The sequence below is a fragment of the Colwellia sp. D2M02 genome (assembly GCF_018860755.1).
Classification (GTDB): Bacteria; Pseudomonadota; Gammaproteobacteria; order Enterobacterales; family Alteromonadaceae; genus Colwellia; species Colwellia asteriadis.
On record NZ_JAHKPW010000075.1, the window covers coordinates 1 to 50363 of the forward strand.

At 38.7% G+C, this 50363-nt stretch carries 47 protein-coding genes; 31 read left to right on the forward strand and 16 right to left on the reverse strand.

Going from position 1 to position 50363, the window contains the following annotated elements; genetic code table 11:
• Positions 1-280 precede the first annotated feature (280 nt).
• The 4 genes from KO495_RS14605 to KO495_RS14620 form a co-directional block, all read right to left on the reverse strand.
• Complete coding sequence (locus tag KO495_RS14605) at positions 281-805, reverse strand: glycine zipper 2TM domain-containing protein (protein WP_215981150.1); 525 nt, start codon at positions 803-805, stop codon at positions 281-283.
• 21 nt (positions 806-826) lie between these two features.
• On the reverse strand, positions 827-1429 hold the full coding sequence (gene lpoB / locus KO495_RS14610; RefSeq protein WP_215981151.1) for a penicillin-binding protein activator LpoB: 603 nt from the start codon (positions 1427-1429) through the stop codon (positions 827-829).
• A gap of 61 nt (positions 1430-1490) precedes the next feature.
• The gene (locus KO495_RS14615; RefSeq protein ID WP_215981152.1) at positions 1491-1952 is read right to left on the reverse strand and encodes a YcfL family protein; all 462 of its coding nucleotides are present in this window, start codon (positions 1950-1952) and stop codon (positions 1491-1493) included.
• Between the two features lie 23 nt (positions 1953-1975).
• Positions 1976-3385: a hypothetical protein gene (locus tag KO495_RS14620; protein WP_252738991.1), complete on the reverse strand. Its 1410-nt coding sequence runs from the start codon at positions 3383-3385 to the stop codon at positions 1976-1978.
• Between the two features lie 276 nt (positions 3386-3661).
• On the opposite strand from KO495_RS14620, the gene KO495_RS14625 reads away from it, so the two are divergent.
• From KO495_RS14625 to typA, 5 genes are all read left to right on the forward strand, one after another.
• Positions 3662-5719, forward strand: coding sequence for a methyl-accepting chemotaxis protein (locus KO495_RS14625; protein ID WP_215981154.1), 2058 nt, complete (start codon positions 3662-3664; stop codon positions 5717-5719).
• Between the two features lie 202 nt (positions 5720-5921).
• Positions 5922-7439 carry a carboxypeptidase gene (locus KO495_RS14630; RefSeq protein WP_215981155.1) on the forward strand — a complete coding sequence of 506 codons (1518 nt, stop codon included), beginning with the start codon at positions 5922-5924 and terminating at the stop codon, positions 7437-7439.
• Between the two features lie 377 nt (positions 7440-7816).
• Positions 7817-8962 carry a hypothetical protein gene (locus tag KO495_RS14635; protein WP_215981156.1) on the forward strand — a complete coding sequence of 382 codons (1146 nt, stop codon included), beginning with the start codon at positions 7817-7819 and terminating at the stop codon, positions 8960-8962.
• A 26-nt stretch (positions 8963-8988) separates the two neighbouring features.
• A complete protein-coding gene (gene ovoA / locus KO495_RS14640; RefSeq protein ID WP_215981157.1) occupies positions 8989-11190 on the forward strand; it encodes a 5-histidylcysteine sulfoxide synthase in 2202 nt (733 codons plus the stop codon).
• 308 nt (positions 11191-11498) lie between these two features.
• A complete protein-coding gene (gene typA / locus KO495_RS14645; RefSeq protein WP_215981158.1) occupies positions 11499-13316 on the forward strand; it encodes a translational GTPase TypA in 1818 nt (605 codons plus the stop codon).
• Positions 13317-13387: 71 nt separating this feature from the next.
• On the opposite strand, the gene KO495_RS14650 is transcribed toward typA, so the two are convergent.
• Positions 13388-13618 carry a hypothetical protein gene (locus KO495_RS14650; RefSeq protein ID WP_215981159.1) on the reverse strand — a complete coding sequence of 77 codons (231 nt, stop codon included), beginning with the start codon at positions 13616-13618 and terminating at the stop codon, positions 13388-13390.
• A gap of 95 nt (positions 13619-13713) precedes the next feature.
• Between KO495_RS14650 and KO495_RS14655 the strand changes: the two genes are divergently transcribed.
• The 19 genes from KO495_RS14655 to rplQ all read left to right on the forward strand — a co-directional run bounded on the left by KO495_RS14655 (position 13714) and on the right by rplQ (position 23853).
• Positions 13714-14646, forward strand: a complete 933-nt coding sequence (locus tag KO495_RS14655) for a virulence factor BrkB family protein (RefSeq protein ID WP_215981160.1) — start codon at positions 13714-13716, stop codon at positions 14644-14646.
• On the forward strand, positions 14643-15080 hold the full coding sequence (dtd, locus tag KO495_RS14660; RefSeq protein WP_215981161.1) for a D-aminoacyl-tRNA deacylase: 438 nt from the start codon (positions 14643-14645) through the stop codon (positions 15078-15080). The genes KO495_RS14655 and dtd overlap by 4 nt, the downstream gene beginning before the upstream one ends.
• A gap of 235 nt (positions 15081-15315) precedes the next feature.
• The gene (rplN, locus tag KO495_RS14665) at positions 15316-15684 is read left to right on the forward strand and encodes a 50S ribosomal protein L14 (RefSeq protein WP_130603168.1); all 369 of its coding nucleotides are present in this window, start codon (positions 15316-15318) and stop codon (positions 15682-15684) included.
• Between the two features lie 12 nt (positions 15685-15696).
• A complete protein-coding gene (gene rplX, locus KO495_RS14670) occupies positions 15697-16011 on the forward strand; it encodes a 50S ribosomal protein L24 (protein ID WP_215981162.1) in 315 nt (104 codons plus the stop codon).
• Positions 16012-16023: 12 nt separating this feature from the next.
• Positions 16024-16569 carry a 50S ribosomal protein L5 gene (gene rplE, locus KO495_RS14675; protein ID WP_215981163.1) on the forward strand — a complete coding sequence of 182 codons (546 nt, stop codon included), beginning with the start codon at positions 16024-16026 and terminating at the stop codon, positions 16567-16569.
• 4 nt (positions 16570-16573) lie between these two features.
• Positions 16574-16879: a 30S ribosomal protein S14 gene (gene rpsN / locus KO495_RS14680; protein WP_215981164.1), complete on the forward strand. Its 306-nt coding sequence runs from the start codon at positions 16574-16576 to the stop codon at positions 16877-16879.
• A gap of 13 nt (positions 16880-16892) precedes the next feature.
• Positions 16893-17288, forward strand: coding sequence for a 30S ribosomal protein S8 (gene rpsH, locus KO495_RS14685; RefSeq protein ID WP_215981165.1), 396 nt, complete (start codon positions 16893-16895; stop codon positions 17286-17288).
• Positions 17289-17298: 10 nt separating this feature from the next.
• Complete coding sequence (rplF, locus tag KO495_RS14690) at positions 17299-17832, forward strand: 50S ribosomal protein L6 (protein WP_215981166.1); 534 nt, start codon at positions 17299-17301, stop codon at positions 17830-17832.
• A 9-nt stretch (positions 17833-17841) separates the two neighbouring features.
• On the forward strand, positions 17842-18195 hold the full coding sequence (gene rplR / locus KO495_RS14695; RefSeq protein WP_215981167.1) for a 50S ribosomal protein L18: 354 nt from the start codon (positions 17842-17844) through the stop codon (positions 18193-18195).
• Positions 18196-18204: 9 nt separating this feature from the next.
• Entirely contained in the window at positions 18205-18714 is a 510-nt protein-coding gene (gene rpsE, locus KO495_RS14700; RefSeq protein ID WP_215981168.1) for a 30S ribosomal protein S5, read from the forward strand.
• 6 nt (positions 18715-18720) lie between these two features.
• Positions 18721-18900: a 50S ribosomal protein L30 gene (rpmD, locus tag KO495_RS14705; protein ID WP_215981169.1), complete on the forward strand. Its 180-nt coding sequence runs from the start codon at positions 18721-18723 to the stop codon at positions 18898-18900.
• A 2-nt stretch (positions 18901-18902) separates the two neighbouring features.
• On the forward strand, positions 18903-19337 hold the full coding sequence (gene rplO, locus KO495_RS14710; RefSeq protein WP_215981170.1) for a 50S ribosomal protein L15: 435 nt from the start codon (positions 18903-18905) through the stop codon (positions 19335-19337).
• A gap of 7 nt (positions 19338-19344) precedes the next feature.
• The gene (secY, locus tag KO495_RS14715) at positions 19345-20682 is read left to right on the forward strand and encodes a preprotein translocase subunit SecY (RefSeq protein ID WP_215981171.1); all 1338 of its coding nucleotides are present in this window, start codon (positions 19345-19347) and stop codon (positions 20680-20682) included.
• Between the two features lie 29 nt (positions 20683-20711).
• Positions 20712-20825: a 50S ribosomal protein L36 gene (gene rpmJ / locus KO495_RS14720; protein WP_118959320.1), complete on the forward strand. Its 114-nt coding sequence runs from the start codon at positions 20712-20714 to the stop codon at positions 20823-20825.
• A gap of 153 nt (positions 20826-20978) precedes the next feature.
• Complete coding sequence (gene rpsM, locus KO495_RS14725; RefSeq protein ID WP_159817717.1) at positions 20979-21335, forward strand: 30S ribosomal protein S13; 357 nt, start codon at positions 20979-20981, stop codon at positions 21333-21335.
• A 13-nt stretch (positions 21336-21348) separates the two neighbouring features.
• Positions 21349-21738 carry a 30S ribosomal protein S11 gene (rpsK, locus tag KO495_RS14730; RefSeq protein WP_011041474.1) on the forward strand — a complete coding sequence of 130 codons (390 nt, stop codon included), beginning with the start codon at positions 21349-21351 and terminating at the stop codon, positions 21736-21738.
• A gap of 31 nt (positions 21739-21769) precedes the next feature.
• Positions 21770-22390, forward strand: coding sequence for a 30S ribosomal protein S4 (gene rpsD, locus KO495_RS14735; RefSeq protein WP_215981172.1), 621 nt, complete (start codon positions 21770-21772; stop codon positions 22388-22390).
• Positions 22391-22415: 25 nt separating this feature from the next.
• A complete protein-coding gene (gene rpoA / locus KO495_RS14740; protein ID WP_215981173.1) occupies positions 22416-23405 on the forward strand; it encodes a DNA-directed RNA polymerase subunit alpha in 990 nt (329 codons plus the stop codon).
• A 43-nt stretch (positions 23406-23448) separates the two neighbouring features.
• Positions 23449-23853, forward strand: coding sequence for a 50S ribosomal protein L17 (gene rplQ / locus KO495_RS14745; RefSeq protein ID WP_033081901.1), 405 nt, complete (start codon positions 23449-23451; stop codon positions 23851-23853).
• Between the two features lie 122 nt (positions 23854-23975).
• Here rplQ and KO495_RS14750 read toward each other — a convergent pair whose 3' ends face one another.
• The gene (locus tag KO495_RS14750) at positions 23976-24686 is read right to left on the reverse strand and encodes a glycerophosphodiester phosphodiesterase family protein (protein ID WP_215981174.1); all 711 of its coding nucleotides are present in this window, start codon (positions 24684-24686) and stop codon (positions 23976-23978) included.
• Positions 24687-24771: 85 nt separating this feature from the next.
• Here KO495_RS14750 and rluF point away from each other — a divergent pair, with 85 nt between their 5' ends.
• Positions 24772-25647: a 23S rRNA pseudouridine(2604) synthase RluF gene (gene rluF / locus KO495_RS14755; protein WP_215981175.1), complete on the forward strand. Its 876-nt coding sequence runs from the start codon at positions 24772-24774 to the stop codon at positions 25645-25647.
• Between the two features lie 28 nt (positions 25648-25675).
• Here the strand turns inward: rluF and KO495_RS14760 are convergent, their stop codons facing one another.
• From KO495_RS14760 to uvrA, 4 genes are all read right to left on the reverse strand, one after another.
• Positions 25676-27907 carry a hypothetical protein gene (locus tag KO495_RS14760; RefSeq protein WP_252738992.1) on the reverse strand — a complete coding sequence of 744 codons (2232 nt, stop codon included), beginning with the start codon at positions 27905-27907 and terminating at the stop codon, positions 25676-25678.
• A gap of 116 nt (positions 27908-28023) precedes the next feature.
• Entirely contained in the window at positions 28024-29925 is a 1902-nt protein-coding gene (locus KO495_RS14765; protein WP_215981176.1) for an AMP-binding protein, read from the reverse strand.
• Between the two features lie 142 nt (positions 29926-30067).
• Positions 30068-30628, reverse strand: a complete 561-nt coding sequence (locus tag KO495_RS14770; protein ID WP_215981177.1) for a GNAT family N-acetyltransferase — start codon at positions 30626-30628, stop codon at positions 30068-30070.
• A gap of 4 nt (positions 30629-30632) precedes the next feature.
• Positions 30633-33494, reverse strand: coding sequence for an excinuclease ABC subunit UvrA (uvrA, locus tag KO495_RS14775; RefSeq protein ID WP_215981178.1), 2862 nt, complete (start codon positions 33492-33494; stop codon positions 30633-30635).
• Between the two features lie 239 nt (positions 33495-33733).
• Between uvrA and KO495_RS14780 the strand changes: the two genes are divergently transcribed.
• Entirely contained in the window at positions 33734-35110 is a 1377-nt protein-coding gene (locus KO495_RS14780; protein WP_215981179.1) for an MFS transporter, read from the forward strand.
• 154 nt (positions 35111-35264) lie between these two features.
• Here the strand turns inward: KO495_RS14780 and KO495_RS14785 are convergent, their stop codons facing one another.
• Complete coding sequence (locus KO495_RS14785) at positions 35265-35522, reverse strand: DUF6868 family protein (protein ID WP_252738993.1); 258 nt, start codon at positions 35520-35522, stop codon at positions 35265-35267.
• A gap of 67 nt (positions 35523-35589) precedes the next feature.
• On the reverse strand, positions 35590-36090 hold the full coding sequence (locus tag KO495_RS14790; RefSeq protein ID WP_215981180.1) for a hypothetical protein: 501 nt from the start codon (positions 36088-36090) through the stop codon (positions 35590-35592).
• A gap of 120 nt (positions 36091-36210) precedes the next feature.
• On the opposite strand from KO495_RS14790, the gene KO495_RS14795 reads away from it, so the two are divergent.
• Together KO495_RS14795 and pssA are read left to right on the forward strand one after the other, a co-directional pair.
• Positions 36211-38274 carry an NADPH-dependent 2,4-dienoyl-CoA reductase gene (locus tag KO495_RS14795; RefSeq protein WP_215981181.1) on the forward strand — a complete coding sequence of 688 codons (2064 nt, stop codon included), beginning with the start codon at positions 36211-36213 and terminating at the stop codon, positions 38272-38274.
• Positions 38275-38382: 108 nt separating this feature from the next.
• Complete coding sequence (gene pssA, locus KO495_RS14800) at positions 38383-39702, forward strand: CDP-diacylglycerol--serine O-phosphatidyltransferase (RefSeq protein ID WP_215981182.1); 1320 nt, start codon at positions 38383-38385, stop codon at positions 39700-39702.
• Between the two features lie 73 nt (positions 39703-39775).
• Here pssA and KO495_RS14805 read toward each other — a convergent pair whose 3' ends face one another.
• Positions 39776-41374 (reverse strand): hypothetical protein, encoded by a 1599-nt coding sequence (locus KO495_RS14805; RefSeq protein WP_215981183.1) that lies wholly within the window; start codon positions 41372-41374, stop codon positions 39776-39778.
• Between the two features lie 554 nt (positions 41375-41928).
• Between KO495_RS14805 and KO495_RS14810 the strand changes: the two genes are divergently transcribed.
• Positions 41929-42333, forward strand: a complete 405-nt coding sequence (locus KO495_RS14810) for a thioesterase family protein (RefSeq protein ID WP_215981184.1) — start codon at positions 41929-41931, stop codon at positions 42331-42333.
• Between the two features lie 35 nt (positions 42334-42368).
• Here KO495_RS14810 and KO495_RS14815 read toward each other — a convergent pair whose 3' ends face one another.
• Entirely contained in the window at positions 42369-46262 is a 3894-nt protein-coding gene (locus KO495_RS14815; protein ID WP_215981185.1) for a translocation/assembly module TamB domain-containing protein, read from the reverse strand.
• The gene (locus KO495_RS14820; RefSeq protein WP_354668390.1) at positions 46259-48061 is read right to left on the reverse strand and encodes an autotransporter assembly complex family protein; all 1803 of its coding nucleotides are present in this window, start codon (positions 48059-48061) and stop codon (positions 46259-46261) included. The genes KO495_RS14815 and KO495_RS14820 overlap by 4 nt, the downstream gene beginning before the upstream one ends.
• Positions 48062-48700: 639 nt before the next feature.
• Between KO495_RS14820 and ssb the strand changes: the two genes are divergently transcribed.
• Entirely contained in the window at positions 48701-49384 is a 684-nt protein-coding gene (gene ssb / locus KO495_RS14825) for a single-stranded DNA-binding protein (RefSeq protein ID WP_215981186.1), read from the forward strand.
• Between the two features lie 269 nt (positions 49385-49653).
• Here the strand turns inward: ssb and KO495_RS14830 are convergent, their stop codons facing one another.
• Entirely contained in the window at positions 49654-49914 is a 261-nt protein-coding gene (locus KO495_RS14830) for a hypothetical protein (protein ID WP_215981187.1), read from the reverse strand.
• Between the two features lie 215 nt (positions 49915-50129).
• Here KO495_RS14830 and KO495_RS14835 point away from each other — a divergent pair.
• The coding region (locus tag KO495_RS14835) for a transposase (protein WP_215981188.1) at positions 50130-50363 on the forward strand (234 nt) is incomplete at its 3' end.

A 50363-nucleotide genomic window follows, 5' to 3' on the forward strand; every position in this document is an offset into this window, starting at 1 on the left:
GAGTAGGACATTGCTAAACGCCTATTAAGAAAAGCCCGATTCGAAAGAGTCGGGCTTTTTGCTTTGTGGCTTTTAAATAATGTGTAAAACACAGTAATGGGATAGTGAAAGACAATAGCGCCGATGGTCGTGTGACTTATATTGCAGATAAGCCCATGTGAGGTAGCTTATAAATAGCTTAATATTGTGGCTTTGTAAGTGAAGGAACCTGATAAATAAGCAATAAAAAAGGCCCCTTGAGGCCTTCATTAGTAATAACATATAGACTTACATTTTAGAGTTACATTTCCTTGTCTATTCTTACTCTACCGTTAGTAAGGTAAACCATTCTAACAGGGTCGTCAGTATGAAAAACCATCTGAACATCATAATCTTGAATAATCATAAATTGCTCACCCTTTTGCATAGTGCCATTTACTTCAATCATTAACTCTACTAAGTGTGTTACTTTGATATGCTGTTGGTTTTGTTGGTTACGAGCAATAGAGCCACCTATGACAGTACCTAATATTGTTGCGATATCACGGCCACTACCACCGCCGAATTGATTGCCAATAACACCGCCGATAAGTGCACCTCCAAAGGTTTTCCAGCCGTTGTTTTTATCTTCAATTAGCTCTTCTTGGCTAATATTTCGCACTGAGACTATCTTACCAAATAATACTTTTTCAACCGGTACGGCTTTATCACGCTCATAATTATTGGCATAGCTATGACTACTGAGTAGCGCTAGTAAAAAATAACAAGTTGTTAGTAACTGCTTGTTAAGTGTTGATTTACGGTAATACGCTATAAACGCTTTCATGAACTACTCCTATATCAACTGTTACCAGCTAATGTATTCTTTACCTTTTGTTTTACGAATTTCTGTTTCATCAGCCCACTCCACTAAACCGCTTTCTAAATCCATTAAACGTAGAGTAAATTTGTAATAAACATCAGATTGGTCTTGGTTAGATTTAACAATACTCGCTAAGTTGCCATATAGCATGTATTGGGCACCTATTTGCTGGCCAAACTGTTTTGCCTTACTTGTATCTACCATACCACCACTTTGCTGGTATTGCAGTTGTTCACGCACTGAGGCAACACGACCCATATCAACAAAGCGGAACTTTCCTGAACGCAATAATTTTGTTGAAATTGAATCGGTGATTGATTCAGTATCTATATGTTCACTGGTTTTGTTTTTAATACTTTCAACGAAAATAACAGGGCGAGTATTAACTGTTAGAGTACCAACAACAGGTGAAATTAATAATGAGTCTGTCATTTCTGCTGCGACTTTTTGTAGGTCAGTTGAGCCAAAGTTAATGTCAGTTGTTTCCACCGCAGCAGCGTCACCATAACGTACAACAGATTTATTAGTACAGCCGCTAATAGCAAGTAGAGATATTGCGACTGCAGGCAAGATAAAAAATTTTTTCATGAGTAAATCCTTAAATTTATATAAATTATTTGCTTATAAGCTACTTACGGCTTAATAACCATTAAAATTTGAATGCTTTTTCTGGCACTTCTCGTACGTAAAGACTAAACGTTGTTGCTTTAGCTGTTGGCGCTAATGCCTTTACTGTTTGTGTTTGCATACCGTGTAAATCGAGTGACTTCCATGGGCTTTTACCAGGTTCTACAGCAAAACCATCATTATCAAACCAATTAACTTGGTATTGAAGTTGTAATGTTTTTTTATAAGTACTGGTGAGCGTGAGGTTTACCTCAAGCAAGTCTTGCTGAAGTCTTGATTTTATATCGCTAATGTACAGTTGCTTGGCTAGTTTAGGGTTATGTACCTGTAAATATTTACTGTACTCTTCTCCTGCGGTAATTTGACTAGTGCCGACACCAGAGGTTACAGGGGGAACATTTTTACAACCAACTATGAATAAAGAAATAAACAGTAATATAAATATACTGGGTTGTGAGTGATAGCCTTGTGTTAATTTTTGCATAGCGTCTCCGTAATTGAATAAGGTTAAAAGTAATGTATTTGGTGGTCAGTATATGAGCCTATGGCACTGATTTTGATTAAAGTTTGTTTTTCTTTGGTAATGGCTACGTTTATATTTTGTGTTGTACCGTTAATGTTAAAGGATAACGTATGTTCTCCAGCCGTTATTGGTATGCGTAGTATATGAATACTATTTGGTAATGTGCTCCAGCTGCGGGTGTCAGCTTTTTCACTGCTAATGTTATAAAGGCTCGCGAGTATATTACCAATATCGCCGCCCTGTTTACTCATTTGTTGTCTGAGTTCTTCTTTGGCGACAACTCGAGCAATTTGACGCGTAACCATTAAAGGGTATTGGTCTTTCAATTGTTTGGCGGCTAAAGATTGTAATCGGACAATTTCTTGAGAAAGAAAGATTTCATCTTGGACACGTACTTGTACCGGTTGATAAGTGGTTAGGTTATTCTGATAGGTAGGTAAAGCAACGCTGTAAAAGCGCATGTCGTTATGGCGAGTAAAAATAGGCAAGTGTATAGATGATTCCTGTTTGGGGCTAATAATGCCTTGCTCTACGATCACTACTACTTCGCCGCTATTCTTAGGGATACTTTCTTGGGTAATAGTTGCTGAAAAGCGTTTTTTAAACTGCTTTACATCATCAATCATAAAAAGTTTATTCGCTAAGCGCCACACATCTCGTTGTAAATAAGTATTGTTAGGATAAATTTCTAAGGCTTTTTTATAGTCGATGTAGGCATCATTTAACTCTCCTGCAGAATGGTAGAGTAGTGCAGACAGATAAAAAGTAAAAGCATTTTGAAAGCCATTCTTTACTTGCCCAATGGTTGTTTCCATTGTTGGGTATTGCTTTGACATATCACTTTGCCTAACCATGCTTTGGCGACTGGATTGTAAACTGTCTTGGTTGGTATGAAGCGCGGACTGCTGTACTAGGTTGGCTCTCCTTATTTCAACTAAAGCGCCTGATAAGTCTTGTTGATATAAATAGTTTAGCGCTTGATAACTATGAAGCATACTTTGTTCGTAATAAGGAATGTCGTACCGGGTAGCGTTATCATTACTTAAAATTGCCCCTACATTCTCAACACCTCTACTTAACTCAATTTTGGCTGCTTGCTGTTGCTGTTGGATTAAGTTGTAAGCATCATTAAAGGTAACTTGGCTTTGTGCATAATCACGATCTAAAAAATTTAGGCGAGCTTGCTCAAGTAACCTTAAGTTGAAAGTACCATCAGATTCACTTCTAGGGGGGATGACGTTTATTGCGTATTTAAAATTCCCTTGCCGTTGAGCAATATTTACTTGCTGCATTTGCTGAGCATAACTACTAAATAAATCATTAAAAGAGGTGGCGCTGCAGCCATTAAGTACAGTGATAAGGAGTAGAGCAATAGGTATTTTAAAAGTATTCATTAGCATATAACTAGCTTAACCTGTTGGTGCTACTTGGCAAGTTGACTCGTGTTTAAAAAATGTAAGTAATTGCACATACTTTAATGGCTTTTGAGTCAAACAGTGCTTTTGTAATGAAAATGTTTTGTTATAAATAATATTTAGACCTAACCTTGAGCTAGTTTGTAGTGAAATACTTTAAGCTTGTATCTATATGAGCTAGTCTGATGTTAGTAGCGTAAGTCCTATTAGTATAGGTGGGGCGTTTTGCTTAATCTCTGAAAGAGTTGTTATTTTATGTTGTTTAATATAAAAGTTTTAAAAGTTGCACACAAGGTTGTTATTGGTTTTGCGGTTATTTTATTATTACTGCTATTTTCTAGCATCAGTTCCATTGGTATTTTGAGTGATATAAAGCAAGCGTCTGCTAAAGTCGATGACTTTGCTCTGCCTATTCAAAAGTCAGCAAACATCGTGCAAAAGCAATTGTTAAAGCAAGCTAAGTTGTCTTCTTTTGTTTCTGGCTCTGCGACGGTCGATGAAATTGAACAGCTAAAGCTTGCGTTTGCTAAACAAGGTGAGTTGTTAGTAGAACAGAGTAAATCAATAGAAGAAATGCTTCATGTTTTTCCGAAGATTCAAAGCTTGGATCATTTTAACCTTCTTTATGGCCAATATTTAGCTGCTGTTGATAACATGTTTGCTTATCGGTTAGCTGAAATCAATCAAACCAAAGCATATCTTGAGCAGCATAAAGTGCTTGAGGATGTTTTATATGAAGCTGGAGCCTTTTTAGGCGATTTAACTTTTTTAGATGACCCGGAGAATCAAGCTATTGTCGACAGAATAGCCGGCTCTGCTAGTCAAACCGAAGGCTTTGTTTTTAACCTAACCGATGCCACTAAAACCATTTTATTAATTAATAGTATCGCTGAAGTTGAAGAGTCTCAAAAGACCATTGAGTTTTCTATTAGTAATCTTGAACAGAATTCAATGTTTTTAATTACGTTAGGCAAGAGTTATGACACCGATGGCTTAATTGAGCAGTTTGTTATTGAGTTTGATAAAGCAAAAAAAATATTTCTGAGTGATAATAATTTATTTACGTTGAAAATATCTCAACTTGAGCAAAGGAATGCTTTAAATCAAGCATTTAAAAGTTCAGAGTTGCATATCAATACTTCAATACAAGCAATTGATGACTTTTCACAAGCGGTAGATAAAAACTTAACGCAGTTACAAGCAGAAATTGCGACTAACGTTGAGCAAGGGAACTTGGAAACTATGGTGATTTTTGTTGTGTTACTTATTGCAGGTATTGTAATAGCACTAGCAACAATCAAAGCTATGATTGGTCCATTAAAAGGTATCAATAAAGTATTATCTCAAATTGCTAAAGGAGATTTATCACGTCAATTAACCGTAACATCAAACGATGAATATGGAGAGCTGTCAACTAATGTCAATTTGGTTGTTGCTGACTTGCGTAAACTTATTGGTAATATCTCCGATAATAGCCACCTTTTAAAACATGCAGCTGAGCAGTCAAACCAGAAAATAGCCCAAGTTACAGATTCTTTAGCAATACAAAAGCAAACGATTGAAAATGTCACTATTCAAACCAGTGAACTTGGCCAAAGTGCAGATAATATATTAGAAGAAGCACATAATTCTGAAGTTAAAATGACTAATGCCCTATCGCAAAGTAGTGAGCTCGAAAAAACGGCAAATATTACAAATGAGCGTATGAAAAATTTAGTTGCTATGTTAGATAATACCTCAACAGTGATGACGTTATTGCAGCAAGAATCTATAAATATTAGTGGAATTTTAGATACAATTCGAGGTATTTCAGAGCAAACTAATTTACTTGCATTAAATGCCGCTATTGAAGCTGCTCGAGCAGGAGAGGCTGGCAGAGGATTTGCTGTTGTCGCAGATGAAGTACGTTCATTAGCGAACCGAACTCAAACGTCGGCGACAGAAATTCAAGTGATGATTGAATCACTACAAAACCAAACAGAAAAAGCGGTATCAGATATTAACCAAGGTAAAGGTGAAGCCAATAATTGTCGAGATCATACCGATCAATTACTTAAAACTTTATTGTTGATCACTCGTGATATTGAACAAATGCATGAAATGAGTACGGGTATATCTCAGTCAGCAACTCAACAAAATAGCCTAAGTAATGATATAAAACAGAGTATGAAAGAGGTAGTCGAGTTAAGTCAACAAAGTAGTGATAAATCCTCATCTACCTTAACACAGAGTAACCAAGTTGCAGATTTAGCCGCTAAGCTCGAAGGTGCAATAGACACCTTCGACGTTCCAGAGTCTAAATTTAAGCGTTAGATTAGCGGATCTCTGTCAAATAAAGATAGATTTTTGATTGAATAATTGTTTTCGCATCATGAATTTTTCAGATTATAGGAGGAATTTATTTACAGCCTTACTTTTAATCTCATTATCCAGTTAATTGAACTTAATAAACTAATCATTAAACGATCTATGTGATAGCTTAATGCAATTAAATAACCTGAGTTGAGTAAATAGAATGAAATCATTTAAACACTTATCCTTAATGGTACTCTTTGTTGGTGTTTTTTCATCTTCAACATTATTAGCAGATAATGAGCGTAAGCTTTCTGTTGACGATAAAAACACGACCAAGCACAGTACTAAAATAAAAGGTGAACGTATAAAGTACACTGCCACTACTGGAACCCAGCCAGTATGGGATGAAGAAGGCACACCAACAGCAAGCTTATTTTATACTTATTATCAACGTACAGATGTTGATGATAAGGCGACTAGGCCTTTATTGATTTCTTTCAATGGTGGGCCCGGTTCGGCATCGGTTTGGATGCATATTGCTTACACCGGCCCTAAAGTTATCAATGTTGATGATGAAGGTTACCCATTGCAACCTTATGGGGTTAAAACCAACCCATACTCAATTTTAGATGTTGCTGATATTGTTTTTGTTAACCCCGTTAATACTGGTTACTCAAGAGCATTAGCTAAAAAAGATGGCAGCATGCCTTCAAAAGCAGAATTAAAAACAATGTTTTTTGGCGTCAATGCTGATATTAAATATTTAGCCGACTGGGTTAGTACCTTTGTTACGCGAAATGAGCGCTGGCGTTCACCTAAATATTTAATTGGTGAGAGCTACGGTACTACGCGAGTTGCTGGCTTGACTAAAGAACTTCAATCTCGCCAATGGATGTATATTAATGGCACTATTTTAGTTTCGCCAACTGATATTGGTATAAAAAGAGAGGGACCTGTTAAAGCGGCTAACCGTTTACCGTACTTTACTGCCACAGCTTGGTATCATAATGCGCTTACAACAGAGCTACAACAAAAGCCGTTAGCAGAGTTACTTGCACAGGTTGAGCAGTTTACTTTACGCGAGTATTTACCAGCTTTAGCGCAAGGTGGTTTTATTGCTCCAGAACATAAGCAACGTATTGCTGAGCAAGTTGCTAAATATGCAGGCTTGTCAGTTGAAACGGTAGTCAATAGTAATTTAGATATCAGTAATAATTACTTCTGGAAAGATTTATTGCGTAACAGAAAGCAAACCGTAGGGCGACTTGATTCACGTTACTTAGGTATCGATAAAAAAGTCGTTGGTGCAAGGCCTGATTATAATGCAGAGCTTAGCTCATGGTTACACAGCTTTACACCTGCTATTAATCACTACTTACGTGAAGAGTTAGGCTATAAAACAGACTTGCGTTATAACATGTTTGGTAATGTACATCCGTGGGATAGAAGTGGTAACAATACTGGAGAGAACTTGCGTTTAGCAATGGCTGAAAATCCATACTTAAACGTAATGGTACAATCAGGCTACTTTGATGGTGCAACTAATTATTTTGACGCTAAATACACAATGTGGCAATTAGACCCAAGTGGCCAAATGAAAGATCGTTTATCATTTAAAGGTTATGAAAGTGGACATATGATGTACTTACGTCATGAAGATCTACGCCAGTCCAACCAAGATATTCGCGACTTTATTATAAAAAGCACGCCAGCAAAAGAGCAGGCAGCTAAGTACTAAGTTATTCAGCTCGACCCTTATTGCATTATTACTTAAAGCCTACTTTCTTAGTAGGCTTTTTTTATGGCTGCTATTTAGCATTTATAACGGGGGCGCTAGGTAATTACGTAAAGCGATTGTATAAAACGGTCACCCCTTAAACCATGGCGGTAACCATACTATGTGCTATGTTTTTATTATGACCTTTGTCGTGCTTGCTGTGTATTTCCTTTGTTTCCCTAATACTAGAAAGGAAGACTACCAATGTATTAAACATCTATTTTAAATTTTTTTATAGTGATCGATAAGGTGCCGTATGACGTACAACAGATTATTAACGTAATGCATGTAGCTGTTGAATAATACTAACAATAAATAGTTGAGAGGTAGATTAATCTATGCTGAAACAAGCAATTATCATGCTTCAAGAGTATTTAAAGTCATTAGGGGTTTATGCTCAAATACACTTTGAACTAGAAGGATGTTTTAAATCCTCTCTAGTGAAAAGTCCTGTTGATTTCTCATTGGTAAATCACACCTTAGCTGCGCTTGATATAGATGGGGAAATTGTCAATGAGTATTGGAAAAACCAATGGGAGTACGTTTCACTTTTTAATGGTCAATCGCCTTTAAAAGAAGCAGATAACTTAACAAGAACTATTGCACACCTTCCTCGTATTTTTGCTAAAAATGGTTTCCATGAAACCTTGATTCAGCCGGTTGTTTGGTCAGGAGATCAGGGCAAGCTTGCCTGTGGCTCTCATGATATTTTTACCACGGATACTCGCGCCGTACATATTCCTAATGCCATCCAGCTTAATGTCAGCGTAATCAATAGCCAAGGGGTCAACATTATTCCATATGATGGTTTTGGTGAGTACCTACAACAATGCTTTTTAGAAACGAGTAAAGATTGTAGTTTACTTTACTTACCCGAAGAAGAAGCATTCGAGCGCTTTAAGTTAAAGTCTTACTATGGCTTAGCGCAAGAACTTTGCTCACCATATAATATTTCAGGGGGGCACCAAGGTAGTATCGCTTTATATAAAGAGTACGGTAAACATAATCAGCGCATGGGTGAAGAGCCATTACTGTTTGATTTACAAAATAATGTTTTATTAAGCGCTCATAACTGGCATAAGACCGCACGTGTTGAGCACAGGCTAGGTGCGTCAAGTAAAGCCTATAATGCTTATGTTAATGTACTCTTTGCCTTAGCTAATGTTGCGGATGCCATTGAAGCTTATCAGCAGGGCGTAGATCTCCCTTCAGTAACTAAGGTGGTGAGCGCTATTTCATTACCAACATCACTATATAGTCATCAAAGCCCACAGCCGAATAACCAAGAAAACACGATAGGGGCTATTGACTTATTTGACCAGAGTCACTGGTTTAATAAGCGAATAAATAAAGTTCAACAGCTGATGAGACATAAAGCCATTACCTTTGAGACCTTACCTTCTAATATTGGTGACGTTATTAAAAAACAGATACTTGCTGATTATCAGCAAGAAATCATTGAACTACCTCTTACTTTTAACTGAATTTAGCATAATAAGATAATGACTTTATGAATATATATAACCAAAAGAATAAACTTAGTTACCCTAAATCGCCCTTGTTATGTGGAGATTGTTCTGAGCAAAAAAGAGCTGAACTGAAGCACTATTTTAAATCAACATGGCAAAGTTATGACTCACTATTTTCACTTATTAATAATGATGAGTTTTATTATCAACGGCCTGAGCCACTTAGACACCCGCTAATATTTTATTTTGGTCATACTGCTTGCTTTTATATTAATAAGCTTATTTTAGGAAAGTATACTAATGAACGGGTTAACCCTCGTATTGAAGCGATATGTGCCGTTGGTGTTGATGAAATGAGTTGGGATGATCTAAATAGTGACCATTATGATTGGCCAAGTGTTGATGAAGTGCGCCAATATCGTCAACAAGTATTTGCTTTAGTGAATGAGCTTATTGATAACATGGAGCTATCTTTGCCAATATCAAAAAACTCAATTGCTTGGATTATTTTAATGGGCTGTGAACACGAACGTATTCATATTGAGACATCTTCGGTGATCATGCGGATGTTACCATTATCAGCATTAACCGAAAATGAACAGTGGCAAACATGTCTGAAAACAGCTCAAGCACCTATTAATGAACTCGTGCCTGTAGGGGAAGCAGTTGTTAACTTTGGTAAACCTGAAGCAGATAAAAGCTACGGCTGGGATAATGAATATGGGCATGAACAGTTAACACTTAATGAGTTTCATGCATCAAAGTTCTTAGTATCAAATGCTGAGTTTATGAGCTTTGTTGAAGGTGGTGGTTATGAAAATCCATTATTTTGGACGGAAGAAGGGCAAGAATGGTTAGCTTTCAGCAAAGCGAGTATGCCTCGTTTTTGGTGTAAAAAATCAGGTGAATATTATCAGCGTAACTTGTTAAGTCAAATACCACTGCCACTCGATTGGCCAGTAGAAGTTAACTATTTGGAAGCGAAAGCATTTTGTCAGTGGAAAAATAGTAAAGCCAACCAACAGGGGAAGCTTTTTTATCGGTTGCCTACTGAGGGTGAATGGTTGTGCTTGCGTGAGCAGGTTGATGGGGATTTGCTGTCTTGGCAACAAGCTCCAGGTAACATTAACTGTGAGTTTTATGCATCCCCTTGTCCCGTGAACCAATTCAAGCAAGGAGAGTTTTACGACATTGTTGGTAATGTTTGGCAATGGACCGAGTCTGCTATTGATGGTTTTACAGGATTTTCTGTGCATCCATTATATGATGATTTCTCTACACCAACATTCGATGGCAAGCATAATTTAATTAAGGGTGGCTCTTGGATTTCATCTGGTAATGAAGCGATGCGATACTCTCGTTATGCTTTTCGTCGTCATTTTTTTCAACATGCAGGCTTCAGATATGTGGCTAGTCATAGTGATGAACTACCTAACTTACCTGATAATCATTTTGAAACAGATAAAGCTTTATGTCAGCAATTACACCATCACTTTGAACAATTGCGTCGCTTAGGCCAAACATGGCTTAATGTTTCGGAGCAAAATGTAAAGAGTGAAGCCCCCTTTGAAAGTGACTATTTGCAGTCGTTAGCCAATATCGTATTAAAGAATGTTGATAGTTACGGTAGTGTGAAAGTACCTAAATGTTTAGACTTGGGCTGCAGTATTGGTGGTTTAAGTTTTTTATTAGCTCAACATGCTACTTTTATTGACGCTCTTGATTTTTCGGCACGATTTATTAAGTACGGTGTAAAACTGCAACAGGGTGATACGGTACGCTATACTACCACGCGAGAAGGTGAACTGCTGGGTTTTAATGAATATTCATTACCCGATACTTTACGTGAAGAGTCACAAAACATTCATTTTATTCAAGGTGATCTTTGTAACCTTAAAACAATATTTACTGGTTATGATGTTATCGTTGTGCAGAATGTTTTAGAAAAAAGTTATGATCCTAAATTATTTCTTGACCAAGTTCACCAAAGGCTCAATTTCAATGGATTATTAGTCATTATTTCGAGTTATGATTTTGATGAACAGTTTACTGATAAAGCTAAGTGGCTTGGTGGAAAAAAAATTAATGGAGAAAATGTTACGGGGTTTGAAGCGCTAAGTGAAAGTTTATCTAAGTATTTTACATTACTCGATAAGCAAACATTAACGCAAGTATATGAAAAAAGACAGCGGCACTTTACGGTTGTGCAGCCTCAATTAACCGTGTGGCAATTAAATAATTAAGTAACTTGTGATGATGCCAAAGAGTTAGCTTAAAACCATAACAAGCCTATTTTAAATTAAATGATTAATTACTTAACCTATATTTTACCGTAAATGGCTTACATCACTGACTATAATTGAAGCGGCGAGCCATAAAAGTCAGGTGTTATTGAGCTATAAAAAAGGCAGTGTGTTATCAATTATACGGATGGCAATCTTTATTGTTTTCTTTTTAGTCTAAACAACTGTATAATGCGCGCCCAATTATAGTCCTATTCATTGGTATGCTAAAAGTAGCTACGTAATGATAGAAATAGCGAGTAACGCCTGTGTTAGATAAATTAAGAAATGTGGCAATTATTGCCCACGTTGACCACGGAAAAACCACTTTAGTAGATAAGTTATTAGGCCAGTCAGGTACATTAGACGCGCGTAGCGGTTTAGAAGAACGTACTATGGATTCAAACGATATCGAAAAAGAACGTGGTATCACAATCTTAGCGAAAAACACAGCGATTAACTGGGGTGAATACCGTGTAAACATCGTAGATACTCCTGGTCACGCCGATTTTGGTGGTGAAGTAGAGCGTGTTATGTCAATGGTAGACTCAGTGTTACTTATTGTTGATGCGCAAGAAGGTCCTATGCCGCAAACTCGCTTTGTAACTAAAAAAGCATTTGCGCAAGGTTTAAAGCCAATTGTTGTTATCAATAAAATTGATAAGCCAGGTGCTCGTCCTGAATGGGTTATGGATCAAGTCTTCGACTTATTTGATAACTTAGGCGCTACTGACGACCAATTAGACTTTAAAGTAGTTTATGCATCAGCCATTAACGGCTGGGCATCATTGGAAGAAGATGTTGTTGGTGAAGACATGACACCATTATTCCAAACTATTATTGATGAAGTACCAGTACCTGATGCAGATGCTGACGGTGCATTCCAAATGCAAATTTCACAACTTGATTACAGCTCATACTTAGGCGTAATTGGTGTTGGTCGTATTACTCGTGGTTCAGTTAAACCTAACCAACAAGTAACTATTCAAGGTGCTAATGGTAAAACCCATAACGGTAAAGTAGGTAAAGTATTCGGTTACCTTGGTCTTGAGCGTTATGAATCAGAAAAAGCGGAAGCGGGCGATATTATCGCGATTACTGGTTTAGGTGAGTTGAAAATATCAGATACAATTTGTTGTCCATCTGAAGTTGCTGCACTACCTCCGTTATCGGTAGATGAACCAACAATCAATATGACATTCCAAGTAAACACTTCACCTTTCGCGGGTCAAGAAGGTAAGTTTGTTACTTCACGTAATATTAAAGATCGTTTAGATAAAGAGTTAGTTCATAACGTTGCATTACGTGTTGAGCAACTAGATGATGCAGATAAATTTAAAGTATCTGGCCGTGGTGAACTTCACTTAGGTATTTTAATTGAAAACATGCGTCGTGAAGGTTACGAGTTAGCAGTATCTCGTCCTGAAGTTATCATGCGTGAAGTAAATGGTCAGGTAGAAGAACCTTATGAGTCAGTAACTATTGATGTTGAAGAAGCTCATCAAGGTGCGATCATGGAAAAAATGGGTGTTCGTAAAGCTGAGTTAACTGATATGGCACCAGACGGTAAAGGCAGAATTCGCATGGATTTTGTTATGCCAAGCCGTGGTTTAATTGGTTTCCAAACTGAATTTATGACATTAACATCAGGCTCAGGTTTAATTTACCACACGTTCTTAGAGTATGGTCCTCATAAAGGTGGTGAAATTGGTCAACGCTTAAATGGTGTAATGATTGCTAACGCTACTGGTAAAGCCTTAACTAACGCTATCTTTAACTTGCAATCACGTGGTCGTATGTTAATTGGTCACGGTTTAGATATTTACGAAGGTCAAATTATCGGTATTCACTCACGTGATAACGATTTAACGGTAAATGCACTTAAAGGTAAGCAGTTAACTAACGTTCGTTCATCTGGTACTGATGAAGCACAAACTTTAACGCCACCAATTATTATGTCGTTAGAGCAAGCGTTAGAATTTATTGATAACGATGAGTTAGTTGAAGTAACTCCAGATAGTATTCGTATACGTAAGAAATTCTTAAAAGAATCTGATCGTAAACGTGAAGGTCGTTCAGCTAAGTAAACGATAACTGATATATATTGAAAAGGCTGATGGAAACATCAGCCTTTTTTGTTTCTAACTATGACTAAAGCCTAATCGTACCCATTGTTCTTATAGGTTGCAGCGTCAAGTATTGCCCATAAATGAAATATACCGCCAATGATTGCCGGTACTACTAACCACCATAACGCATAACCACCAAAACAGACGATGGCAAAGATTAGCGCAGGTAAAACTCGCCCCTGCACTAATTGACCTAAGCCGGGAAAAAATGTACTACATATCGCTGATATGACATTACCAGCAGAGCCTTGACTCGCCATTTGAACTCCTCAATAAATGCTAAGTGCTAGAAAATAGCTTAGGGCTATCATAATATAATGCTACGCTATCATAAATTAATAAATTGTTAAGAAATATGAGTAAGATAAAAAACTTCTCAATACTTACGCAGTGGCATAAGCACAAACACTTTTTGTTTTTTTTAATGAAAAGAGTCCAGGAAGAAAGGTTATCAGTCGTTGCTGGTTATCTATCTTATGTTTGTTTAATGTCATTAGTCCCTTTGTTGGTAGTTATGCTATCAGTCATGACTGCGTTTCCACTTTTTGGCGAACTACAGCAAAGTATTGAAGGCTTTGTTTACCAAAACTTTATGCCTGCTGCGAGCGATGTCGTGCAAGAGTATTTAAGTGGCTTTGTCACTAATGCCTCTAAAATGTCAGCCTTTGCAATATTATTTCTTTTTATCGCGGCGTTATTGTTAATATCATCAATAGATAAAACCTTTAATGATATTTGGCGTGTCACAGAAAAAAGGCGCACTATAACTTCACTCGCAATGTATTGGATGGTGTTAACTTTAGGCCCAGTATTAGTTGGGGCAAGTATTGCTTTAACGTCTTATATTGTATCGTTAGTTAGTTTAGGTGATTACGATGTTCTGGGCTTATTCGATATATTACTAAGAGCATTACCGTTATTTGCTTCAATTATTGCTTTTTTAATTTTATATATGGCAGTTCCTAATAAAGCCGTGCCGTTAAATTATGCGCTGGTGGGCGCTATTATTGCCGCGCTATTATTTGAAAGCGCTAAAAAAGGCTTTGCGTTATATTTAACCGCCTTTCCTTCATATCAAATGATCTATGGCGCCTTAGCAACCATACCTATTTTATTCTTATGGATTTACGTTTCGTGGCTGATTGTACTCTCTGGTGCGTTGATTACAGTATCGCTACAAGAGTATTGTGAAAAGCCTAGTGAAGAATGCTTTGGCAAAGTAAATGCAGAGAAAAATACACTAGAAAATAATGAACAGGACACAGAAGGGAAAGCAGAAAAACCATGATTGCATTAATACAACGAGTAACCTCAGCAAGTGTCACGGTTGAGCAAGAAGTTATAGGTGAAATAGCTAATGGCTTGTTAGTTTTACTCGCGATAGAGCCGCAAGATACCGAAGCGAAAGCTAAAAGATTAGCAGAGCGCGTTGCAGGCTACAGAATATTTAATGATGAAAATGACAAAATGAACTTAAATGTTGCGCAGGCGCAAGGAGATATCCTAGTTGTTTCTCAATTTACTCTAGCTGCTGATACGGCAAGTGGTATGCGACCAAGCTTTACTACCGCAGCTAAGCCTGAGTTAAGCGTACCTATTTATGAATATTTCACTCAGCAACTACGAAATAAAGGCTTTAAAGCACCAACAGGAAAGTTTGGTGCAGATATGAAAGTACAATTAGTAAACGATGGTCCCGTCACTTTTACCTTAACGGTATAATTGTTAAAAACTGGTCTTGTTTATTTTTTAACTAATTAAGCTATCACTTTCAATTAAGTGGTGTTATAATCTCGCGCCCACTGAGTTTGAGTATACGATTTTCTAGGTAGACTAAGCTACAGCGGGCATGTAAAAGGCAGTGACGGGTCAAATTTCTGGCCTTGAATTTAAACTTATCTTTTAGATATTACCTATGTTTTAGATAGGATAAAGATAAATAGCGGAGCAAAAATTAATGATCCAAATGCAATCACAGCTGAATGTTGCTGATAACAGTGGCGCTAAGCGTGTTCAATGTATAAAGGTTCTTGGTGGCTCGCACCGTCGCTACGCACGCATTGGTGACATCATCAAAGTTGCCGTGAAGGAAGCAAGTCCTCGCGGTAAAGTAAAAAAAGGTGATGTTGTTACTGCGGTAGTGGTGCGCACTAAGAAAGGTGTTCGTCGTACAGATGGTTCTGCTATCCGTTTTGACGAAAACGCGGCTGTTGTGTTAAATGCTAACTTACAGCCAATTGGTACTCGTATTTTCGGGCCTGTGACACGTGAATTAAGAACTGAAAAGTTCATGAAGATCGTATCATTAGCACCAGAAGTACTATAAGGAGTCACGATAATGGCATCTAAGATTCGTCGTGATGATGAAGTAATCATACTTGCAGGTAAAGACAAGGGCAAAACTGGTAAAGTTACTAAAGTTCTTGTTGAGCACAGCAAAGTATTCGTAGAAGGCGTTAACTTAATCAAAAAGCACACTAAGCCTGTACCTCAGTTACAGCAGCCTGGTGGAATTATTGAGAAAGAAGCACCTTTGCATGTTTCCAACGTAGCGATTGTTAACCCAGCAACGGGCAAAGCAGATCGTGTTGGTTTTAGAATTGAAGACGGCAAAAAAGTACGTTTTTTCAAGTCTAATAACGAATTAATTTAATTGGAGTAAACGATGGCGAAACTGCATGATTTTTATAAAGATACAGTTGTAGCTGACCTTCAAAAGAAGTTCGGTTATAAAAGTGTCATGCAAGTCCCTCGGATTGAAAAGATCACCCTTAACATGGGTGTTGGCGAAGCTATTTCTGATAAGAAAGTATTAGAGCACGCCACAAATGATCTTACTGCAATCTCAGGACAAAAGCCGATCACGACAGTAGCACGCAAATCAGTTGCGGGCTTCAAAATTCGTGAAGGCTATCCTATAGGTACAAAAGTAACTCTACGCGGCGACCGCATGTGGGAATTTTTAGAACGTTTAGTTTCTATTTCTATCCCTCGTATCCGTGACTTCCGTGGCTTAAATCCTAAGTCATTCGATGGTCGTGGTAACTACAGCATGGGCGTTCGTGAGCAAATCATCTTCCCTGAAATCCAATACGATAAAATCGATAAGATTCGCGGTTTAGATATCACTATTACTACTAGCGCGAAAAATAACGAAGAAGGACATGCATTATTGTCTGCCTTTGATTTCCCGTTCCAGAAGAAGGTGTAGAGTTATGGCTAAAACGTCAATGAAAGCTCGTGAAGCAAAACGTACTAAGCTAGTTGCACAATATGCTGAAAAGCGTGCAGCGTTAAAGGCTGTTATCTCAGGTGTAGATACTTCGGAAGAAGAGCGTTGGGAAGCAGTATTGAAACTTCAAAGTTTACCGCGTGACTCATCACGTAGCCGTCAACGTAACCGTTGTAATGTTACTGGTCGTCCACATGGTTTCCTACGTAAATTCGGTTTAAGCCGAATCAAGTTGCGTGAAGCAACTATGCGTGGTGAAGTTCCAGGTCTTAAGAAAGCTAGTTGGTAATTCACGGGAGTAAATGGTTATGATGACTGATCCTATCGCGGACATGTTTACACGCATCCGCAACGGTCAATCTGCAACAAAAGCTGCAGTTACAATGCCATCTTCAAAGTTAAAAGTTGCTATTGCAAACTTACTTAAAGAAGAAGGTTATATTTCAGATTATTCAGTATCAGGTGATGTAAAACCTGAACTAGCTGTTACTTTGAAGTATTTTGAAGGTAAAGAAGTAATTGAAACGATCAAACGTGTTTCACGTCCTGGTCTTCGTATATACAAAAGCTGTGATGAACTTCCTAAAGTTCTTGCTGGCATGGGTATTGCGATCATTTCGACTTCTAAAGGTTTGATGACGGATCGTGCCGCTCGCTCTGCGGGTATTGGCGGTGAAGTTCTTGGTTTCGTAGAGTAAGGAGAATAATATGTCTCGTGTTGCAAAAGCACCTGTCGTTGTTCCTGCTGGCGTTACCGTTACGTTATCAGGTCAAGACATTACAGTTAAAGGTCCAGTAGGTGAATTATCACGTACGATTCATAGTTTTGTTGCTGTTTCTCACGAAGAGAACGAAATCAAAACTGATATCGCATGTGACGAAAGAAATGCATGGGCTCAAGCCGGTACTGCACGTGCTTTAATCAATAATATGATTGAAGGTGTTAGTAAAGGTTTTGAAAAGAAATTAATCTTACAAGGTGTTGGTTACCGTGCTAAAGCTGCGGGTAAATCATTAGATTTATCTTTAGGTTTTTCACACCCAATCAGTCACGCTATTCCTGAAGGAATTACTTGTGAGACTCCTAGCCAAACTGAAATCACACTGAAAGGTTGTGATAAGCAGTTAATTGGTCAAACCGCAGCGAACATTCGTGCATACCGTAAGCCAGAGCCTTATAAAGGTAAAGGTGTTCGTTATGCTGATGAATACGTTCGTCGTAAAGAAGCTAAGAAGAAGTAGGGTAACACTATGGATAAGAAAACATCTCGTTTGCGCCGCGCTAAACGCGCTCGTGCAAAAATTAGCGAGTTGGGTGCGAATCGTTTAGTTATATTCCGTACTCCTCGTCACATTTACGCTCAAGTGATCGCTCCTACAGGTTCTGAAGTAATCGCATCTGCGTCTACTTTAGACAAAGAAGTTAGTGCTCAGTTGGAAAAAACTGGTAATGTTGCAGCAGCAACAGCAGTAGGTAAAGCAATTGCTGAACGTGCTGTAGCTAAAGGGATCACAAGCATTGCTTTCGATCGCTCTGGTTTCCGTTACCACGGTCGCGTAAAAGCGTTAGCAGAAGCAGCTCGTGAAGCTGGTCTTCAATTCTAGGGGTTGATAATGGCTAATCATAATCAAGAAAACTCACAACAAAGTGATATGGCTGAAAAGCTAATCGCCGTTAACCGCGTTTCAAAAGTGGTTAAAGGTGGTCGCATTTTCAGTTTTACTGCACTAACAGTAGTTGGTGACGGTAATGGTCGTGTTGGTTTTGGCTACGGTAAAGCACGTGAAGTGCCTGCTGCTATTCAAAAAGCAATGGAAAAAGCACACCGTAACATAGTAACAGTTGACTTGAAGGGTACTACTCTTCAGCACTCTATCAAGGGTCGTCATTCTGGTTCTAAAGTTTACATGCAACCAGCTTCTGAAGGTACAGGTATCATCGCCGGTGGCGCGATGCGTGCAGTACTTGAAGTTGCAGGCGTTCAGAACGTATTGTCAAAAGCATACGGTTCTACTAACCCAATCAACGTAGTTCGCGCTACTGTTTCAGCTTTAGTGAATATGCATTCACCAAAAGGTGTTGCAGCTAAACGTGGCAAAAGCGTTGAAGAAATTTTGGGGTAATTGAGCATGTCTAAAACAGTTAAAGTAACTCAAGTTAAAAGTTCTATCGGTCGTTTACCGAAGCATAGAGCTACATTAAAAGGCCTTGGTCTTCGTCGTATTAACCATACAGTAGAGTTAGAAGATACTCCATCTGTACGCGGTATGATTAACAAGGTTTATTACATGATTAAGGTGGAGGATTAATAATGCATTTAAATACTTTATCTCCTGCTCCAGGATCTAACAAAGCTAAAAAACGCTGTGGCCGTGGTATTGGTTCTGGCATCGGCAAAACTGGTGGTCGTGGTCACAAAGGTCAGAAGTCTCGTTCTGGCGGTAGTGTACGTCCTGGTTTTGAAGGTGGTCAAATGCCATTGAAACAACGTTTACCTAAATTTGGTTTTACTTCACGTAAATCTTTAGTTCGCGCTGAAGTACGTTTACATGAATTAAACCTAGTGAAAGGTGATGTTGTTGACATTCACGCGCTTAAAGACGCTGGTCTAATCACACGTAACATTGTTGCTGTTAAAATTATGCTTTCGGGCGAAATTTCACGCAAAATTACTGTTCGTGGCTTAGGCGTAACTAAAGGTGCTCGTGCAGCTATTGAAGCTGCCGGTGGTAACATCGAGGAATAATACAGATATGGCTACACCAGGAACGGCTACTTCACAAGGTAGTAAAGGCGCAGGCGGTTTGTCTGAGCTAAAACAAAGATTATGGTTCGTATTCGTAGCACTTGTTGTGCTTCGTTTAGGGTCTTTTGTGCCAATCCCTGGTATTGACGCCGCTGTATTAGCTCAGTTCTTTGAACAGCAAAAGGGCACTATCGTAGAAATGTTTAACATGTTCTCCGGTGGTGCACTTGAGCGAGCCTCGGTATTGGCGCTTGGTATTATGCCGTACATTTCGGCTTCAATTATTATGCAGCTACTGACGGTCATGCACCCGAAGATGGCAGAGCTTAAGAAAGAAGGTGAAGCAGGACGACGTAAAATCAGTCAATACACACGCTACGGCACATTAGTTCTAGCAACAGTACAATCGATAGCGATTGCCAGAAGTTTACCGGATATGATGCAAGGACTAGTTATTAATGCTGGTTTTGGTTTCTATTTCACTGCAGTTGTAAGTTTAGTTACTGGTACCATGTTTTTAATGTGGTTAGGTGAACAAATTACAGAACGCGGTATCGGTAATGGTATTTCGATTATTATTTTCGCAGGTATTGTTGCTGGCATGCCTTCTGCAGTTGGTCAAACAGCTGAGATGGCGCGTCAAGGTGAATTGCACTTATTAGTATTATTGCTTATTGGCGTTGTGGTATTTGCAGTAACTTTCTTAGTAGTATTTGTTGAACGTGGTCAACGACGTATCGTTGTCAACTACGCTAAACGTCAGCAAGGCCGTAAGGTTTTTGCCGCGCAAAGCACACATTTACCACTGAAAGTGAACATGGCGGGTGTTATCCCACCAATATTTGCCTCAAGTCTTATCTTGTTCCCTGGCACAATTGCGAGCTGGTTCGGACAAGGTGATGGCCCTGTAGCTGATTTCTTACAAGGTCTTTCTCAGGCGATGTCGCCGGGACAACCTTTGTATGTATTTATGCTTGCAGCAGCAATTGTATTTTTCTGTTTCTTTTACACGGCATTGGTTTTCAATCCGCGTGAAACTGCAGATAACTTGAAAAAGTCAGGTGCGTTCATTCCAGGGATTCGTCCGGGTGAACAAACGTCCAAATATATTGATAAAGTAATGACTCGTTTAACCTTAGCTGGTGCGATGTATATTACCTTTGTCTGTTTGGTTCCACAGTTTATGATCATGGCATGGGACGTTCAGTTCTACTTCGGCGGTACATCATTATTGATTATCGTGGTTGTGATTATGGACTTTATGGCACAAGTACAAACACATATGATGTCTCATCAATATGACAATGTACTTAAAAAAGCAAACTTAAAAGGCTATGGCCGATAGGCCTAGTTAATTAGGTAACGGAGTATAAAATGAAAGTACGTGCATCCGTAAAAAAGATTTGTCGTAATTGTAAAGTGGTTAAGCGTAAGGGCGTTATTCGCGTTCTTTGTGCAGAGCCAAAGCACAAGCAACGTCAAGGTTAATTTTAACCTAAGCGAAAGCTATATCTTTTAGCAGTGGCATTATGTAGATTTTTCTGTATAATGCCGCTTCGATTTGCAAAAAAAGAGAATGGTTGGGTATCCTAACGGGCTTTCCAACCAATGTAATTTTAATTATTTATAGGAGATGTGTTAGTGGCCCGTATCGCTGGCATTAACATCCCTGATCGTAAGCATGCAGTAATCGCCATTACTGCGATTTACGGTATCGGTGCTACACGTGCGAAAGCAATTTGTGCAGCAGCTGGTATTGAAGAATCAACGAAGATCAGTGAACTAGACGAAGCAAAAATTGATTTGCTACGCGCTGAAGTGGATAAATTTACCGTAGAAGGTGATTTACGCCGTGAAGTTTCAATGAACATTAAACGTCTTATGGATTTAGGTTGTTTCCGTGGCATTCGTCACCGTCGCAGTCTTCCTCTACGTGGTCAACGCACTAAAACAAATGCGCGTACCCGTAAAGGTCCTCGTAAGCCAATTAAGAAGTAAGAGGAACTAGACAATGGCTAAAACTCCAGTTCGTACGCGTAAACGCGTAAAAAAACAAGTTGCTGACGGCATGGCTCATATCCATGCTTCTTTCAACAACACAATCGTGACTCTTACAGACCGTCAAGGTAATGCTTTATCTTGGGCGACTGCAGGTGGTTCAGGTTTCCGTGGTTCACGTAAATCTACTCCATTCGCTGCGCAAGTAGCTGCAGACCGCGCAGGCGCTGTTGCAAAAGAGTTTGGTTTGAAGAATATTGAAGTGTTCGTTAAAGGTCCAGGTCCAGGTCGTGAATCTGCTATCCGTGCCTTAAATGCTGCTGGTTTTAAAATCACCAACATTACAGACGTTACACCTATTCCTCATAATGGTTGTCGTCCCCCTAAGAAACGTCGCGTTTAATCGCTTTTTTTAGGATAGTTGGAGAAAGAAAATGGCTAGATATTTAGGTCCTAAGTTAAAGCTTAGTCGTCGCGAAGGTACAGATTTGTTCCTTAAAAGCGGTGTAAGAGCAATTGACACTAAATGTAAAATCGAAACAATACCAGGTCAACACGGCGCTCGTCGCGGTCGTTTATCAGATTACGGTGTTCAACTTCGTGAAAAACAAAAAGTTCGTCGTATTTATGGCGTACTAGAAAAACAATTCAGTAATTACTACAAAGAAGCGGCACGTTTAAAAGGTAATACAGGTGAAAACTTGTTACAACTTTTAGAAACTCGCTTAGATAACGTAGTTTACCGTATGGGCTATGCAAGCACTCGTGCTGAAGCTCGTCAATTAGTTAGTCATAAGGCTATCGTGGTAAACGGCGGTGTAGTTAATATTCCATCTTTCACTGTTAAAGCTGAAGATACTGTTTCTGTTCGTGAAAAATCTAAAACTCAAGCGCGTATCATCGCAGCTTTAGAATTAGCTGAACAACGTGAGAAACCACTTTGGGTTGAAGTAGATAATAAGAAATTGGAAGGCGTTTTCAAACGTGTTCCAGATCGTGCTGACTTATCTGCCGAAATTAATGAACAGTTGATTGTTGAACTTTACTCTAAGTAAAGTTGCACTTTAAGAGAGGACATATATGCAGGGTTCTGTAACCGAATTCCTTAGACCACGATTGGTAGACATCGAAACTGTTAGCGCTCGTCGTGCTAAGGTAACTTTAGAACCATTAGAACGTGGTTTTGGTCACACTTTAGGTAATGCGTTACGCCGCATTCTTTTATCTTCAATGCCGGGTTGTGCCGTAACTGAAGTTGAAATTGACGGTGTTTTACATGAGTACAGTAGTAAAGAAGGTGTTCAAGAAGACATCATCGAAATATTGTTAAACCTTAAAGGGCTTGCAGTTTTATTAGAAGGCAAAAATGAAGCCGTTCTTACTTTAACTAAGTCTGGTGAAGGCCCTGTAACGGCAGCTGATATCCAACATGACGGAGATGTAACTATTGCAAATCCTGACCATGTTATCTGCACCCTAACAGGTGAAGGCTCTATCAGTATGCGCATTAAAGTTGAAATGGGTCGTGGTTACGTACCTGCTTCTGCGCGCCGTGATGCCGAGGAAGAAGATCGAGCTATTGGTCGTTTGTTGGTTGATGCCTCATTCAGTCCAGTAGTAAGAATTGCCTATGCTGTTGATTCTGCACGTGTTGAACAACGTACAGATTTAGACAAATTAGTTTTAGATATGGAAACCAATGGTACATTGGATCCGGAAGAAGCTATCCGTCGTGCTTCAACTATTTTAGCTGAACAGCTAGATGCGTTTGTAGAACTTCGTGATATTAAAGAAGTTGAGCAAGTGGAAGAAAAACCATTGTTCGACCCTATTTTACTTCGTCCTGTTGATGATCTAGAGCTAACTGTTCGTTCAGCTAACTGTCTAAAAGCAGAAGCAATTCAATACATTGGTGATTTAGTACAACGTGCAGAAGTTGAGCTTCTTAAAACGCCTAACTTAGGTAAGAAGTCTTTAACTGAAATCAAAGACGTTTTAGCGTCTCGTGGTTTGTCACTAGGCATGCGCCTAGAAAACTGGCCACCTGAAAGCATTGTTGACAACGACTAGTTCGATCATCGTTATTTTAATAGTTTGAGAGAAGGATTAACTTATGCGTCATCGTCACAGCGGTCGCCAGTTAAACCGTAATAGCAGTCATCGTAAAGCGATGTTCCGCAATATGGCAAGCTCTTTAGTTAAGCACGGCGTTATTAAAACGACAGTAGCTAAAGCTAAAGAACTACGTATGGTAGTAGAGCCATTGATTACATTGGCTAAGACCGACAGTGTTGCAAATCGCCGTTTAGCGTTTGCTCGTACACAAGATAAAGAAGTAGTAGGTATTTTATTCAACGAACTTGGTGCTCGTTACCAAGAACGTCCAGGTGGTTATACTCGCATTTTAAAATGTGGTTTCCGTACTGGTGATAAAGCGCCTATGGCTTACATTGAATTAGTAGACCGCCCAGTAGTAGAAGATGCTCCTGAAGTAGTTGAAGAATCAGCTGAAGCATAAACTTAGTTTATACTTCAGTAAAAAAACCGAGCTTAGGCTCGGTTTTTTTGATCTAGGCTATTGATAAGCTAACTTATCAATAGTTTAAGTGTTTTTATTATATTAGTCGTCAGGCTAACAAGTTAGAGCTCTGTACTATCTAAATGAGCTAAATGGCTTTTCACTTTGGTTGGCTGGTTAGAGAATATGCCGTCGACACCGAGCCGCCTCATGGCGTTTATATCTTCAAGTTCATCCACTGTATAAACATAAACTTTCAAGCCCCTTTTATGAGCATCATCAACAAAATCCTGATTAATAAACTCTATGTCTATATGAACAGAATAAGCATCAAGTTGTTGTGCAAACTGAGCATATTCTAACGGGTAGCAGGCTGTTAATGCCCCAATAGCTATTTCAGGTCGTTCTTGATGTATTAGGTTAAGTAAACGGTGATTAAAGGATGAAATTAATACCTGAGACAAGTCTAAGGTAAAGTCACGTTTAGCGTTATCTAAATAATGATATAAAACATCAACTGAATGTATCGCTTTTAACTCTAAATTGATAATGCACTTGCCTGTGGTTAAGGCTAATACTTCATCAAGTGAAGGAATTGTCTCGCCTTTTCCTGCGTCAAGTAAGCGTAATTCTTCAAAGCTATATTCTTGAAGTTGTCCTAAGCCTGATGTGGTTTTGTGTAACCATCGGTCATGTATCACCATTAATCGATCACCTACTTGGTGAACATCTACTTCAATACCATCCACGTTCGCTTCAAGCGCGGCACGTATTGCCCGTAAGGTATTCTCTGGTTCAACACCACTGGCGCCACGATGAGCAAAAATTAACATAAGCTCCCCATATGATTAATACTTAATTCTCTTTTTTGAGTATAATGTCTTTTTTAAATTTTTCTAATTTTGCTAGGTTAAATAAATGACTACAGGAAACTCTGGTAAGCGTTTAAACAAATACATTAGTGAATCGGGATTTTGTTCTCGACGTGGTGCTGATAAGTTAATCGAACAAAATAGGGTGACAATTAATGGAGAAGTTCCTGAGTTAGGCACTAAGGTGCTATCAGGTGACCTTGTTTGTGTTGATGGTAAAACTATTAACGCGACTCCAAATAATAAAGCCGATCGTGTTTACATTGCTTATAACAAGCCTATTGGTATTACGTGTACAACCGAAAGTCATGTCCGTGGCAATATTATTGATGCAATAGGACACAAAGAGCGCATTTTTCCTATTGGGCGTTTAGACAAGCCATCAGAAGGATTAATATTTTTAACCAGTGACGGTGATATTGTTAACAAAATACTGCGCGCTGAAAATGCTCATGACAAAGAGTATATTGTGACGGTAGATAAACCTATCAGCGAGCGCTTTGTTGACAGAATGTCACGTGGAGTACCTATTTTAGGGACAATTACCAAGCCTTGTAGAGTACATGCCAAAAGTAAGTTTGTTTTTACGATAATTCTGACACAGGGGTTAAATCGTCAAATTCGTCGTATGTGTGAATACCTAGGTTATGAAGTAAAAGCATTGAAGCGCTCTCGTATAATGAATGTGCATTTAGGGCAATTAAAGCCAGGGCAATGGAGAGATTTAACCCCTACTGAGATGGCTGAAATTAATCAGGCTGTTCAAGGCTCAACTAAGACAGCAATTGATACGGTACAACCACCGAGTACAGCGCAAACAGTGCCTAAAGGTGAATATAAAAACGAGCAGGCTAAAGCGACTAAAAAAGTGACTAAACCTACCCGTGGTACTCTTAAGTTAAATAAAGCCTCAAAAAAGTAATTTATACTGTAGAGAGGCTAGTAGCTTTTTATTTATCTGCTTTTTTATTTAATGAAATTACTTGAGTTTTACTAATACGGTGGCGATATATTTCACGTAAATAATGGATGGATTTTTTAACACTGTTTAACGTAAGGCGTATATCGTTTATCGAAGTAAACTTATTGTTATCGCGCACCAATTCTTTATATTTTTTCTCATACATAGGTTTAATTGCATACCAGTTTGTATCAAGTATTTTTGCTGGATTCTCGTGCTCAATTAACATTGCTTCGAGTTTCGACTCATCAAACTCAGGGGCTTTAATAAAATCAATAATGGCATTGTCTAATGAATCGTCAAAACGGTGTGCCTCTTTAGCAAAACATCGCTTAATGTAAGAAACAATTAGCGTTAGGAAGTCATCACTTAAACAAGGGCTCTTAGCGATGAGTGTGGTAAGTGACAGGTTTGCCGAAGCACCTATTACCAATGCATAGCGTTTTAAGGTGGTGTTAGGGAATAAGTTGTTAAGGTGCATTTTCAGCTTATTTAAGTCCATATATGACAATTTATAGTCTTTAGGTAAAGAAATAATTGAAACGATTGAAGAGCAATTTTTAAAAAAGTGCAATTCTTTTAGATGTTTGGCATCAAAGCCTGAGTTTTTATACTTTTCTAATGCTATTTTATACTGCTCAGACTCTATCGGCAGTAAGCTTACCCCTTCTATTGCCTCTGTTACATTATTAAAGTGTGGTAAATCAATGGAGCGGAAGAAAAGATCGTCAATATCTAAAGCGACTTGCTCTGCACCTAAAGTAGGTTGTTTTTTTTCAGGTAAGTCAGCAACCACTGATTCTGCATAAGCAATGGCAACAGGGCCGGCTAAGCTCATGAATAAATCATTAGCGTCAAGGCGTATTGTTTCACCAATATCAATACCAGCACGACGAAAGTAGTTGTCGTCATAATCTGTTGTTACCGCTTGTGCGGTTAGAATGTTAAATATTTGCTGACTAATATATTGGTTAGCGTGTTTTTCCATGGTATTAACGTCAATATATTTAATACCGGCATTGGTATCACTTTGCTCGGCGTAGCGCATAATATCATTAGAAATGAGCATCATGGCATTCCATGGCCTAATACGGTAGGGAGCCTCGCCTTCAATATGGCTTTTTTCATTATCGGTATTATAGGAAAAGTCCCATTCTTCGGCTAAGTACTTACATAACAAACGACCCGCATTAATATGCAACGCTTCTGACACTTCGATGCTTGGGTCATTAATGTTAGGAAGTATGCAAATACCACTGGTAAAAATAGGCTCAAAAACAAAATTTTGTCCGTGAGTAGCTATCTCCTTTTCTGAACGAATATCAAAGGTTTTACTCATATAAGAATACTGCTGAGCTAAGCCAAACTCTGAAGCCATGCCTGAGCCAGTACCACCACCAGCACTGAAAATGTAAAAATATAAACGTGACTGGTTAGCTTTAATACCGCACGAGTCAATTAAATAGGAATGAATAAATTGCCAGTCGGTATTGCTGAAGTTCTCGGTTTCTTTATTAAGGATCATTTTCGCGAGGTACTGCCCTAAAATAGGAGCGTTACCAGCGCCACCAGCATGCACTTCAGATAAATCCATGATTTTAAGTTTGCTGTATTCAGTTAAAAAGTTCTCATCGTAGCTTTGTGATGAAAAGCGAATACGGCCTTCAATATCTTTATCTAAATCACCCAACATAACTAGCGGTTCAATAAGGAATACCGGTTTATCAGATTTTTTATCTTGTATTTTTAAGCTACGCTTGATCCACTTTAACGAACTACCTTCACGCTCTTTTGCTTTTTGCATTTCATTATGAAATTCATTTAAATAATAATTTCTGGCACTGTGTACCAAAGAAGCCACATCTAAAGCTATATTTGAACCGCAGCGACCTAAACCAATTAAACATACTGACGGAAAGGGCTGTGATTTTTTATGCAATGCTTCTTCATCATTAGTTGAGGGGTAAACATCATTTCTTAAGGTATCGAGATTATTGAGTATGCGAGATAAGTCTTTTTCAGTGAAATAAAGCTGGGTATCTTCTACTGAAGTGACGCTATTGGAGCTTTGGCCTTTTTGCGTTTTATTTGTAGGTTTTACAATAATATCAAAATCATCACTTGGTGCGGCATTTGAGTTAGATGCTGTTTTAGCAAGGGTCGATTTATTATTAGTTATTTGCTTTTTTGTTTGAGTCGCCTTGGTGTTTTTTGTCTGCATCCTAGTCTCCATGAAGTAATATTATTTACTTTATTAAATATAGAACACAAACAAGAACACCACAGGAAAACTTCACTTATTCAAATAGCTGATTTATATAAGAAGCTATTATATTCTTACACTTTTTGGTTTATGTTAACAAGTCTACCTGATAGCTCACTTATAACCGAACTATCTTCAATTGTTGAGGGTATTTCTATTTCATCGCCATCGATCATTTGACGAAGAGTTTTCCTTAGTATTTTGCCTGAACGGGTTTTAGGTAACCTATCAATAATCAGTAAGTGCTTTAAAGAGGCAATAGCACCAATACTGTCGCGAATGGTTTGTTTAAGAATTATAACCAGTTCAGCATCACTTGCCTGAATACCATTCTTTATAACAACTAATCCTAAAGGGATTTGTCCTTTGAGTTTATCGCTAATACCGACCACAGCGCATTCTGCTACGGCAGGGTGAGATGATAGGACTTCTTCCATTTCGCCCGTTGATAAACGGTGCCCAGCAACGTTTATCACATCATCAGTTCGTCCCATAATAAATAAATAGCCATCATCGTCTATATAACCACCATCACCACTAATATAGTAGCCCGGATAAGTTGCTAAATACCCTGAAAATAATCGCTGAGGGTCTTTATATATGGTGGCTAAGCACCCTGGAGGTAACGGAAGCTTTATCGCTACCGCTCCTTGTTGCCCAGCAGGGACTTGATTACCATCATTATCTAATATTTGAACATCATAACCTCTAACAGGACGACCAGCAGAGCCCGCTTTAGTTTGAATGCCTTGTGTTTTATTATCACAAGGCAATGGTGTGCTCGCAATTGCCCAGCCTGTTTCGGTTTGCCACCAATGATCAATTATTGGTCGTTGAGTAATGTCTTTAAGCCAATGATAAGTAGCGGGATCTAAACGTTCGCCAGCTAAGTAAAGTCGCTTTAATGCGCTCAAATCATACTGCTTGATGAGCTCACCTAACGGATCTTCTTTTGCTATGGCTCTAAATGCGGTTGGGGCACTAAATAGGGCATTTACTTTGTACTCTGCACACACTCGCCAAAATGCTCCAGCGTCGGGTGTATTAATAGGTTTTCCTTCGTACATTATGGTTGTACAACCAGCCATTAAGCTGCCATAAACAATGTATGAGTGACCAACAACCCAACCTACATCAGATGCTGCCCAAAAAGTATCTCCAGCTTTCATACCGTACACTTGTGCCATGCTATAAAGCATAGCAACAGCGTGGCCACCATTATCACGTACCACTCCTTTAGGTTTACCGGTAGTGCCTGAGGTATAAAGGATATATAGCGGATCAGTGCTTTTTAAACGAATAGGAGGAATAGGCTGAGCCCGAGCCATTAACTCTTGCCAATTAAAATCCCTATTTGGTGTTAATGAAGCAGTTAACTGTGCTCTTTGGTAAATAATACAGCAGTTGGGTTTGTGATCGGCAAGTGCTATTGCTTCATCTATCAGTGGCTTATAAGCTAATATTTTATTAATTTCGATGCCGCAGCTAGCACTGACAATAACTTTAGGCTCTGCATCATTAATGCGCGTAGCAAGTTCATTGGCAGCAAAGCCACCAAATACTACTGAGTGAATTGCGCCAATACGTGCACATGCAAGCATAGCTATGGCAGCCTGTGGGATCATTGGCATATAAATAAGTACACGATCACCTTTGCTAACGCCCTGAGATTGTAATACGTCAGCAAATTTTGCGACTGTTAAAGTAAGCTCATTGAAGGAGAGTTTTTGTTTTTGCCCTGTCACGGGAGAATCGTAGATTAAGGCGGTTTGTTCGCCTCTGCCTTGTTCAATATGATAATCAAGCGCAAGGTAACAGCTATTAAGCTCACCGTCAGTAAACCAATCATACCAATGGTCAACATTTGTCGACAATATTGTTTTTGGCTTTTTATACCAATGAACTAAATTTGCTTGCTTTTGCCAATGTAAATCCATATCGGCACTTAATTCTTGGGAACCTTCTTGCTTACTCATGAGTAACACCCTAAATCATTGTCTAGGGTGTTACTTTAAAACTGTCGACAAAAATAGCTATTAGACCTTAGGCGAATATTTGAGCAGTTATAGTTGTTTACTAGCAGCTAGCTAATAAATAACTTATTACTTATAAAAGTAATTAAATGACCTTTAAGCGATAAAGAACTGCATCCATATCACCTAAAGGATCTTTATGGAAAAAATCTTTAATAAACTCCATACCTATTTTTTTCATAACCGCAACAGAGCCATAGTTTTCTTTAAGCGCTAGAGCTGATAAATACTCAACAGGGTTTTGCTCAGAAATATTGTCAATTAACGCTAATTTTACTGCTTCCGCAGCTTCACTGGCATAACCGTTACCCCAGCTTTTTTGGAAAAAGCGCCAACCTAATTCAAGGTCGTTAAATTTAGGCTCATCGTTAAAAAAATCCATGGGTCTCACCAATACCCAGCCAAGAAACTCATTTGAGTCTAAGGTGGATACATGCCATAAGCCCCAGCCTTTATCACTATTGGTATACTTTGCCATACGAGGAATAAATATTGCGTGAATATCTTCCATGGATGTTATAGTGCCACCATTAATAAAGCGCATTACCTCAGGGTCTTGATCTAATTGCCATAATAGTTTGGCGTCAGTAGCACTATCAGGGTTCATTAACCGAAAAGCTAAGCGCTGAGTATTAGGTACATCCATATTGTTATCCTTTTTTAGCGGCTTTGTGCTTTTTAGTATTGGCGTCTAGCAACGGCTTTAAAAATCGTGCGGTATGAGAAGCTTTGCATTTAGCGACTTGCTCTGGCGTACCGGTTACTAAAATTTCACCGCCACCTGAGCCGCCTTCTGGGCCTAAGTCAACAATCCAATCAGCTGTTTTAATAACATCTAAGTTATGTTCAATAACTACCACAGTATTACCATGATCACGTAAACGATGAATTACCTGCATTAATTGCTTAATGTCATGAAAATGTAGCCCTGTAGTTGGCTCATCCAAAATGTATAAGGTTTTTCCCGTATCGCGTTTAGAGAGCTCTTTAGCAAGTTTAATTCGCTGAGCTTCACCACCTGATAAGGTTACCGCCGACTGGCCCAGCTTAATATAACTTAGCCCAACATCCATAAGGGTTTCAAGTTTACGCTTTACTGCCGGAATGGCGTTGAAAAATTCGAAAGCATCTTCAATGGTCATATCTAATACTTCGTGAATATTCTTACCTTTGTAAAGTACTTCTAAAGTTTCACGGTTATAGCGTTTACTTTTACACACATCACAAGGCACATACACGTCAGGTAAAAAGTGCATTTCTACTTTGATCATGCCATCGCCCTGACAGGCTTCACAACGCCCACCTTTAACGTTAAAGCTAAAGCGACCTGATTTATAACCACGAGAGCGAGACTCCTGAGTCGCGGCAAAAATATCGCGAATAGCCGTAAATATTCCCGTGTAGGTTGCAGGGTTGGAGCGTGGTGTTCTGCCTATTGGACTTTGGTCAATATCAATTACTTTATCGAGCAACTCTAAACCCGTAATCGATTTATACGGTGCTGGCTCTTGTGTGGTGGCACCGTTTAACTCGGTATGAGCAAGTTTATAAAGTGTATCGTTAATTAAGGTTGATTTACCTGAGCCAGAAACGCCGGTGATACAAGTCATTAACCCGTTAGGAATCACTAAATCAACATTTTTTAAATTATTACCGCTGGCGCCTTTTAGTTTGACAACATTTTTTGCATCAAACGGGTGACGTTTATCTGGAATTGCTATTTCTTCAACTCCAGACAAGTACTTTCCGGTAAGTGAGTCTTTACATTTCAATATGTCGTGTACTGTACCTTGGGCAATAATATCGCCGCCATGAACGCCAGCACCAGGGCCAATATCAATAACGAAATCTGCTGCGCGTATCGCATCTTCATCATGTTCAACCACAATGACGGTATTACCTAAATCACGTAAATGAATAAGCGTACTTAGTAAGCGTTCATTATCTCGTTGATGTAAGCCAATAGAAGGTTCATCAAGAACATACATAACACCAACTAAACCCGCACCTATTTGGCTTGCTAAGCGAATACGCTGTGCTTCGCCGCCAGATAAGGTATTAGCACCACGAGATAGATTAAGATAATTCAAGCCCACGTTAACTAAAAAACCTAAGCGTTCATTAATTTCTTTAAGAATTTTTTCAGCAACTTGCGCTTTTTGTCCTGTGAGTTGTAAGCCTTCGAAAAAGGCGAGGGCATCACTAATGGCAAACTCTGCGACTATAGGCAGTGGCGTATCATCAATAAATACATTGCGTGCTTCTAAGCGTAAACGGCTGCCATTACAGTCGGGGCAATGTTGGCTGTTTAAGTATTTAGCGAGTTCTTCACGTACCGCGTTTGACTCCGTTTCTTTATAACGGCGTTGCATATTATTAATAATACCTTCAAACGGATGCTTACGAACCACAACATCGCCACGGTCGTTCATGTACTTAAATTCTATTTCTTGTTTACCACTACCATAAAGCACTACTTTACGCGCTTCTTCAGTAAGTTTATTAAAAGGCTGGTCGACAGAAAATTGATAATGATCGGCAATGGCTTGCAGCATTTGAAAATAGTAAAAGTTACGCTTATCCCAACCGCGTACTGCGCCGCCAGCTAAACTTAATTCTGCGTTAGCAATAACACGCGAGCTATCAAAAAATTGTTCAATACCTAAGCCGTCACAGGTTTGACAGGCGCCTGCGGGGTTATTGAATGAAAATAAACGTGGCTCTAATTCTTGCATGCTGTAACCACAATGTGGACAAGCAAAGTTTGCTGAAAATAATAACTCTTCGCGATCTGGCTCATCCATAAACGCGATTTTAGCGGTGCCCGCCGTTAAACTTAAAGCGGTTTCAAATGACTCGGATAAACGTAATTGAATATCGTCACGTACTTTTAAACGGTCAACCACCACTTCAATGGTATGTTTCTTCTGAAGCTCTAATGTGGGTGGATCTGATAAGTCACAAACTTCCCCGTCAATACGTGCGCGAATAAAGCCTTGTGCCGCTAAGTTTTCAAGTAGCTTTATATGTTCACCTTTACGGTTTTGTAACACTGGTGCGAGTAGCATCACTTTAGTACCTGGCTCTAAAGCCAGGACATTGTCTACCATTTGTGACACTGTTTGTGCCGCAAGAGGTTGCTTATGTACAGGACAGCGAGGCTCGCCAACACGCGCATACAGTAAGCGCAAATAATCATAAATTTCTGTGATGGTGCCAACGGTTGAGCGTGGATTATGCGAGGTTGACTTTTGTTCAATAGAAATTGCCGGTGACAAACCCTCAATGTGATCGACATCAGGTTTTTCCATTAAGGATAAAAATTGACGAGCATAGGCTGATAACGATTCGACATAACGACGTTGACCTTCAGCGTATAAAGTATCGAAAGCTAATGAAGATTTACCTGAGCCAGACAAGCCCGTAATAACAACAAGCTTATCGCGAGGAATTGTTAAATTGATGTTTTTCAGATTGTGGGTACGAGCCCCTCTCACTTCAATATTTTTCATGCGCTGCTTTAACCACTTGACGAAAATAAGAACCGCATATTATGTCACAAAAAATAGCGCATAAAAACTGTACGTGACTAGGGTTTTTAATCTTTCGTGATTAGGTTTTATTCGCGGTGCAGATAATTTATAAAGTTCAACAGACCCTAATAAATCTCTGATTTTGTTGATACGCTTTGCATGTTAAGATAGCGCGTTTTTTATCATCTCTATTTCGTCTTATTGTTAGGTTTTTTGTTATGAGTGTTTCAGGGTTAAACCGTATTGAGAAAAAAGCAGCATTCTCGCTAGCCAGCGTTTTTGGCGTGCGCATGTTGGGCTTATTTATGATTTTGCCTGTATTTGCCATTTACGGTGAGCAGTTAATTGGCTATAGCCCACTATGGATTGGTTTGGCCATTGGCGCTTATGGTCTAACGCAGGCCCTGTTACAAATACCTATGGGGATTTTGTCGGATAAATTTGGCCGTAAACCTATTATTCTAGCTGGCTTGGTAGTGTTTCTATTAGGTAGTGTTATTGCTGCAATGTCGGACACTATTTATGGGGTTGTTGTGGGTCGAGCAATACAAGGTATGGGAGCTATTGCCAGCGCTATTTTAGCCTTGGCTGCTGATTTAAGTCGCGAAGAGCAGCGCCCGAAGGTCATGGCAACTATTGGTATGTTTATCGGTTTATCTTTTACCTTTGCAATGGTGTTAGGGCCCATTGTTGCTGAAGCATTTGGTTTAAGTGGTTTATTTTGGTTTACAGGTGCGCTCACTATTTTAGCCATGTTTTTAATTCAGTTTATGGTGCCCAACTCGGTGAATAAAGCACCACGCGGTGACAGTGTTGCCTTACCGGAACAAATCACCAAACTCATTCGCCACCCACAGTTATCGCGTTTAAACTGGGGGGTGTTTATTCTACATATGGCGTTAACGGCTTGTTTTGTTACCTTGCCAAAACAATTTGTCGCTAGCGGTTTAGCGTTAGAGCATCATTGGCAGTTATATTTACCCACGTTGCTTGGCTCATTTTTCTTAATGGTGCCTTTTATGATTTTTGCCATGAAAAAACAAAAAGAAAAGCCGATGTTTAGCGCCGCTATTGCGTTGTTTACCGGCGCACTCTTTTTATTATGGTTAATGCCTAGTGGTTTTTGGAGTTTAGTGCTTTCAGTGGTGCTATTTTTCACGGCATTTAATTATTTAGAAGCCACTATGCCATCAATTTTATCGCGACTAGCACCAGCTGGCGTGAAAGGTAGCGTGATGGGAATCTACTCTAGTAGCCAGTTTTTAGGGGCATTTGTTGGGGGGATTGCTGGTGGTTTTATCGCGAACGAATATGGTGAGCACAGTATTTTCTTGGTAATGACAGTGATTAGCGCTATTTGGTTACTGCTAAGTTTTGGTATGCAACCACTGAAAAAATCTAAAAGTTATAGCTTCACTACTAATATTACCTGTGAAGCGCAAGCTGAAAATGTTGCAGAACAACTTATTAATATGCCTGGTGTGATTGAGGCAACGTTAGTACACACAGAAGCCACGGCTTATTTGAAAGTTGACGATAAACTCGTTGATTTAGCAGCAATTAAAGCGTTATTAAAAGCAGAGCCATCAGCGTAACTTTGTTATTCGTTATTCGTTATTCGTTATTCGTTATTAGGCTCTGGTGATAATGACTCGACAAAGTTGTTAGTATTTAAATTAAGTGATTGTTAGCATTTAAACTAATGCGATTGTTAGTTTGAATGCTAAAGAACTAAACCTTTGCTAATTGTTAACTGGTCATTAATTTTAGTGCGCAATAAGGCACTAAATTAAACACCAAAATAAATATTTTATACTGCCCCATATAATGAAAATATAGTGGCAGTAGCTTCACTTTTTCAACGCCTGTTAACTGAGAGTGAATTTCACTGATACATGACTTAAATAGAGTCATGGCTAACGTGGTAAATAATAAAATACCGATATTAATTACTGAACACCAACCCAAAAAGGTGGTCAACTCGCTTGATAATTCTATTGCAGGCATAAATTATTCCTCAATTAATTGTTAACATTTAATTATGGTGCTTTTCTAGCTAACGCTAATGAGTAAGCTAGCACACTTGTTTGATGTAATCATTTAATGAGTTGTTGCCAAGTATAATCGCAATATCATCATCTTGATATTTACCTAATAATGCTATGCCCATCGGTGATTTTGCTGTGATCACGGTAATGTTCCTATTAGCAATAGTACAACGAAACCCTCCCGCCGCCGGAGCAATAAAAAACCAACTATTACTTTCACTATCTTGGGCGAGTTGCACTAAAGCTGAGAGTGAAATGGCATCGTCAGCAGAGTACTCTTTACAGCTTAACGCATTTAATTCATCAATTGCGTTACGGTACTCCTGTACTCGACGAGACTGCCCCTCTGCTAAATAACTTGCTTCAATGGCTAGTGTGTCATATTGAGTTTCAGCGATACTCTCATCGTCAACCGCTGCAGCATGGGCTTCATTGGCAGATTGTTGCGCTTGTAATAACTCTTTTTGTAAGTCGGCTATAATAACGGCTATTAATTGCTGTTTATTAAATGACGATGTTTTATGCATAATAATGGCAATGGTTTCAGATGTTGTCGAGAGTATCGCTTTATCATAACTTGTATTTTTATTTAAATCCCAGTAGATTACTAATTATCAACTCACTGGTATGACCAATTGGTGGTTCCCATGAATACAGCTTCACCTTTTCCGCATTTACTAACACCACTAGACTTAGGCTTTACGCAACTAAGCAACCGAGTGTTAATGGGCTCAATGCACACTGGACTTGAAGAAGAGCGCGGTGGCTTTGCTAAGCTGGCGGCTTTTTATCAAGCTCGGGCTAAAGGAGGGGTCGGGCTTATTGTTACTGGTGGCGTTAGCCCAAATATGCGTGGAAGAATTGCTCCATTTGGCAGTGAATTAAGTCACTTTTGGCAAGTTAAAAAGCATCAGCAAGTAACCGCTGCGGTGCATGAGTACCCAACAAAGATCTGTTTACAACTGCTTCATACAGGGCGATATGCTTATCACCCTTTTAGTGTTGCTCCAAGTAAAGTTAAATCCCCCATTACGCCATTTACACCTAAAGCAATGTCGGTAAGACAAATCAACGGCACCATTAAAGATTATGCTTACGCGGCCAAGTTGGCAGCTAAAGCAGGTTATGACGGTGTTGAAATAATGGGCTCTGAAGGGTATTTAATCAATCAATTTGCTTGTACCCGAACGAATAAACGCGAAGACGAGTGGGGCGGCTCTATTGAAAACCGTATGCGCTTGGCCATTGAAACTATTAAAGCGGTACGCAGCAAGGTTGGAGAACAATTTATCATTATTTTCCGACTTTCAATGCTCGATTTAGTTGAAGGTGGCAATAGTTGGGATGAAGTGGTGATGATGGCGAAAGCGGTTGAAAAAGCTGGTGCAACCATTATAAATACTGGTATCGGCTGGCATGAATCTAGGGTGCCAACCATAGTAACCTCTGTGCCTCGTGCAGCTTTTAGCTGGGTTACTGAAAAAATGAAAAAAGAAGTGACAATTCCGCTGATTACGACGAACCGTATTAACACGCCAGAAGTTGCTGAGAAAATATTGTCATCTGGACAAGCTGATATGGTATCGATGGCACGCCCTTTTCTTGCCGATGCTGACTTTGTCAATAAAGCCGCACAAAATAAATCAAACGAGATTAATACCTGTATTGGCTGCAACCAGGCGTGTTTAGATCACGTTTTTCAACAAAAACGCGCTTCTTGTTTAGTGAACCCAATGGCGTGTTATGAAACCGAGCTAGTACTTAATAAAGTTAGTAAAAGTAAAAAGCTGGCAGTTATTGGTGCTGGGCCTGCAGGACTTGCTTTTAGTGTTTACGCAACCCAGCGCGGTCATCAAGTTGAAGTATTCGATAAACTATCCGAAATTGGTGGGCAATTTAATATTGCTAAGCAAATCCCTGGTAAAGAAGAGTTTTATGAAACATTACGTTACTTCAACAAGCAATTTGAATTGCTGGCGATACCATTACACTTAGGTGTTGAACAAAGTGTTGATAACTTAAAGGCCGCTGGTTTTGACGAAGTAATTCTTGCTACAGGTATCAAACCAAGGCAGTTAACCATTGATGGAATTGAAGCAGGATTAGCACGCAAGCAAGTGCTTAGTTATCTCGATGTTATTCGTGATAAAGCCACTGTAGGCAATAAGGTGGCTATTATTGGGGCTGGCGGTATTGGTTTTGATGTGGCGAGTTTCTTAATTGGCGACGATAAAGCTGAGTCTACTACAGAAAATCTTGATAGCTGGCTTAATGAGTGGGGCGTTGATAAAAACTATCATAACGGCGGAGCCTTGTTAGCAAAAACGGTAAGTCATGGTGAGGGTAATAAAGAGATACGTGAGATTACGCTATTACAGCGTAAAACAACAAAAGTTGGTAAAGGCTTAGGTAAAACGTCAGGTTGGGTTCATCGTGCACACTTAACTAAAAATAAAGTGAAAATGCTGGCGGGCGTTAACTATAAAGCCGTTGTTGAAAAAGGTTTGCTAATAGAAGTTGATGGCGTAGAGCAACTGATTGAAGCTGATCAAATCATTATTTGTGCAGGGCAGGAGCCTAACCGCGACTTAGAGCAAGGTTTAGTGGCACATGGTGCCACGGTTCATTTAATTGGTGGTGCTAATGTTGCTGCTGAGTTGGATGCAAAACGAGCAATTCGTCAAGCTGCTGAATTGGCAGTAATCATCTAAGCTCCACCTAAATTGAACATGGAGGGTGAAAGTCACTATAAAAGTCTATATTTTGCCAGTTTATTATTGATATACTGAATATAAATAAGATATTTAGATAGTGTTATAGTGAAAGAAATCGTGGTAAATAGCGGTGATATTGAATTTTTTTCGACACCCAAACAATACAAGCAGCAGTTGTTATCACTGATAGCACAGTCGCGTAAGCGTATTTTCATCACCGCATTATATTTGCAAGATGATGATGCTGGGCGAGAAGTAATGCAGGCCCTATATCAAGCGAAAAATAATTATCCAGAATTGGTGATTAATATTTTTGTCGATTACAACCGCGGACAGCGTGGTTTAATTGGTGAAAAAGCCAGTTTAGGTAATCGCGCCTTATATTTAAAACTTGCTCAGCAATACCCTAAGCAAGTTAATGTTTACGGGGTTGCCGTTAAGCGAAAAGAAGTTTTTGGTGTATTACACTTAAAAGGCATGGTTTTTGACGATCAACTTTTTTATACCGGCGCCAGTATTAACGATGTATACCTGCATCAACATCAGCGATATCGGTTAGATCGTTATTGCCAAGTGAATAGCGCAACTTTAGCTAACAGCTTTTGCCAGTACCTCAGTGAACAATTTATTGATTCGCAATTAGCTCCTTTACTTAATCAGCAAGAACTACCTGACTTAATCGAGCAAAAACACATTATTAACGAGCTTAAAGTTAAGCTGAAAAAATCGACGTATCAGGTAGAAAATTTTGATCATTCTGCGGTTATTAATGATAAGTTAACTATTGAACCTCTTGTAGGTTTTGGTCGCCGTGGTAATAAACTAAATATGGCAACACGCACTATGGTGCAACGAGCACGACGCGAAGTAGTGCTGTTTACGCCGTATTTTAACTTACCTTATTCATTAGCACGTGATGTGATTAAATCATTGAAACGTGGGGTGAAATTAACGGTAGTTGTTGGTGACAAAACCGCGAATGATTTTTTTATCGCTAACGATAATGAATTCAGTACGATTGGCATTATTCCTTACCTTTATGAAATGTTATTAAAGCGTTTTGTTAAGCGTTACCAAAACTTCATTGATAAAGGTTTATTAAATATTCACTTGTGGAAACATGACGATAATAGTTTTCACTTGAAAGGTTTGCGTGTTGATGAGCGCTTTCATTTAATTACCGGTAGTAATTTAAACCCAAGAGCTTGGGGTTTAGATTTAGAAAACGGTTTGTTAATTGATGATAAGCAGCAGTTTCTATTACAAAAAACCAATGATGAACTTGCTGGCATCCTTGTGCATACTCAACGTATTAATTCATTCGAAGAAATAGAGTCTGTTACCGACTACCCTGAAAAACCACAAAAGTTATTGAAAAAAATCCGTCTTACGCAAATAGATCGGATTTTGAAGCGCTTTTTATAAAAAACTATAACCTGAGTTCAGGTTATAAATTAGGAGTACCAATACTGACGTGTTGATACTCCTTAATATTTCATCAAAAAGATTTCTTGGCTTGTACTCTTATTTCAAAGTTATCAATATCCTCGTTATTGCTTTGTGGAAAAGCAAAGTCGATATGAATAACGTTATTACTACCCCCTGAATGTGGTGAATATGCTCGTATACCAACGCCTACAGAGCTTAACCAGCCTTTTTCAGCATTCTCAACTATAGAGTCACCAAACGCTCTACCGCCATCAATAAAAGCTACGCCTGCTATGTCGAATAACTTAAATAAATTTATATTCGGGTAATAACGTATTTCTGAAGTTAAAATTACACTGTTATCGCCATGTTGGTATTGTAGTGGAAAGCCACGTAATCCCGTATTACCACCCATAGTGACAGGGCGATCAAGGTATTGATTAGTACTGAACGTATTTACATTGTTTAAATATAAGCCCCAGCTTTTACTGAACGGATAAAAGTATTCTGCGTTTATTTGCGCGAGTAAGCGATTGTTTTTATCGTCATAAATGTCACCTAGCATTACCAAGTCTAATAACAGTAAGCCATCTTCATGGAGGTTGTAGCCTTTTTTTATGTTCATTCGCCATAATGCCCATGCTGCATTGTCTTGGTTACCATTACCAAGCCCTAAGCTACTCTCAATTTGCCAGCCGTGATTGAAGTCTTCTATTTGCGATATTAAGTGCACATTTGTTAATTCTTTAAAGTCTTTCTCAATATATTCAACCGCAAGCCAAGGGTAAATAAACTCTCTGTCTTTAGGGAGTACTGTAGTTAGTGGTGGAGTATCTAACTTATTAGCATCTTCAGGCGAAAGTGCTGAGAAAATATGTTCATCTTGGGTGACACCAACACTATAGCGAAGGACACTCGCTTTTGAGTTATCAACCAACCAAGCATAACTGGCTTGTTTATATTCTATTTCGTGTGTATAAACACTTTGATCTTTGCTGTTTTGAAAAATGGTATCGTTCCGTTTTTCACTGTCAAAACCAACGATGTAAGCACTCTTTACGTGAAAGCCAGCAAAGTGTTTTTGTAAAAATAATGCCCGCTGGGTACCGTCATCATTATCCGCAAAGCGAAGGCTTACCTCTGTGTTTTGTTTTTGAAATAGCGGAATAGTACTGACTAATTTATAACCTGAACGCTGTGAATTTTGATATGACTCTATTTCGGCATCAATCCCTAAACCGAGAAAATTACGTTCTTTAATACCAAAACTATAGGTGTTTTCACCACCTTTACGACCAAAGCTTAGGGTTGGTAGTAACGACCAATTGTCCCATGTGGTTACAATAACTTTGTCTTGAGCTTCATCATTAACCACCTTTGCCGCACGTAAATACTTTCGACTACGTAAATGACGTTCTAATTCAGCTAAATCAGCGCTAGTTTTATGGCACTTTTCTAAAAAGAATGCGGCTTCATTTTCTAAGGTCATAACTTTGGTATCAATATGAATTGCGTTAGCCCAGCGGTGCAAAAAAATGATGCCATCTTCACTTTCATCAAAAATAGTTTGTGGTTGAAAAACCACTTCAGGTTGCTGTTGATTACACAACGAAGAATTAGCATGTAATGTGGTATTTGTTGGTGAAAGGCTGTCTTCTTTTGTGCTCATAACAGCGCTGCTACTATCATTTACCTCTGTTGGTTCTGGTGAAGCTTGTACTCTTTGAAGGGAAAGTTGAGCGCAAACGATTAAGCTTAAACACAAGGCATATTTTAGGTATTTATAATTGTGTTTAGCTTGAGCAATTTTACTACCCACAAAGAAGTGAAGAAGAAGTCGTTTATTTGATTTTATTTTTAATAACAACAGTATAGCCTTCCTTGTTCTGAAAACAGAACTGTTAATAAATCAGCAATGCAATTTTCATCTTACTTCTTTAACTATAGTGCTAACTAATAAATTTAGTTAATTATTTATTGCGCTATTTTGAGTTTTTCTACTCGTTTTTATTTTTGTTGTGCTGGTTCATTAATTAGTTAATTAACTAATTTTGATAAATAAGAATGGTAATTTCACCGCGTTTCAATGTTTCTGTCGTGGTATTGCGACCACGTGAAATCAGCGTTATAAAGTCGTTATTAAAGGTGAGGGAAGAAAAATTACTTGATATGCTTTGATGATTAACTGACTATGATTGTTGGTTATTATCTGGAGTCTTAATAATGATAGAAGAAAAAATAAAACCGCGATTTTGTGAAACAGATGCATTAGGGCATATTAATAATACGGTCGTTGCGCAATGGTTCGAGGGTGCAAGAGACCCAGTTTTTCAATGGTTTATTCCTGATTTGTCGGTAAAAAAGTGGACTTTGATTTTAGCGCGCACTGTGGTTGATTTTCATGCAGAGCTGCAATATGGGGAAAGTGTTGTTATAAAAACCTATGTAGGTCGAACAGGCAATAGTTCATTCGATATTTACCAAGAAGCTTGGCAGCAGAATAAAAAATGCGCTTCAGGTACGGCCACTATGGTCTACTTTGATTATGAGCAAAAAAAATCTCAAAAAATACCAGATCAAGTGCTGCAAGCAATGGCTAAACATCGCTTTAATGCCGAGCTAACTTAACCTGAGTCAAAGTTGTTTTAAGTGCACTTAACGAGTTACTCAATGTCAAATGAGTAATAAATATCAGTTGAGTGTTCTAACCCACTGACGACCTCTAACCACAGGCGATTAAGTAAATACATTCGCACGGTGAGCTCGTTAATAGGTTTATCAATGCCGCGACCATACTTTAAGTAAATGCGGTTACCAATATAACCGCTAATAGTTGCTTGTGTGGTATCGCCATCACTTTCAGTATCAACAGAAACATCACTAATAAGTGGTATTTCTTCTATTACTTTAAATAAGCTTTCACTGCTACTGACCCCTAAACCAATTAGCATATTAGTGGCTGCTTCACTATTACTGCTATTACCGCCTGAATCTAAACTACGCCCTCGTACCAAGTAAGAGAGCATTTCAGATGTTTGCATGCTTGGTGTTGAAAATAATTGCATTTCTAAAGTGTCAGCTAAGCCAGTTACGGTTATGCCTACTTCAACATCTTCATTTTTAATATAACGACTTGCACGCAGGTTTACGTAAGGATTTTCAACGGGGCCATTAAAGGTTAGCTCGCCTTGGCTAATGGCGAGTCGTTGTCCATAAGCTTGGAAAGTTCCTTGGTCAGAGTGTATTCTGCCAAAAAGCTGTAGAGGGTTTTGCTCTTTTTGGCTAATGTGTAATTGTCCAAATAGCTGACTTTTTAAGCCTTGTCCTGATATTGTAAAAGCTTTGTCAATATTGACTTGAATATCTGTTTGTATATCTAAGCTTGCTGCTTTCTGAGTTAGTTCTTGGCCTTGTTGGTCAACAATAACGACATCATCACTTAACGTGACGCTACCCTCAGGAAGCTTTTCAATATTGTAATTACCTGAGAGTACGTCGAGTTTTCCGCTTACAAGTAGCACTTTATCATGCAAATTAAAGTTAAGAGTTGGCGCGACTTTCATGGTTAGTTGCGGTGGAAAAATTAAGGGAAGTTGCGGAGATTTTAGGTCTAAATCTAAGCTTAAACCTTGTTGCCAGGCGAGTTCACCGTTAATGTCGGCTTTGTTATTGTCAATATCAAAACTGGCGTCTAGTTGCGCAATGTTGTTTTTTATTTGCATTGCAGCGTTGATGTTTTGCAGTTTGTTTGGGTTTTCGCGTAACAGTAAATCACCTTGGTTTAGTTGTAAATTACCGCTAACTAAAGGAGATTGAAGTGAACCATGAATGGCTAACTCTGCAGACAATTCACCTTGTAAGCTAACAATAGCGCCACTGAAAGATTGAAAAGGCTGTAAATTAAAGTTATTTAACGCCATTTTCCCGCTAATAGGGAAGTCATCATTAAACTGCATTTTGGTATTCATATTAAGGAGTGCTAGGGCATTTTTATTGCTTAATACAAACTGGCTATTAAGTTGTTTTTCGTTGATGGTAAATGTTAACTTACCTTGGTGCCATTGGCTTACTTGCTGGTCGGTATATTCATCAATAACTTTAATGTTACCGCGTGATAATTCAAAGTTGCCACTGGCGTTTAAATTTTGAGTTGCAGACCAGGTAGCATTGAGTATGCCGTTTACCGTGCTTTTTAGTTGTACTTCTTTAGGTAAAAATAATTGGTCGATAATGCCTAAATCAATGTCGATGTTTAAGGTAACATCGCCAGTATTACCTAAGGTAGCATTTTGTGGTAAACACAGTTTAAGTCCTTCGCCTAAAATGCAGTGCTTCTCTAGTGAGAATAATTGTTTTTCGACGTCAATATCGAGTGAAAAACTGTGGTTATTTTGCCAAACGAATCCTTGATGACTAAAAGACACTTGCGCTATTTCACTTCGCCATTGCTTTAGGTTTTGCTGCCATTGGCCTTCAAAAGTAATCGCTCCGCCTAAATCACCTTGCCATGAAGTATCAACCTTATGTTGATTAATATCACCAGCTAAGCTGAAGGAAAATTGCTCTAAAGCAAGTGCTGTAGGCTCTGAGTCCTGTTTGTTTTGCTGAAGCGATAGTCTATCGCTACTGATATTTAGCTGTATTTCATGAGAGTTAAGAGGACGGTAGTCACCTTTTATCGTAATTTTATCACTTTGGAGCTGCTTAAAGGTAAAGTGAGCTAGTTCACTGTTAAGGTTAATCGTTGGATTACTCTGCTCACCCTGCACGGTAAATTTCGATTGTAGTGCCCCATGGATTTGATGATGCCATTGGTTTAAATTGTTAATGGTTAATTGACCGATAAGTTGCCAATTATCGCTTTTTTGGGCTTGTAGCGTTAATTCACTGTCATTAAAAAGTAGGTGTAAATGACTACTTTTTAATGCGCCAGAAGATACATGGCCTTCATTATTCAAAGTAATATCACCCTCAATAAGTAGAGGGCTGTTGTTGATGTTACCGGTCAGCTCAGTATTGTTAATTGATACATACCAATGGTTATTATTAATTAAGCCACTGCTATCAATTTGGCCATTTACTCGTCCCGCTAATTGTTGAAATGGCAAGGATGATAATAATTCCGCGGGCGCTAAGGTGGCTAAGTCTAATTCAGGTAGCGTAAAGCCTGTAGAGCTAGCATTGAGTTGCCATTGCACAATATTACTTATGTTAGTACGCGTATCAACACTACCTTGTAGGTTAAGTTGGCTGCTAGATTTTTGGTCATCAAAAGTTAGCTCCTCTATTGTGACTAAGCCTTGTTGATGTTTTGCGGCTATTGCAAAATCAGCATTGTTATAGCCGTAGCTATTAATATTACTATTAAGCGTTAGCGCTTGTTGCTTTATATCTCCTGAGGCTTTAAGCGTTACTATTGACGGTTGTGTCGACTGAGTAATAGATAATGGCAAAGGCAGCTTTTCAGCATTGAGTTGCACGGTAAAAGGCAGCTCTGCTTGTATTAAATTAAGCTGTGCTTGGCTGTTGAGTATTAAACTGCCTTGGCTTTGTAATGTTAATGCTAAATTATCTAAGCTACCTTGTATGTTAAGTGTTTGCGCTGAATTTGCTATTTCGGGCCAAAACTCAAGTTGATGTATTTGTGTAGTTAATTCAGCATTTACTTCATAGGGCATTGTTAAGGTTAATGATGCCGCTGCAGAGTTGATAGCATAATCTTGGGTTGTAAAGCTAAAGGCATCAATAGCTACGTTGTGCTGAGTCCAGCTCGCGCTTAAGGTATGATCATACGAGTGCCACAGTAGCGATTGTTGTGTCTCACTTTTTGTTTTAGTCGCTTTAGCTGTGTTTTTTATTACTTGTAGCTCAACCAGCGCTAATTCTTTTATCGTTAATGCTATGGGTAAATGCACTTCAGGTAAGTCGCTAATACTGCTATGAATAGCTGATAAAGCATCGCCTTTTGTTAGCGAATTAGGAGCCGTATTCATAGTGCTTTTATTCGCTAAACTTATATCGTCTTGCAATAGCGTGACGATAACCTGCTTAGCATTTGGAGTATTTATAGCAAAGTCGCTGTTATTAATCGCTACGCTACTGGTAAATTGTGAGACTGTAATGAGTGTATTGTTCAGTGTTATTTGGCTATTAGCTATAGTTAATTGGGGAGCGTCAATAGCAAACGGCATAGTGATTAATACATTATCGCTAGCGATATTAGTGTCTGTTGTGCTGTCTGACCAATGAGTTAATGTAAAGTCACTAATATTTAGCGAATCTATACAGAGTTTTTTCTGCCAAATACAGGAAAAATCAATAATGGCGACAGCATTTGTTGCTTCAATACTAAGGTTGCTAAAATTAAGGTGTATTGAATTTAACTCAATATCTCTAACGAGTGACCCTGCTTTATAGTCTGCTTCAAAGCCATCAATATTATTTAATAAGCTTAGCGTTAACTGCGTGCCCCACGGTGTAGTAACGAGAATGGTAAACAAGCACAGTAATAAGGTTGCATATTTAGCAATGCTAAAGCTTAGTTGTCTTTTGGTCATAGCTCTGCACCTAAACTAAAATGTAATCGCCAATTTTTATCTTCACCGTCAATGCCGTACGCAACATCAATTTTAATAGGGCCAACAGGCGACATATAGTGTAAACCTGATCCAATAGAGTAAACGGGCTCAAATTCTCCTTTATTATTAGCACTACCACCATCTGAAAACATGGCTACACGCCACTTTTCAGTGAGGTAATATTGATATTCAATACTGGCGACAAATAAACGCGTACTACCAACCACTATTTCTTCATTATCATTAGGGTCAGAAGATGCAGGTATAGTTGAAGCAATTGATTGATAAGCAAAACCACGAATACTTTGATCACCACCAGCATAAAAACGTAATGATGGTGCTAGTTGTGCATCTCGGTCAATAAATACAGCGCCAAGCTCTGCACGAGTAACAAGCCTATGTTTAGGCGCTAAAGTGGTTATGTAATTCCATTTACCATGCACCCGAAAGAAGCTATTGTCTGAGCCTGCATGTAAATGCGCTCCTTCAATATTGTAGGTTTGCCTAAATCCTTCACTTGGATCCAGCGGTGAGCCTGCACGGGTGGTGCTTGACCAAGTAATGCCTGGAATTACATAGCTGACTTTATCGACTTCACTCCAGCGTAAATTAGGTGTGTTTTCATCTAAGTTGTACTGCCATGCTTCTTCATGTAAACGTGTATAAAGCTCACGTTGCCAGTTATTTTTGTTGCTCAGTCGTCCTATTTGAATAGAGTGAAACTTAGTATCTAAATCGGCATATTCATCGTCTTCAACCATTACTTTAAATTGCAATAAATCATTTGTCGGGTGGCTTATAGGAATGCTGTAAATGAATTTACCGGTGGCGTTGACTGACGAGTATTTAAATCGGGTTTCTTGAAAATGGCCATATTTATTAAGTTTAGGGGTGCGCCAACCTGCTGATACTCTAAATAATGTGTCGGTGGCGTACCCTAAACCAAAGTCAAATAGGTGGCTTTTAGCTGGCGTTACAGTCACGTTAATAGGTACCAGAAACTGATGTTTTTCGGGCACTATAATTTTTTCACCTGGCAGCGCCAGAATGTTACCAAAATACTGACTTGCTTGTAATTGCTGTTGTAATTGGTGAAATGCCTTAGCACTGTAATATTGCTCGGGTTTAAATGGCACTAAGCTTTTTAGCAGCGCAGGCTCTAAGTCAAAATCGTTAAAGTTTACATGACCAAACTTATACCTAGGGCCACTTTCATACAGCAAAGTAATATCAGCATATTGATGATCATCTTTAATTGTTATCTTATGTTCAATAAATTTACCGTCGAAATAACCACGACGTAAGGCCAGCGATAATATGTCTGATTTTAGTGTGCTATAAACACTATGATTTAAGGTGTCACCTTGTTTAATCGGCTTTTGAGTGAGCAGTGCTTGAAAAGCTGAGTCGTTAAAGGCTTCGCCATTAATAATAATATGTACTTTATCAACAATTGTTGCTTTGCCGATGTTGATGGTCAGCGTTAACTTTTGCGGCGCAGACTTGTCCTGTTTATTGAGGTAGGTTATTTGGCTGGAAATATCTGCACGATAATAACCTAAAGCGTTTAAAGCATCACGAGTACTATTTTTTGCTGAGTATATAAAAGCAGAGCGCTCTAGATCTGTATTAGGTAATTGGCCTAAATGAGAGTAAATATTTTTACGAACCGCTTTAGGCATTTCACCATTTAGGGTAACGGTAAGGTTATTAGCGTAAACATTGTTAAAAAGTAGTAAACCTAAGAGGCAGGCCAGTATTAATTTACAATATGTCACAATATATTAAACCTGAAACCATGAAGTGTGCTGTTATTGATGTACTTTGTGCTCAAAAAATTATCAATGTACTGTTTAACTATTAATAAGTGAAAGCTTACGCTATAAAAGCACAATAAAGTAGTGATCTTTATGCTAACGCGCTAATAATTTAGTAAATAGATCTTAGGAGCTGTTGATCTTTCACGATTAACTTTTGTTCAAGCTAAAAGGGCTTTAAGCGCGTCGAGTAGTGTGTAACCTAGTCATTCTAAGCAAATACTGCTCAACAAAGCGGAAAACGCTTTTAGCCGACCCCTTCGGGTAGTGTTATCGCCTTTTTAGGTAACGTTACATTACAAAGGCTCTGCCTTGTATAAATGCCTAATAATTCGTTGCAAAAACAATCTCGAAAGATCAACAGCCGCTAATTGATCACTTGTATATCGCTTGTTTTTAAAAGCATAAATGCTATTGACTAAAATAAATGACTTTTTAGCAAAGAAAGCACTCGAATTTGATCCTATCTCACTATAGAATTACCCCCTTAAACTAATTTTGTTAGACAGGTATCTTCAATAGAAGTCGTTAATTATTATTTAACGTAATAGTTGACGAATAGCAGTCAATGTCTCGATAGCGCAATCAATAGGATTTTTCATGGCGGGTGTAAATAAAGTAATTATTGTTGGTAACTTAGGTAAAGATCCTGAGGTACGTTTTATGCCAAATGGCGGTGCGGTAGCGAATATTACCGTGGCTACGTCAGACTCGTGGAAAGATAAACAAACAGGTGAACAAAAAGAAAAAACTGAATGGCACCGTGTGGTAATGTTCGGAAAATTAGCCGAAGTTGCAGGTGAGTACCTTAAAAAAGGCTCAAAAGTTTATCTTGAAGGGCAATTACAAACACGTAAATGGACAAACCAACAAGGCCAAGATCAGTATACAACTGAAATTGTACTGCAAGGCTTTAATGGCGTAATGCAAATGTTAGACGGTCGCGGACAAAGTGGTGGTCAACAAGCTGGCGGTGGTTTCCAGCAACAAGGTGGTGGTTTCCAACAACAGTCTACCCCTCAACAGTCTGGTGGCTTCCAGCAACAGTCTGCGGCTCAACAACAAGGTGGCTTCCAGCAGCAAGCGGCACCACAGCAGCAAGGTGGCTACCAACAGCAATCTGCACCTCAACAACAGCAAGGTGGTTTTCAACAGCAAGCAGCACCACAGCAGCAAGCATATAATAAACCACAACAAGGTGGAGGCTTTGCACCACAGCAGCAAGCACCTAAAGTAAACCCACAAGAGCCATCAATTGATTTTGATGACGATATTCCGTTCTGAAACGTACCCTAGATAAGTTTTGTATGATTTTTCATTTAAAACCTAGGTAAAGCATAAAGTTATAAACTTAAAGCCCATAATATTAGTATAAATTTTGTGGGTTTTTTTATACATAAATATTGGTTATATCGTACCTTGAGTTTTTGTAAACTTTAATAAGTTTTCAAGGTAATTCTAAGTTTCTTATCAAGCAGTAAAACTTAAATATCATTATTTAGATATAAATGGGAATTAACAATTAAGTATAGCTTCTATCGGGGGAACTAACATTACTCATACTTAAGTTCTCCAAAAAGTCCAATCATAAGATCATCTTCTAAAACCTCATATGGAAGGTTTACATATTCTTTAGGGTGTCTTGGCTTTGCTTTCCCATCATGTGGTGCATTTTTAGTGTGACCTTGAACGAACTCACCATTTTCTTTTTCGTAAGGAAGTACAACAATTCGTCCATGGTTTTTAGATAGAATAGTTCCTCTTCTCCAAAGCGTATTTCCAGATTTTTCAGCTTCAGATAATATTCGTTTCATGCTAGCTAATTGAAGTAACTGATTTGCTCTTGGAAGTAATTCTTCTCGAATCTTAGACTTGGTTCTTCCCCAATGATCGGCTCCATTTAATCCGAATGCAGCAGCTATTTTTTCCCTATAAAAGTACTTGGCCGTTTGCTTTGAAGTGGCATAGTTAATTTGGCCACCTAATTAGAGATGTTATCATGCATCTCATAACTACTTAGGTGATACAAATGACAAAGAAGAAACGACCAACTTATAGCGCAGAGTTTAGGCTCGAAACAGCGCAATTGGTTATTGATGAAGGTTATACACAGGCAGACGCTGCACAAGCGATGAATGTAGGGAAATCAACCATCAGTAAGTGGGTAAATCAATTAGAGCAAGAGCGTGCAGGTAAAGCCCCTAAAGCTTCACCGATGACACCTGAGCAAATTGAAATACGAGAATTAAAAAAACGCATAGAA

Excerpts from the sequence above, each read along its gene's own strand:
- KO495_RS14605 (WP_215981150.1), bottom strand. The coding sequence starts at position 805 with ATGAAAGCGTTTATAGCGTATTACCGTAAATCAACACTTAACAAGCAG.
- lpoB (WP_215981151.1), bottom strand. The coding sequence starts at position 1,429 with ATGAAAAAATTTTTTATCTTGCCTGCAGTCGCAATATCTCTACTTGCT.
- KO495_RS14615 (WP_215981152.1), bottom strand. The coding sequence starts at position 1,952 with ATGCAAAAATTAACACAAGGCTATCACTCACAACCCAGTATATTTATA.
- KO495_RS14620 (WP_252738991.1), bottom strand. The coding sequence starts at position 3,385 with ATGAATACTTTTAAAATACCTATTGCTCTACTCCTTATCACTGTACTT.
- KO495_RS14625 (WP_215981154.1), top strand. The coding sequence starts at position 3,662 with ATGTTGTTTAATATAAAAGTTTTAAAAGTTGCACACAAGGTTGTTATT.
- KO495_RS14630 (WP_215981155.1), top strand. The coding sequence starts at position 5,922 with ATGAAATCATTTAAACACTTATCCTTAATGGTACTCTTTGTTGGTGTT.
- KO495_RS14635 (WP_215981156.1), top strand. The coding sequence starts at position 7,817 with ATGCTGAAACAAGCAATTATCATGCTTCAAGAGTATTTAAAGTCATTA.
- ovoA (WP_215981157.1), top strand. The coding sequence starts at position 8,989 with ATGAATATATATAACCAAAAGAATAAACTTAGTTACCCTAAATCGCCC.
- KO495_RS14650 (WP_215981159.1), bottom strand. The coding sequence starts at position 13,618 with ATGGCGAGTCAAGGCTCTGCTGGTAATGTCATATCAGCGATATGTAGT.
- KO495_RS14655 (WP_215981160.1), top strand. The coding sequence starts at position 13,714 with ATGAGTAAGATAAAAAACTTCTCAATACTTACGCAGTGGCATAAGCAC.
- dtd (WP_215981161.1), top strand. The coding sequence starts at position 14,643 with ATGATTGCATTAATACAACGAGTAACCTCAGCAAGTGTCACGGTTGAG.
- rplN (WP_130603168.1), top strand. The coding sequence starts at position 15,316 with ATGATCCAAATGCAATCACAGCTGAATGTTGCTGATAACAGTGGCGCT.
- rplX (WP_215981162.1), top strand. The coding sequence starts at position 15,697 with ATGGCATCTAAGATTCGTCGTGATGATGAAGTAATCATACTTGCAGGT.
- rplE (WP_215981163.1), top strand. The coding sequence starts at position 16,024 with ATGGCGAAACTGCATGATTTTTATAAAGATACAGTTGTAGCTGACCTT.
- rpsN (WP_215981164.1), top strand. The coding sequence starts at position 16,574 with ATGGCTAAAACGTCAATGAAAGCTCGTGAAGCAAAACGTACTAAGCTA.
- rpsH (WP_215981165.1), top strand. The coding sequence starts at position 16,893 with ATGGTTATGATGACTGATCCTATCGCGGACATGTTTACACGCATCCGC.
- rplF (WP_215981166.1), top strand. The coding sequence starts at position 17,299 with ATGTCTCGTGTTGCAAAAGCACCTGTCGTTGTTCCTGCTGGCGTTACC.
- rplR (WP_215981167.1), top strand. The coding sequence starts at position 17,842 with ATGGATAAGAAAACATCTCGTTTGCGCCGCGCTAAACGCGCTCGTGCA.
- rpsE (WP_215981168.1), top strand. The coding sequence starts at position 18,205 with ATGGCTAATCATAATCAAGAAAACTCACAACAAAGTGATATGGCTGAA.
- rpmD (WP_215981169.1), top strand. The coding sequence starts at position 18,721 with ATGTCTAAAACAGTTAAAGTAACTCAAGTTAAAAGTTCTATCGGTCGT.
- rplO (WP_215981170.1), top strand. The coding sequence starts at position 18,903 with ATGCATTTAAATACTTTATCTCCTGCTCCAGGATCTAACAAAGCTAAA.
- secY (WP_215981171.1), top strand. The coding sequence starts at position 19,345 with ATGGCTACACCAGGAACGGCTACTTCACAAGGTAGTAAAGGCGCAGGC.
- rpmJ (WP_118959320.1), top strand. The coding sequence starts at position 20,712 with ATGAAAGTACGTGCATCCGTAAAAAAGATTTGTCGTAATTGTAAAGTG.
- rpsK (WP_011041474.1), top strand. The coding sequence starts at position 21,349 with ATGGCTAAAACTCCAGTTCGTACGCGTAAACGCGTAAAAAAACAAGTT.
- rpsD (WP_215981172.1), top strand. The coding sequence starts at position 21,770 with ATGGCTAGATATTTAGGTCCTAAGTTAAAGCTTAGTCGTCGCGAAGGT.
- rpoA (WP_215981173.1), top strand. The coding sequence starts at position 22,416 with ATGCAGGGTTCTGTAACCGAATTCCTTAGACCACGATTGGTAGACATC.
- rplQ (WP_033081901.1), top strand. The coding sequence starts at position 23,449 with ATGCGTCATCGTCACAGCGGTCGCCAGTTAAACCGTAATAGCAGTCAT.
- KO495_RS14750 (WP_215981174.1), bottom strand. The coding sequence starts at position 24,686 with ATGTTAATTTTTGCTCATCGTGGCGCCAGTGGTGTTGAACCAGAGAAT.
- rluF (WP_215981175.1), top strand. The coding sequence starts at position 24,772 with ATGACTACAGGAAACTCTGGTAAGCGTTTAAACAAATACATTAGTGAA.
- KO495_RS14760 (WP_252738992.1), bottom strand. The coding sequence starts at position 27,907 with ATGCAGACAAAAAACACCAAGGCGACTCAAACAAAAAAGCAAATAACT.
- KO495_RS14765 (WP_215981176.1), bottom strand. The coding sequence starts at position 29,925 with ATGAGTAAGCAAGAAGGTTCCCAAGAATTAAGTGCCGATATGGATTTA.
- KO495_RS14770 (WP_215981177.1), bottom strand. The coding sequence starts at position 30,628 with ATGGATGTACCTAATACTCAGCGCTTAGCTTTTCGGTTAATGAACCCT.
- uvrA (WP_215981178.1), bottom strand. The coding sequence starts at position 33,494 with ATGAAAAATATTGAAGTGAGAGGGGCTCGTACCCACAATCTGAAAAAC.
- KO495_RS14780 (WP_215981179.1), top strand. The coding sequence starts at position 33,734 with ATGAGTGTTTCAGGGTTAAACCGTATTGAGAAAAAAGCAGCATTCTCG.
- KO495_RS14785 (WP_252738993.1), bottom strand. The coding sequence starts at position 35,522 with ATGCCTGCAATAGAATTATCAAGCGAGTTGACCACCTTTTTGGGTTGG.
- KO495_RS14790 (WP_215981180.1), bottom strand. The coding sequence starts at position 36,090 with ATGCATAAAACATCGTCATTTAATAAACAGCAATTAATAGCCGTTATT.
- KO495_RS14795 (WP_215981181.1), top strand. The coding sequence starts at position 36,211 with ATGAATACAGCTTCACCTTTTCCGCATTTACTAACACCACTAGACTTA.
- KO495_RS14805 (WP_215981183.1), bottom strand. The coding sequence starts at position 41,374 with ATGAGCACAAAAGAAGACAGCCTTTCACCAACAAATACCACATTACAT.
- KO495_RS14810 (WP_215981184.1), top strand. The coding sequence starts at position 41,929 with ATGATAGAAGAAAAAATAAAACCGCGATTTTGTGAAACAGATGCATTA.
- KO495_RS14815 (WP_215981185.1), bottom strand. The coding sequence starts at position 46,262 with ATGACCAAAAGACAACTAAGCTTTAGCATTGCTAAATATGCAACCTTA.
- ssb (WP_215981186.1), top strand. The coding sequence starts at position 48,701 with ATGGCGGGTGTAAATAAAGTAATTATTGTTGGTAACTTAGGTAAAGAT.
- KO495_RS14830 (WP_215981187.1), bottom strand. The coding sequence starts at position 49,914 with ATGAAACGAATATTATCTGAAGCTGAAAAATCTGGAAATACGCTTTGG.